Below are 57671 nucleotides of genomic sequence, written 5' to 3'. Positions count from 1 at the left end.
CAATCATTTTAGGTAATTGCTCTGCATAGGCAACACGTCGATTATAAACAGCGATATGATCAAACATTGGATTTTGATTTAGCTCTTGGAAGGCATCCATATTTAATTCTTTTTGAGGACGTGAACCTAAAATGGCTAAAACAGGAGTATTGTCCATGGCTGCATCATAAAGACCATTGATTAAGTGAGATGCACCAGGTCCACCCGATCCAACACACACACCTAATTTCCCGCCATATTTCCATTGCATAACCGCAGCCATAGCTCCAACTTCTTCGTGCTTCACCTGTAAGAACTTAATGTTTGTATCTTTTTGTTCTCCCAACGCTTCCATTAAAGGAGCCAGCGTACCGGATGGAATACCATAAATAGTATTGATTCCCCAACCTTCCATGACTTTTAATGACGCCGCACTGATTTTAATTTTTCCTTTTGACATACGATTAAACCTCCAAATTATTCTAATAAAACTGTTAACTATATTATTCTAATACTTATTTGATAGTTAGGCAAGCGACTGTCTTATTGAATTTTTTTATGGAGCTTTCTAAATCAATTTTCAGCAGAAAATCACGTTAACATCTAGTAATTGATTCTAATTATTGTTAAAATTAGCGTACCAGAACCCACTACGTTCCCTGCATTCAAAAGCTAGTGGGGCTTTTTTTTGTATACTCAAATTATTTTTCTAGCATACAGCCAGACAATTAATATTAGTTTAAACTACTTAAATTTAGTTGATGCGCTTCAATCTCTCAATTACATTCTTCATTTCAGTAACATCCTCTTGAGCATAATACTGACCTGGATATATTTTTTCTTTGTTTTCACATCTATAAAATTATTCAGTTTATTATTTTCCACATCTATTTCTATGTCTTTAATATCTTCCCATTACAGCAAATAAATAACTATGCCATTGATTCTGGCAAGATAAGTTGACAAAAGAAAACCAAAGATAATCGTAAATGATAATAATATACTTGGTATGGTTAGTTTTACTGCATATAGACATTCTGATTTTATTTTACATGCTGAATGCTTATTAAAAAAATACTATTTTGATTAGACCCTAAATTACAATTTCTTTAATCATTTTTCACCCTTCAATTTTAAAACAATCCTGCAACTCATCAAGCTGTGCTTGATTCTCCTAATAAATATCACCTGATATTTACTCAAAAAACAAGCTGCTTGCCATGTAAGATTGACCTTCTAACTTGACTAGCAGCTTTATTTATTTTGAGAAAGTCAATCAACTGCTCCGAGTCAGCGTGTTGCAGATTATGAAGAAAAGGTGGTTGATGTTAAAACATTTTTGGCTGATTATCCAGAACAATTAGGATTCTTTCAAGAATTAACGGCTGGATACCAAAAAGGCTGGGCACCTTATGTCTTTTCAGCTAAGCAGCAGAAAACGAAAGATGACCGGAAAACCCAAATGATTGATATTTAAGCGCAAGGTTATAAGTCTATTGAATTATTTCGTCAAAAAAATAAATAACTAAATCTAAAAAGGAGTTGAAAGAAAATGGAAAAATTATTTGATGAAACTTTTGGTACAGAAGACGGTTCAAAAACAAGCCGTAATATTTGGTATGGTTATGCAGAGTTAGCTGAGGAGGGTGATATTGGAAATGTGTTAAAACTCGACGAGCTTGTCATGAGTGAATTAGGACAGATTATCCAAAATAACTTAGCAGAAACAAAGGCATCCAAACCTACTGAAACGAATTGGTATTTCTATGGCAATACTCAAACAAAAGATGCGATTAACGACAGTATTCGACCTTCGATTATGGTGCGGGAGAAAGATGGTGCGTTTGTCGTCCATTGTAATTTCAGTGATCATGACTTTGCTATTAAACTTGACCATATTTTGGATTTTAAAGAAGCGTTTGAGGAATATTTACTGAATAAAATAGATTAGAAATATATAAGAATCCTACTTTATGTGCATTTTTTAAAGTGCCAATGAGTAGGATTTTTTGCTATATGTATTTATGTTCATAAATACATTATTCCTTACCGCAGTCAAAGCAGCGCTTGTCTTGATCGTCTTCTCCATACATACGCAGTTCTTTTTCTTCTCCACAACGATTGCACAACTCAAAGTAGATTTGTGGCAAGATTCCTTCTTCAGCTAAAGGAACCCACTCGGCTTCATATAAAGACTTAGTCATGCCATAATCGATAAAAACAAGTTTGCCTTCATCATCTAATCCAAAATTACCACTGTCTTTTAAATCAAAGCAATCGAAAGTTTTATCTAATACATTTAAAGTTTGCACAAATGAATCAGGGATTAAATGCGCATGTTCCTTCAAATCTATTTCATACGATTGATTATCGATTAGTTCTAAAGGTTTGTAGTACTTTTGTATCGAAATATGATCATCAACATAAAATGTTTGAGCTAGTAATGAATCTTGTGATTGTTTAGCCATTGCTGTATAAATTTCAAATTCATTTTTAGATTGGTCGTACCCCAGCGGGTGGATATTGACTTTGATGACATAATCCGAAACGTGATAAGCTTTTCTTGTCGAACCTATCCCCACAAAATTCTCTTCATTACAGTACTGTTCCCAATTTTCAATTAATTCCGCAAGCATTCCATCCCTCTTTCGATAGCGATATTTATTAAATATGTTGTCGTTTTTCAAGTCTTTAGCTTCCGTTTGATTCACCACCATTTAGATTTTGTCTCTGTAATGCCCCTTACTGAAAGAGATTGTTCATTGGGTAATCCCTTGTAGATGTATTTCAATAATTTTATGATAATTAATCATAAAAATACCTCCTGTAACTTATTTTTATAAAAGCTCATACATAAAATAAGTATACAATAGGTTATTAATTTGGACGATTGTTTTCGCACTCAGCAGACGATTACTCCGCATTCAGTGGACGAAATCCATCGCCGTATTTATCCATAGGTATATTCGTTTTTTTATTTAAGAAGTGCCAGTTTAATGAAAAATAAGTGTATAATTTTCCTGTACATAATCTACTCAATGAAAAACTAAACATCATCTGAAAAAAAATCGCTTGATAAAGACGATAAAAGTTTTTAAACATAGAACCAATATAATTAACGTCTAAGAAATTAGAATCAAAAAAAGCATTTGTATTATCTAAAAGACAATAACATTGTATTATAGATGAAAAAAGTTCTTATGCTTTCGACTTGCTCATTTTGTCAGCCTAATTCATGAAGTTATGGTTGTAATATTTTTGAGTCACAATTTTTCAGTTTTTATTTGTTACGAATTGTTACTTAATTTTTTTTCATTAATACCACACACTCAACATGCCTCGAATGTATAACAATCTAAAGAATTTGACTTTAACCGTAAGGTGGATATGTCATAAATGTTTTTGGTGCTTTTGCATTTTATGGGTTCTAGCAAACTGATTGTATTTTCAATTATTTCTATTTATTATTGAATACCATATAAAATAATTCATATCTCATTATTTCAATTATTTGTTTTACTCCTTATCAGACTTAGGTGGTAGAGGTATAAAAACACTTGTCCTTCTCTTGTACTTTTTCCAATCTTCTCTACCCTCGTATTTCTTTTCAAGTAATGGGACACCAGATACAAATCTAACTAGTAAAGTAATCACTATAGGGCTAAAGATTAACCAAAGATTATTTAAATTAGATATGGATATAAGATATATCCCCCACCATTGAGTTGCTTCTCCAAAATAATTAGGATGTCTAGTATATGACCACAGTCCTATTGTCATCAATTTTCCTTTATTTTCAGGTTTAGATTTAAATTCTTTTAATTGTTTGTCACCTAATGATTCAAAAATAAATCCAACAATCCACACAATAAGACCTATAAATGTTAAAGAAGATAATTTAACATTTCCACTTATATTAATAAATATTACCGGAAAAACAATAATAATACATAAAATAAACTGAACTAGATACATTCTAAAAAAGAAATATAAATCGAAATTTTTACCTTTATATTTCTTTCTATAGTCATCATATCTAAAATCTTCTTTAGCTCCTATATTTCTTTTTGTTAAATGGAAAGTAAGTCTAGATCCCCAAACAAAAACAAGCCCGGTCATCAATAACCCAACATCACTCTTATTTTCAGATAGTAAATATGATACTACTGAAGCTAATATAAAAGCAGCTCCCCATAATACATCAAGCAAATCATGCTTATTTTTTTTCTTTCCAATAAAATAAACAAATACAAAACTAACAAATACAATACAAACTGTTAATAAAATTTTATTCATAATTCTCCTTTAATTGATATCCAATCGCTATACTCCCATCTCCTGAGAAGTTTTCAATAATAGAAGATGCTTCTGATATATACAGCGGTGGAAATCCTAATCTTTCAATTAAATATTCTTCTAATTCTTTAGCCTTATTAAGGTTATTTACATGTACTAAAGCATAAGATTCAATCTTATCTTTATTGTCTTCTATTTCTTTTAATAGATTAGCATAATTACTTTTTTGAGTAAAAGCTTTCTTATTAATAGATCCATTACCATCTTTGTCTATTGTAACAAGGGGTAGAAATCCTACTTTTTGAAGTAACCATCCTATTTTTTTATTAAGCCTTCCAGATTTTATCATCCCATCCAAATTTTTAAGACTTACGAATATCTTGTTTCTACTAATAATATTTTCTATATAATTTATTAGTTCATTAAAACTATAACCTTCTTTTATTTTATTGATAGCGTGATATGCAACTTGTCCCTCTGCCACAGAGTTTAATTTTGTATCTATGATTTCTAATAACATATCTGGATTGTTTTGCTTAAATTCTAAATATCTTTCATAAAGACCCGACATTTTAGAAGATACGGTTAAAACAATAATATGCTTATGTCTTTTTGATATTGGTTCTAGAAAATATCTTATCTCTGAAATGTTTGTCTGTGAAGAAGTTACTTTTTTATATTTAGATAAATTTTTTGGTGCACTTACCTTATCTTGATATGATACACCCTCAACCATTAAATTTAATGGAAGCATATAAACAAAATCGGGCAAGTTGTCTATAGGTAAGTCAGCAATGCTATCGATTACAATACCTATATCCGAATCTGATTTTTTAGATAATCTTTGCTGTAAAATCATATCATCAGCTTTTACCTCAATTATTTCTCCTAAATCACTGAGAATTTCTATAATTTGTCTAGGCTCATTTGTATGAATATGTGTTCTTCTATAGTTTTTATTTTCTGTAATAACAATTGAATCTCCATACTTTTTTAATAAATTTTGTAGATTACTCTTCTCGATATACTTGTCATTTCTCATTAATACTTCTGTACAATACCTAAAATTATCTACTATGTGAAAATCAAATTTATTTGTTTTTACTTCTTTATTTATATTTATATAATCAAGATTATTTTCATTAGCTTCTTTTCCATTGATACCGTCAATAAACCCTCTTACAAAATACATAAATCCAAGTGCCCCAGCATCTACTTTATGAATACTTGTTTTCGATTTTAAAGTGTACTTTGTTTCTTCTACAGTTAATTTAAGTTTTTTATATGATTCTTCGAAGATTGATTCTACGTGCCTCTGCTCATCTCTATATACTTTTAAGTTTTCATAAAATGTTGAAAAAGCCGTTAAAATAGTACCTTCTACTGGATTCTCTAATGCAGAATAAGCATACTCTGATCCAAACCTAAAACATTCTATTAACTCTGATGTGTTGATAACTGTCTTATCAGGACATCCTTCCTCTAGCCCTTGAAAAAATTGAGAAAATATCGCACCTGAATTTCCTCTAGATCCTTTAATGGCTGCATCACTTACTATTCTAAGGATATCCTTAACACTTTCTTTTTTTCTAATTTCTTTTTTTATTCTTTGCATTAAATGGTTTAAATTTTCTCCAGTATCATTATCGGGCACTGGAAAATAGTTAATTTCGTTTAAATAGTTTTTATTTTCTTCTATTTTTTCTATTCCTAGAAGTATTGAGTTATAAATCGTACTGCTTAATATTATTTCCTTCATATCATAACCCAAATACTTTTATTAATTTAATGCAGATTCCTGAAGTAATCCCTGTCACAAATGCTCCCCAAATTAAATCAACTACAGTAACTATAGTCGGCCAATTTTTAAGTGTAGCCATATTTGTCAGATCATATGTCGCATACATTACAAGACCTAAAAATGATCCCAGTAATAATCCTTTAATTAAATTTCCACTGTCTGCATAAGGATTTACAATAAATACTAAAATTGCTAGCACATACAAGCAATAAAAAATAGCCGCCGGAATAAAGTTAACTTTATCCGCCATTAAATGACCAATGTTATTTTTATAAAATTTAGGCGCAACTAGTCCAAGCCAAGCTGAATCAATTACTAAAAACACAGCAAAAATTATTAAATATCTTTTTATCATTACTTTTTCTCCTTTTTTATTACACAATAATTATTTCTTTTGAATTGTATTATTGAAGCTATCAATAAAGCTATTATTCCAAAAATAATAACTGGTTTAATATATTGAGCATAGTTTGCTTGATTACCTTCTCTATTAAGTTCATTGAATATTCCAAAGTATGCCCATGCAATCGGCAAAGGATAAATAGCATTATTCAATTTAATATTAATACCTAATACTATAAATATTGAAATAAATAGTATAACTGGAGCCCAAATTGCAGGCGAAATTCCTAATCCATTCCATTCAACACTTACTAAAAAAGCGGATACATTTACAACTGTAGCAATGGTTAGCCAGCCTGCATATAATCCGAAGGCAATGCTTGTAAGCCTAAAAGATATTTCTCTTCTATTTTCAACCAACTTTTTATTAATCGTAGTTAAAGAAATCAGAAGCATGAATATTAAGACTGTTGAAATACCAATTTTTTCATACGAAAATGTCACAATCCATAAAATATTTAAAATAGAACTCAATAAGAATATAGGTGTAAAGATATTAATTAGTTTTTTTACACTTGTTTCTTTTTCTTTAATTATCATCATTATTAAGCTAAATAAAACTAGTAAATATATAAGTCCCCAAATAGAAAAAGTAAATGGAGCAGGTGTTATTAGTGTATGATACTTATCCGAAACTGCTTTTTGACTCATCCCATTAATATAGCCTAAAGATCCTAAAGCATTGATAAATAAAGTTACAATAAATACAATAAGGTTAATCCATGATTTCATCTTTGTGTTTTTCATATTAAATCTCCTTAATTAATCTATTTGTTATTTTTTGTGATAGTCGTTTATATGCTAGGCGATAATACGATAATACATATGTGACATAAAACTAAATAAAAAAGGAAGCTTCTGGTACGCTAGGTATGACTGTTACAAAGTGAAAGAAGCTTTCTATGAAATTAACTATAACTGAAGAGATGCGTTACAGAAAGAAAGTAGTTGAATTTGCGATAAAACATGATAATAATTCAACAGCCGCAAGAAAATATGATAAGAGTCGCCAGAACGTTAAAAGGTGGCGAGATCGCTTTGATGGGACATGTGACAGCATCAGAAATAAAAGTCGACGCCCCCATTCCCATCCTAATCAACATACATCGGAAGAACTGTTGTTGATTAAAAAGAAGTAGCAACGATATGGTCATGAAGGCTTGGCTGAAGTTTATGTGCCATGTCAGCGAAACGGCTATAAGCGTAGCTACGACTCATTGTGTAAAACAAATATGCAAAAAAGTTTGATTCCTACGAAGACCCCATCCACTAAAACTTATCCTTAATCAAAATAGAAACCAACTCATGTCGATTATCCTGGTCAAAAGGTTCAAATTGATATTAAATATGTTCCCCATCATTGTATTCTGTGGAATAGTTATGGGAAGCGATATTACCAGATAACATCAATTGATGAATATAGTCGAAAACGCGTCTGTCGAATAGTTGATGAAAAGAGTGTCACGCAGACAGCGACCTTTCTTCTAGATCTGGAAGAGCGCTTCGGCTTTAAATTGAGACGATTCAAACAGATAATGGCGCAGAATTTACTTACCACGGATTATCAGTCGATAAACTTAGTGTTTTTGAAGAAGTACTTGGTTCGAAAGTAATTGAACATAAACGCACACGTCCATATTCACCTTGGCAAAATGGGATTGTTGAGCGAAGTCACCGAAAAAATGGTAAACGATTCTATCAACGTAACTTTCATTCCAAAGAGGAGCTCCTTGCTGCTCATCAGCGGTATGTGAACCGAGGCAATAATGTTCATCGAAAGTGTTTGAATTTTATGAGTCCTAATGAAGCTGGTAATATATTTAATATGACTTCTAGTTTCCTTAAAAGAAAAATATCTTATACAATATTTATATTTTAAAATGTATTCCCTTACTTAATAAATTTTGAATACATTCATCCATATATTTCTTATCATGCTCTTTATACATTGGATTACCAGTAACTTCTTCTTTTAAATCATTATATCTAATTGCAGTTTTACCTCTGTAATCTTTATCTTTCCATTCTTTAGAAATCTTGTATCCTCTTTTTGTCATTTCATTCATTACTAGTAAGTGATATTTATACAAATAATAAGGAGAATATTTAAATACATAATTTACAGTCTCATGTTTTCTACCCCATCCATTCCCCCTAAGAGCGCAACATTCTCTATGTTGACCCAAAAGTTGATTTCTAGGTAATAAACTTATTAATTCTTCATGCCATAATCTCATTATCTTCCCCTAAAAGTAATCTAGAATTTTTTAAGTATTCATTTGGATATTTTTCAAGGAGTTTATTTATATATTTTATTATGTCAATTTGACTTGCCTTATCCAATTTATAGTTTTCCAACAAATTAAATAATGTACTTTTTTCAGTTTCTGATGCATCTTTCTTAAAATATCCCCAAATGTGCAGAATGGCATTTTCGAAATCTTTTTTACTATCTTTAATTAATTCAACTTTTCTTATTTTTTCCTTTAGAACTTGAAAGTTTAAATCATCATTTTTTAGATATTCTCGAATCTCTAAATATACTTTATGTGACTTGCTTAACACATAATATTTATTTTTTGCCCACATTTCGTAACAATCTTTTTTCATTTATCCCTCTCTAAAATAGATTATTTTTGTATAATAAATATTTTATTTATTATATTATTCATTATTATAAATTTTAAACCCAATAATTTTACAAGAGTAAAATTACTAATTCCTATTATATAATTTATCTTCGTACTCTTCCACTCTAAACGAACTAGCGTCTATAAATTTAATTAAGTCTACTATTCTTCGTTTGTTAGCATCTACAATTGATTTTTCTGTTTGAAGTTTACTTTTATTATTTCTTAACTCCTCAAGCTGTTCAACTATTTGGTCATAGGATTTATTATCTTGAACTGAACTCACCTGTTTCATTTGCAGTTTATTTATCTTTTCATCTACTAATGACATTTGTTTTGAATTGTCATTTTTGTCAATGTCTAAAACATTCTTTTTAAGTACTTCTTTCACATTATTCTTTCCAGCAAAAGTCTGGTTTAATGCTCTAAGTACAGCATTTTGAATTTCCGATTCTTCTAGGCTTCCTCCTTTACAGTCTTTAGGTCCATAAGTTATTCTAGTTGCACATCTCCACTTTGCTGAAGTTGATGCTTGATTATTCAATGCCACTCTTCTATAAAGGTCGCCAAACTCGCTGCAGACTAGGACATTTGATAAGGCATATTGTCCACAATAGACTCTCTTCTTCTTTGATTTATTTTTACTTTTTCTAAGATCAGATTTCTATTTAGTTCATTTTGAGTTTGCATAAATAGTTCACTTGGAATAATAGCCTCAGTACTATTTTCAACATAGTACTGAGGTATAATGCCATTATTGTTAACTCTTTTTTTGCTTATAACATCAACGGTATATGTTTTGGAAGTAAAGCATCTCCCATATACTTCTCATTTCAAAGAATTTTCTTACAGCTTCCCCCACGCCAATGTTTTTTTACCTGCAGCAGTAAGTATACCATCCTTAATTAATCCATCTGAGATTACTTTTAATGTGGGACCTTCTAGATACTCCCTGAATATTTTTTTTACTATTATTGCTTGTTCTGAGTTAATAACTAGATTACCTTCTTCATCTTTTGTATATCCAAAAAACCTATTATGATTAACTTGAATTTTTCCTTGTTGAAAGGGGATCTCTGGAAAGGGTTGAGACAACGAATCAATCGGAAAGCAATTTGAGAGCCCATGCGAGTCTGTTTCATCTAGTAAATAAGGGAGTCACTCCCTATGGAGAAGAAAGAACGATTAATTGAGTTATGTAGAGAATTACGATTACCCAGTATCCGAAAAATGGTACAAGAAGAAGGAACATTTTATAATCCAACCGAAGCCTATACAGTTCTTATCCAAGTCTTAGAACAGGAAAAAATGACCGCTTTATTCGTTCAAAACAATATCGAATACGTATAGCTAACTTTCCACAAAAGAAATTGTTAGAAGAGTTAGTAATAGACGCCTTACCAGAACAAGCAAAGCAAAAGTTACCACATCTAAAATCGTTAGATTTTATTAAAGAGGGACAAAATGTGATTTTAACTGGATCACCAGGTACTGGAAAATCACATATAGCGATAGGATTAGGGATGGAGGCGTGTTTAGCGGGATATCGCGTCTTTTTTGCGACAGTCCCTTCCCTCATCAATCAGTTGAAAGAGCATCGCTCAGAAAGAACCTTACGGTCATTCAAACTAAAAATTTGTAAATTACGATCTCGTCATTATTGATGAACTTGGGTATATTTCTTTCGACAAAGAAGACGCTGAATTAGTATTTTCACATCTATCTTTGCGATCAGGAAGAAAATCTACAATTATCACGAGTAATTTGTCATTTTTAAAATAGCAGGAAATATTTCATGATCCAATACTAACAGCTGCATTAACCGACCCTTTGACTCATAAATCATATGTTGTAAATATGGTCGGTCCTTATTACAGAATGAAAGAAACAGAACAATGGATAAAAGATAATTCAAAGATGACAGTGGCTCAGTTTTAAATTGCGAAATGGCTCACTTTTAACTTGCGAAATACATGTGATAATAACCAAACTTTTAAACTCATCGTTAAGACAGTTGTTAGATGTCACAACTTACATGCAACATTCATGTCTAAACCTTTATTAAGTATTAACGGTTCAGGAATGCATTTTAATATGCCATTATTCACAGAGAAAGGTAATTCTTTCTATGATGAGTCGACTACTTCTAGATTATCTGAGACAGCCATGCATATTATCGCTGGATTAGTGAAATATGGACCTGCCTTTACGGCAGTCTGCAACCCAACTGTGATCTCATAAAAACGTCTAGTACCTGCTTATGAAGCCTCAGTATATGTTGCTTGGAGTGAAAAGAATCGTTCTCCATTAATTCGTATTCCTGCTGCACATAGAAACTCAAAAAGTGTCGAATTACGAAGTGTGAATCCATCAGCCAATCCATACCTTGCCCTAGCAACAATCTTGTGTGCAGGGCTAAAAGGTATTAAAGAGACATTAGAAGCACCAAGCCCAATAGACTGTAACATCTACCGTATGACAGCTGAAGAACGTCTGGAACAAGGAAACATCAGCTTACCGGGTTCACTTAAGGAATTAATACATGAATTGAAATCTTCAGATGTAATATTAGATGCCTTAGGTCCACATATTGCCAGCAGCTTTCATTAGAACCAAAACTAAGGAATACGAAGAATATCTATGTATGTCTCTCCATGGGAAATCGAAAAATATTTGACTAATTATTAAAATTCGATTTGTAATTAGTTGACGTCAATTAATATGGGTGTTATGCTATAAAAAATAAAAGAAGGTATTGTGCGAGGCGCGGTTGACATGAGGACTTAATAGTCTAGGGGAAGATCGCCGAAACGATTCGTCGTTGGTTAGTAATCATAATAGGTTGCTAACTGTTCAACTTAACTGCCAGTTATGTTGATTGTGCAAGCAATTACCGGGCAAAAGCATACCACTCTTCAATTAGAAGGATCATGGACTTTTGTTCGTGGTCCTATTTTTATTAACTATAATTAAGGAGTGAATGTAATGTCTGAAACAAAAAAATTAACTGCTATCCCCTTTTCAAAGATGGAAGGTATTGGTAATGACTATGTCTATATTAATGATCTAGCTGAAGCGATTGAAGACTTACCATCGTTAGCCATTCAAGTCAGTGAGAGACACTTTGGGATTGGGAGTGACGGATTAATTGTACTTCACCCTTCTGATGTCGCTGACTTCCAGATGAGAATGTTCAATCTGGATGGTAGTGAGGGACGTATGTGTGGTAATGGTATCCGCTGTCTAGCTAAATTCATCTATGACAGTGACCTTTGGGATGAACCAAGTCTCAAGATAGAAACTTTAAGTGGTGTAAAAATTGTGAACTTACTTTTTGACTCTGAAGGTGAAGTGATTGGTGCAAGTGTTAATATGGGACAACCGATTCTAGAGAACTCACTTATTCCAATTACTGCGGATGAAACTCAATGGGTCAGCCAAGCTTTCACATTAGATGGACAAGATTATAAAGTAACCGGCGTCTCAATGGGGAATCCACACCTTGTCATCTTTCATGATAACATCTCAGAACTTGACCTTGAGACATTAGGACCTCGCTTCGAATATGATTCTCGCTTTCCTGAACAGATTAATACTGAATTCGTTGAAGTTAATAGTAGAGATGAAATGACCATGCGTGTTTGGGAACGCGGTAGCGGAGAGACTTTAGCTTGTGGAACAGGAGCTTGTGCTGTTGCCGTGGCAGGTGTACTTAATGGACTTACTGAAGAGACAGTAAAGGTTAACTTACTCGGTGGTACCCTAAAGATAACTTGGGACAAAGATGACACAGGTAATGTCTACATGGAAGGTCCTGCGCGCACTGCTTTCTCTGGTCTATATTACCCACAATCACATTAGGAGGATTATACATGCAAGCAAACCACAATTATTCAAGAATTTCTGACAGTTACTTATTCTCAACCATCGCTCAAAAGATTGCTGCCTATTCAGAATTACATCCTGATAAAAACATTATTCGCTTAGGGATCGGGGATGTGACGCAACCCATCGTTCCTGCCGTTATAGAAGCACTGCATCAAGCCGTCGATGAACAAGCTACAACTGAGACATTCCGTGGTTATGGGCCAGAAGGTGGCTATGACTTTTTGAAAGAAACCATTGCTTTACATGATTTCCAAGAACTTGGTTTATCTATTGACAGTAGCGAGATTTTTGTCTCGGATGGTGCCAAAAGTGATATTGCCAACCTGCAAGAATTATTCGAAAAAGAGAGTATTATTGCCATTGGAGATCCTGTCTACCCTGTCTATATCGACAGCAATGTTCTAGCGGGTCGTCTTGGCGACTGGGATGAGACAAGTGGTGAATGGAGTGAACTAGTCTACTTAGCTAGTCATTCAGATAATAACTTTACTCCTTCACTACCCACTGAGAAGGTAGATGTAATCTACTTATGTTATCCTAACAACCCAACTGGGATGACTTTAACTAAAGAAGAACTACAATCTTGGGTAGATTATGCACTTGAACATGAAAGTCTTATACTCTTTGACGCTGCCTATGAAGCCTATATCCAAGAAGATGGCATTCCACACTCAATCTATGAATGCGATGGTGCAGAGCATTGTGCCATTGAAGTTCGTAGTTTCTCTAAGAAAGCTGGATTTACTGGATTACGATTAGGTTATACTGTTGTTCCAAAAGCCTTGACTTATCAAGGTAAGAGCTTGAACCACATGTGGAATCGACGTCAATCGACAAAGTTCAATGGTGCGCCTTACATTATTCAAAGAGCCGGATGGGCATGTTATCAAGAACCTGCTAAATCTCAAATTGATGAGAACATCCAATATTACATGGATAATGCCCGCATCATTCGTGATGGACTTGAAGAAGTAGGCGCTACTGTCTATGGTGGCGTTAACGCCCCTTATATCTGGCTTAAGACGCCAGAAGGTATCACTTCTTATGAATTCTTTGATAAGTTATTAGAAGACGTACAAGTTGTAGGAACACCAGGTGTTGGTTTTGGACCAAGTGGTGAAGGTTACTTCAGACTTACAGCCTTCAATACTCGTGAGAATACTGAAGAGGCTGTAGAAAGGTTACAGACATTTTTTAGAGAGTTATAAAAAGGTTCTACAATAAATGAGGTTGATGTTCGTTCATCAACCGCATTTATTATAGAGCCTATATTTTTAACTCTAACTTTGGGGGGCACATCATTTAAGGGGGTTCATTTGGTTTAATTTTTACCTGTTATCTATTAAATAAACAGGTAACAAAAACTAGCTATCTTTTTTATTTTTGTTCTCTAAATATTTACTAACGATGAAAGAAGATGATGTCATGGCTATGACAACCCACCATTTAAATTCTTTATTAGCTAGCAGTGTTAATACATACACCATCGTTAAAGTTAATAAGTTATAACCTACTAATTTTATTAAGTCTTTGATCATTAAAAATTAATCCTTCCATAGTTAGGAACAGCATCGTTTTCGTCCCATAATTGAGCTAAATAGGTACCTGGTGATAGTAAATTCATTGCAAGTTCTAATACAACATCATTCACAACCCAACTTCCTAAATATTTTGCAATTGCTGAACGTATGGCACTTTTTGCTGCGTGTTTGCCTTTTACTTTTATTAAATTGGCTAGGGTAGCTGTACTTCCTCCTAGAGCTAATGCAATAGCAGTATCTAGGGCCGCTCCCATTTGATCTACAGTTATACCTTGCCATGATGATCTAGTTTGAGCCTGAGACGATGTATATTCTGTTTGTAACGAGTAATCACCTTGAAGTTGTTTGTATATTACTTCTATAATCCAATTTGACTTGCCTTATCCAATTTATAGTTTTCCAACAAATTAAGTAATGTACTTTTTTCAGTTTCTGATGCATCATTCTTAAAATATCCCCAAATGTGTAGAATGGCATTTTCGAAATCTTTTTTACTATCTTTAATTAATTCAACTTTTCTTATTTTTTCTTTTAGAACTTCAAAATTTAAATCTTCATTTTTTTAATATTCTCGGCTCTCTAAATATATTTTATGTGACTTGCTTAACACATAATATTTATTTTTTGCCCATATTTCGTAACAATCTTTTTTCATTTATCCCTCTCTAAAATAGATTATTCTTATATAATAAATATTTCATTTATTATATTATTCATTATTTTAAATTTTAAACCCAAAAATTTACAAGAGTAAAATTACTATATCATATTATAAAATTTATCTTCGTACTCTTCAACTCCAGATGAACTAGAGTCTATAAATTTTATTAAGTCTTCTACACTTCGTTTGTTAACATCTACAATTGATACATCTGTTTGAAGTTCACTTTTCTTATTTCTTAACTCCTCTAGCTAATCAACTATTTCGTCATGGGATTTATTATCTTGAACTGAACTCACCAGTTTCGTTAGCAATATATTTATCTTTTCATCTACTAATGATATTTGTTTTGAATTGTCATTTTTGGCAAGGTCTAAAACTTTCATTTTTAGTACTTCTTTCAAATCATTCTTTCCAGCAAAGGTTTGGTTTAATGCTCTAAGCACAGCATTTTGAATTTCTGATTCTTCCAGGCTTTCTCCTTTACAGACTTCTGGTCCATCAGTTATTCTAGTTGCACATCTCCATTTTGCTGAAGTTGATGCTTTATTATTCCATGCCACTCTTCTATAAAGGTCACCACACTCGCTGGAGACTAGGACATTTGATAAGGCATATTGTCCACAATAGACTCTCTTCTTCTTTGATTTGTTTTTACTTTTCTAAGTTCAGATCTTCTATTTAGTTCATTTTGAGTTTTGCTATGGCTGCTGTTAGCGGCCCCAAAACTTCAGGTCTTTGTCTAATCAAAAAATGAATTACAGCAAATCAATATTAAAGCTATTATTATTACTCAACTTCCCACAGTAAGCCCTACACTTATAGATAGTCCCACCAAAACTGCATCAAAGGGTGAAGTTCCAAGGTCTGATTGTATTGTAAATGAAATACCAAGGGTTAATAATAAAATTCCTAATACATAAAAAATATATTTCACTTTACTACACCTCATTATTTTATTTTTTGTTGCAAATACAACAAAAACAGGTTAAATTTAATGCAAATCAATCTTGTTGCATTTGCAATAAAATATTTACTAAGGAGTTAAGCTATGAAGGAGATTCTTCGTGAGATTGGAATGATAGCAAGAGCGTTAGATTCTATAAGTAATATAGAATTTAAAGAATATGACCTTACAAAAGGACAGTATTTGTATCTTGTACGAATATGTGAGCACCCCGGAATCATTCAAGAAAAGTTGGCTGAGATGATAAAAGTAGATCGAACAACAGCCTCTCGAGCTATAAAAAAACTTGAAAAGAATGGCTTTATTGAAAGAAGGGAAGATAAGTATAACAAGAAAATTAAAAAAATCTTTCCAACTATGAAGGGGGAAAATGTTTATCCTAAGATTAAAAGAGAGAATGATCATTCGAATAGTGTCGCATTAGCAGGATTTTCCGAAAGAGAAGTAGAAATCATTTCTCACCTTCTTCAAAGAGTTAGAAAGAATATAGAGGTTGACTGGGAACATGTAAAAAAGGGAAACAAGAGAAGTTATTGATTATATTAAGGGGCGAAAAAGTAACATGACGATAAGAACGAAAAAGTGCATGGTTGAGGATTTACAAGCACTTCAAGGAATAAGTATAGAAACATTCAATGCAACATTTAAAGATCAGAATTCACCTGAAAATATGAAGTCCTATTTGGAAAGGGCATTTAACCTTGAACAATTAGAAAATGAATTATCCAATATTTCTTCAGAGTTTTATTTTGTTTATTTTAAAAATGAAGTCGCTGGATATTTAAAAATCAATATCAATGATGCTCAGTCTGAAGAAATGGGCCATGATTCACTTGAAATCGAAAGGATTTATATTAAGAATAAATTTCAAAGACATGGACTTGGTATAGTTCTGTTTAATAAAGCATTGGAAGTTACGAAGGAACATAATAAAAAGAAAATCTGGTTAGGTGTATGGGAAAAGAATGAAAATGCTATTTCCTTTTATAAGAAAATGGGATTTATTAAAATCGGAACCCACTCCTTTTTTATGGGTGATGAAGAGCAAACAGATTTGATCATGAGTAAAACACTCGTATAACCCTATTGGAAAGGTGGATTTATATGTATATTTCAAAAAATTTTTAAATAATGAAGCAGATTATCACAACATTATTGAAAAGCTAAGTGCGGAAGATGGTATAAATTCCAAGTCATTAGCTGAAGTGATGAAAAAGAGAAAGTAATTTCGTTAATCTTCATATAATGTTTCTATCAATGGGACTAATGTTTATTGTGATGGGAATTACTGAATTCAGGAAACGAAAAGCAGATGCTTTTAATCTTTTTCTTGTATCTGCATTTGTTTTGTTCGTTGCGATTTATATCTTGTAAAGCAATCGGGCACGATTGTGGAAGAACAAATAGTCATTTAAGTTACAACCGAAGAGTTTAACTACTCTTCGGTTGTTTTTATCTACTCATACTTCACAAACGCATCTTTAAAACCAGCCTTCTTTGCTTTTTTCAGTTGCTTATCTGCATTTTTTTTAACACTATAAGCTCCAATCTGCACACGATATAATTTCTTACCGCCAGTTGATGGTTTAGATGTCGATGTTCCTTTCGCTAATTCCTTCTTCACATCCGCTCGGAATGTCTCCATTGTCTTGCCATGTTTGAAAAACCAATGACGCGGGTCGCCATGATTACTAGCGATCTACTTATGATAGCCTTCAAAATGACCGATGTTATTTTATCTTTCCAACTTAGTGTAACCTATCCATTAGCATAAATTCTTATAAGATTCACCAAGAACCTCATTATATCAAGCTTTTATTCTCTGACTTTCCCATCAATACTACACACTCAACGTGGGACGAGTTGATAGAATTGATGTATTTATGATTTTTAGTGAAACTGTCATATGCGGGAACATATCGACTAATTTGTACGTTCGTGGGAACATAACGACTACCTTTCTAATGGTTGCCAAAAGAATCGAAATATAATTCTAGTTTAGAATACTTCTATCCTTATCAAATATATGAAACCTGTAATAATAAAATTTAATTGGTTTCATCGATTAATGTTAAAACCTACAACACCAGAATTTAAATCGTTAGTTTACACGATTTACTATTCAATCAATTTAAGCTCCTTCATTCATATCCCGTCTACTATAACCCAAGAAACCTATTACTATTAAAGCAATGCTAATCATAGTAACTGTAAGAAAAACTGATGCTTCAAAATCATCCATTGGCATTTGAGGCATCCAACTTTGTATAGCAGTATTTAAAAACCATTCCGGAAGGTCTATTAAGCCGCTAAAATAATTTAATAAAAAAGAGAATGTAAGATAAATATACACTATTTTACCTAGTTTCGGTGCCCATCCAAGAGCTAACGCTGCTAGACCTATAAAGAATAAAACAGAAGGGAAAAGGTTAAAGCCAGCAGCAAAAAAGTCAACTATATCCATCTCTCCGCTATTCCCCATCGCAGAGATAGCAGTACCCCCAAGACTACCTGCTGCTAATAAAACTCCTAATAATCCTCCTAATATCGATAACCCTATACTAGTCCAATACAATTGACTGCGGGTTACTTTTGTTGCATAAATCTGACTTAAGTGTAATCGTCTTTCTTCAGAAAAGAGTTTATTTACAATCGCAATTGGTAGAATAGAAACCAAACTAATCAAAACCATCATAATTGTGCCAGTGAATGATTCTTCAATAGAAAATCCTGCTTGAGAAAACATTTGTTTCATCATTTCATTACTTTCTAGGAATGTCTGCATATCTCCATAAATCGAACCATAGGCAGCGCCCATAACAACAAATGCGATTAACCAACTAATGATGACACCTTTATTAATCTTTATAAATAATCCCCGGACGGACAGCAAAGACTGCTTTGCACTTTCACGCCCTTCTCTTTGCGGTAAATATCCAGCCCCCATATCGCGGCCACCTTCAAGTGAAAAAGCTATGAACACCACTATTATACTGAAAATTAAAGCAAAAATAAGTGGAAACCAATTATTATCTGTAAAAGGAAAAGTTAAATATGTCCATCCCATAGGATTCATCATAGATAAGTCAACATTGGAGACATCTGTTCCAGCACGAACAATGTAAAGTAATCCTACAATTCCTAAAGATGATCCCGTTGCAGCCGATGACGTGGGCATAATTTGTGCCATTATTAGAGCAATCCCAGCACCAATAATCCCTGCCATTCCGATTGATGCCCCGTATAACACGGAACCAAAAATAGAAATCGTATCGGCCCCGAAACTTATCATTACTCCTGCAATAAACAGTGCTAGTAGACCATTGATGCAGACTATCTCTGCTATTGCTGCAAGAGAATTTGCTTGACGACCTATTTGAAATGAACGCACTAGCTCAGTAAGGCCAAGATCTTCTTCTTTACGAGTATGACCTATCACGTGTAAAATAGATATTATCATCGCAAACAAACCACAAAACAACAACATTTCATGCGCATACATTGCTCCTAAGGTATAATCAGCTCCTGTTTCAACTGGAGTCGGACCCACCATAGAGATCATTGCGGGGTTTTGCAAAGTTTCGAACATTCCGACTAAACCTTGCCCTTTTGCTATTTCTTTGAAAGCTGGAACAAATCCAGCCGAAAACATGCCAAGTCCCAATACCCATATAATAATTTTTTTCCAATCTCGTTTTAAATACTGTAAAAACAATGTGTCCCAACGAGCGAATTTTTCTTTTATAATAATTTTTCCTCCTTCCCACGGTTTAGCTTTCATAATGACGCATAAACAAATCTTCGAGTGTTGGCGGTATAGATTCAAACCTTGTGACACCTAATTTGCTAGCTTCAATCAAAATATTATTGAGATATTGATTATCGGCAGAGAATGTTGCTTGGCTATCATTTTGAATAAAATCATGTACTCCATCTACAAAAGCCATTTTTGATACATCTCCACTTGTCACTAAAGTGACAGTAGACCGAGTTAAATGTCGTAATTCATCAAGGGTTCCAGTTTCAACAATTTCACCTTGGCGTATAATTACAACCTTATCTGCTAATCGTTCTACCTCACTTAAAATATGGGAGGACAATAAAATAGCTTTACCAGATGCTTTAATTTTTTCAACTTCTTCTTGGAAAACTTGTTCCATTAAAGGATCAAGACCAGATGTCGGTTCATCAAAAATATATAAATCAGAATCAACAGATAATGCTGCAATCAATCCAACTTTTTGACGATTTCCTTTTGAATATCCTTTGGCTTTTTTCTTAGGGTCTAAATCAAAACGTTTAATTAAATAATCGCGCTTTTCTTTATCTCCACTACCATGTAATTTGATGAAGAGATCGATAATTTCTCCCCCCGTTAAACTTCCCCAAAGGGCAACATCTCCAGGGACATAAGAAATGCGCTTATGAATTTCAAGACTATCCTTCCAAACGTCCTTACCGAATATCTCGGCAATACCAGCATCACGTTTTATAATACCTAATAGGGCACGAATAGTTGTAGATTTCCCAGCACCATTAGGACCAATAAACCCAACCACTTCCCCCGACTTTATCGTGAACGACACGTCACGCAATGCTTGAAATTTACCAAACTTTTTTTGTAATCCTTGTACCTTTACAATATCGGTCATAATATAGACACCCTCTTTTAAAATTTTTTAGATAAAAATCTAAAGCTACTATGTTTTCATTTCAATACACCTTTAATTCAGTTTTATTTATAGAAGCTGTATTTCAGTAATTCGGCATAAACGTTCCACTCTTCTAGATATTTCTCTCCAAATTTACCAATATCCTCAAAGGTAACCAATTCCTTTAGTCCTTTCTCTCCTATACCAAACATCGTCCAATTCAAAATCTCAATTGCTTTTTCAATATCAATTCCTTCCCGGAATTTAGAGTAATCAATGTCTTTATATAATTTATTCATGGCTTGATTATAGATTGGATTGAGCCTTTGTTTAATGATATCCTTTACTTCTACAGACTCCTCTTGTTTAGTTGATGCCAAGAAATCGAATACCTGTGGGTACTTTTGTTGAACATAGAACTTTTGTAAACCAACTCTTTCGATTCTTTTAAATAGATCATTTTCAGACAAGTCAATTTGTTCATTTAGATTCACGATTACTTGATTACCATACTCAATCAAGTACAAGTAAAGATCCTTTTTACTATTAAAATAGTTAAACAGCGAGCCTTTTGAAATATTAGCTCTTTTTACAATTTCGTTAGTAGATGCTTTTTCAAAACCACTTTGGACAAATTCTTTTATAGCTGCGTTAATAATTTGCTTTTGTTTTTCTGGTTTTAAGTTATTAAATTTTGAATAAATAATCATAACCACCTTTCTTAATAAACTGATGACCCAACCGGTCATTTAGAGCGCATCAAAATTGACCGTTCCAGTCAATATGAAATGAAGCAATTAAAAATAACATATCCTTAAAAATAACTATTCATTTACATCCATCTACATAATTTTTACCAGCTATTTTGTCAACTCACCACATCAACAATTATTTCGGCTGATATTTTTTTATTTCATCATTCTTGGATAACTTCCCTCAAAGCAAAAATCCGTGATTATCCTTCCGGCTTAGAACCAGATCTCAAATCACGGAAAGCCTTTATTTACTTATCTTATTACACGCTTACTTATCCACCCGTGACATCAATACTACCGTCTCAACATGTGTCGATATTAAGGTATGGATTGAAATTGATATGTTGATTGTGCTTTTTTGCTGCCATGATAAATTTTATCAGTAAGATAACCTTTTCCTAAATGCTTTCCTTACAATAATTTGACAGCTTTTATTAAAAAATCAAATTAAATAAGTAGGCAATACACAATATAGCAATCGCTCCCAAGATGCAAATAATGAAAACACGGAGAGCATCTCTATTTTCTTTTTTCATAATTCATCCCTCTTTCTACAAGAAAAATATACCTCTTATTTTCTCTCTTAATGTCGGATGCTTACTTCCGTATACCTTACCTTTCCATAAAGCAAAACTCGTATTAGAAATAGGGTATAGCAAGCAAAAAGATAGACAAACACAATTAAAAGAATGCCATCGATTATTTGACGGACCATCTCATTCAGAACCTTTCTTCCTATTATTATGGACGCTCATAAGTCTTCTTCAACTTCGGAACATCTTCTACCCATTCTTCAGTATATCCACATTTTGTACAGACATAACGATTTACCAAAACAGCCGAGAGTGTGGTCAATCCTGTCATAATATTATTACCCGTACCATAAGCACCTACAGATCCTGGAACATAGATCAGATCTTTTCCCCCACATTTTGGACATTTGCCCGTATTTTTCATGATTGATCCCTCCTCTAAAAGATTACATCACTGGATTAATGTAGCCCAGTTCCATCGCCTTATTATAGGCTTCAATTAAGTTGCTGGCGTTCAACTTACTATAAATATTAGTCAAATGATTATATAAAGTCCGTTCGCTAATATACAATTCCTTGGCTAGCTCTTTCTTGCTTTGACCCTGGACGAGCTTTGTAATAGTTCAATCTCCCGAGAGGTTAGAGGATCAAGAATCTTCTCTGGTTGAGGTGCACTCATTCAATCTTTCGCTGCTTTAAGCCTTAGGAATAGTTCCTCAATTTCAACCGACTAATTGATAAAGTCCTTCAGACCTAGTTCATAGGCGGAGGTTCGATAATTCGCTAAATCATAAGCTGTTAAGATGACAGCGGGAAATTTACACTGATTCTCCCTGAGTTGCCGGACCACATCGAAGCCTGTCAGGTCTGCCTTGAGATTAATATCAATCAAGAGGAGATCATAGTCCTTGCTGTCCAGGAATTTATAGAATAGATTAGGTTCACTCGCATAGTCACAATATTCAATCTCCGCTTGATCTTCTAACAATTGTTGTAAACTCTGCCCGAACAATTGATGATCATCGAGAAGTAATAACTTCATGAGGACCTCCCTTCAGTAAAATTCGTGTGGATAAAACATCACCATTCAATTGGTAGTTAAGCTCTCCACTTTGCGTATTCACAAGCATTTTCATCAACAGAACGCCACGTTTCGGTGACAGAATCGCGTCAAGATCTCGACCATCTGCACCATCACTTTCCAGTTCAATCGCTATGCCCTGGCCCGCTTGTTGAATTTGGTAGGACAAATAAGTTCCTTGAGAATGCTTATAGATATTATTAATCAATTCTTTGGTCAACACGCACACCAATCGAATTGTCGGTTGATCTATTGATTTGGAGAGCGTATCTTCAATTTGATATTGAATATCTAATTTTTCTGAGGATAGAGGTCCTGAATCGATTGAAATATCGTCAGCAAGTTATCTTCTAGTTTCATATTTTCGAAGAAATGGTATTGGTAGAAATTCATGATGTCACGTGCTTTTTCTTCTAGTTGAGCTAACACTTCTTTAGTATAGGCAATATCTGGTGACTTCATCGACAATAAATTCTTTGCCACATAAATATCTTGAATCAGTTCATCATGGATGAGACGCGCAAACTCATTGCGATCCTGGGCAAAATAGTCTGATAAGTATTAAATTTGATAGAGTTTTTCATTAGTATTTATTTGTTGTAATTTAAAAGTCCTATCCTAAGTCTACTTGGAAAGTGATGAAGGTGACCCATCCTAGCAATAAGGTCCTAATTGACATTAAGTATGTCCCTATGTATTGCTTAAAGTTGATACGCGTGGAATATGATATTACCATTTTACGACAAACTTTCTATTGAATTTAGAGGAAGGTTTAGGTTTTTCCTTTAAAACGGTTCAAACCAATAATGGTCTCGAATTTACCAAAGATGCAGATGTCACAGAGCAACTCACAATCTTTGAGGAAATTCTCAAATTTAAAAGGATAGAGTTTAAGAAGATATGTACTTATTCAACCTGTCAAAACGGTATCGTCGAGCGAAGCCATCGTGAAGATGTGGAGCGCTTTTATACTTGTCGTGAATTTACCAGTGTAAAAGCTCTAAAGAAAGCCCATCGGTGCTACGTTAATCGAGGCAATAATATTCATCGAAAAATATTGGATTTAAGTCAACAAATGACATTGTCTCGGATTACTTTACTAGAGAGGTTTCTTAGGCTAGCGACAAGGAGCTTCTATCTAGGCTAAGTACAACGTCAAGGACCTTTTCACTTTCCTCCTTGACCCTATTCTTAGATAAGAGTGCTGAACGCTAGAGCCAAAGCAAGTCGAAAAGAAGCACCTCCTATAACATATGTTTGATAAAACTAGATTAAAAATCAATAATTTCCAATGCACTTATGGACTTAATTTTAAAAATTGGTATATTATATAGTTAGATAATGAACTAGTGGAGGAAGCTATCATGGATAAACTCAAGCAATTTTATGATTATAAAAAATTGTTAAACGAGTATAGACAAAAGTTGAACGATAAAAACAAAATAACTAAAGATATACAAGAAAATAAAAAACAAATATCCCATGCTGAAAATATTATTTCAAATATTCAATCAAGCAGATCACCTGAACAAATATTTAGTAATAACAATATTTCACAATTTAAAAATATCGATGCACACTTATACTCGGAACTATCATCATTTTATGACGAATATTCAGAAATTAAGAAAACCGAACAATCAGATATTTTAGAAGCCCGAAAGAAAGAACAAAATGATATAGACGCGCTTAATATTGAGCAAGATAAAATCAAAAAATATATTGATTATCTATTAAATAAAACACATACTAATCTTATCGAATTACTAACTGTCGAATCAATTGAGAAATGGCTTGAGGCTGAACCGGACTCAGTTATAAATAATTTTGATCTAACTTTTGCTAAAAATGATTTCGAAGATCACATCCATAATATTAAAGATCCTGAAGATATTTATCTTGATGAATACGAAAATATACATAATTATTTAAATTATCATTCTAATGCCAGTCAAATAAGGAATCAACTTGACCAACTTAATTCTTTGAATATGTTAGATAAAAACTTTTGGTCATCTATAAACAATTCGGATTGCGTTGACTATTCAGATTATAAATTGGACGATATCATAGAGAAAATAAACCAGACTCCTAGCTTTGAAACGGATGTCTATCATTATCCAAAGTGGGCTCAGTTTCTAGCTAATGCATTACTACCCGCTTTGATTTTTATATTCGGTGCTTCAATTGTTTTATTAATACCCGGTATATCTCAGTTTATTTCAGCTATTATCGTGTCAATTGGTTCGCTTATTCTTCAAGTTATTATCCCCGTATTCGTAGGGTCAATGCTTTATACTCTGTTTTATGATCGTTTTTTATTTAGCACTATTAAAAGTGTCATATTTAGTATACTTGGAGCCGCTTTAAGTTGGTGGATTATTAGCTTATTCGATATATCAGTTACAATACTGATGATTCCTATAATGCTTATCTTATTAATTGGTGTCGCATTTTTAGCCTATAAAGCTAACGATGCACTGCTTTTTCCCGACAAAATTCTTCAGTTTTTAGATGAAAAGCAACTGTTATTTGTTGGCAAACGCAAAGAAATCAATAAATTAATTAACAAAAACGTCGACTCAATATATTTAGCCCTATCAATTAATGATATCAGTCATCATTTTGCACAACAAAATACAGATAGTATTTTGACTTTAAATACACAGAAGCAACTAGAGCTCGAAAACAAAGTATCTCAAGCTGAAAAAGAAGTGAAAAATCAAATTCATGAAGAAGCTATAAAACAACTCGAAAATGCCCTGGCTAAACAAGATTATTTAAATAATCTTTCTTCACGAATAAATCATGTTAAAAGTAAATATATGAATGAGATTAATAAAATTGAATCGTCTACAATTTCTAAACTAATTAAGCTTATGGATAGATTACGTGGAAACTATGACAACTATATTTCAATAGTTAGAAACTTTATTGAAAGCAAACATAAAAAGGTCGAGAATCTCAATGAACATAAAAAAGATTTGACTCAATCGATTTCTAATATTCTTGAGGAGTTGAGACCCCTTGGAGAAGGGCTATTTACTAATAATGTGAATGGATATGAAGTTAAGGGGCAATTTCCAGATAGATTATTTATCCAGAACCATGATAAAAGAAATAAGGACGAGCAAAATCTAGTTGATTTTACTCAATTGACTCATCATCAATTGCCAATTGTCTTTTTATATGATTTTGATTCTGATCAAAATTTATCTGAAAAACTATTTAACTTTATTCAAATATTAATTGAAGCCAGTTTTAGTATCTATCCATTAGATTTAATTAGATTTATTATCACTGATGTACAAAATCATGCGATCAATTTTAAACGCTTAGAAGAACAAGGGATACTTGAAATTATAAGTGATGTCCCTACTCTCGCATCAACTATCAATAATAGTATGTTACAAATTTCCTCAATCACTAATACGATAGACGATTATAATCAAATGCAAGAAATGAAATATGGGCGCACAGCCACGTATAAAAAGCAAATTATTAATTTCTTCTTTGTACCAGATTTAACAAAAATTCAATCAAATCAAAGAATATCAAACGATGACTTTTGGCGTGTTGTAAATAATGGTTCTAAACTTGGGTACTTGCCAATTTTCTTCATCAAAAAAGATAATTGGACAGATGAAACACTTACTAATAAAGATTCATTTATCAACCATCTGCAATCATTTTACGATGGCAAAAAGTCCAATATTTATGAATTAGATAACAATAATAATTTTCAACCACTATAATACTCTTTCGGAAGGATGTATATACATGATTAAAATTAACTTAAACGATCAAGTCAGAGATGCGATGTTCACTAACTATTCAGACTCTATTGAAAAAATTGAAAATGGACTAGAATCTTTTTTTGAAGAGATGCAAAATATATATATGACCCATCAATATTCGCCACTTCAAAAAACAACTCAAATTTTGGCAGATGTATGGAATAATCAAGTAAATGATCAAATTTCTACGACCATTCGCTCATGGATTGATAGTGAATCAAGCATTGAAAATATTTTAAAAAACATGGGCGCTTTTGACGATCAATCTAATGAATCACAAAAAGTTGCAAAGGCACTACAAGATGATTTGTTAGAAGAGACTCAAACCCTTTTTGAAAAAGAGATTAAGTTAAGTCCTATTACCGAATCTGTCAGTATGTCAAAAGATTTGAAAGCGATATTTGAGGATTTCACTAATACTGCTAATCAATTTAAAAATATAATTAGCACACAACATGAGAATCTACAAAGTCTTATCTCTAAAAATGCAGAAGATAATCAACTATATATTTCTTTTGGATATTTAGTAAAAATCGTTTTTTCTGCACTTGAATTACAAATAGACAATATTAATAATCAACTTCAAGAGGCACATGATATGATTGCAGAACGAGGCTCATCCGCTCAAAACTTGGGAAGTGATACTGCTTCTACTCTATCTCAAGAATCAGATGGAAATGCAGCGAATACAGATTTTTCTGACATCAAACATTTGTTTGAACATTAAGCATAGGTGATTAACATGGATATTTTTAGTCAGCTACAGAGAGAACAGCTAAAAAAAACTAAAGAACGTCGCCAGTATGCATATGAACTCTATATCGATGAATTAATTAATTTGATAAATGAGAGACCTGATCTTTTTGTGAATGAAGTTTTTGAAGAAGATCCCGAGTCTATTGGTCTAGCTTTAAGAATAAATGATGAGATAATTAAACCTGTAGAATATGATAATAGCACAATAACAATCAGTCCTGAGCCTTTGGAATATATAAAGTTGTTTACTAATATTTCGAACAACCAAGAAGCCAGTAGAAAGTTATTTAAACAGCTAATGATGTCAGATAGTTTTAAGCAACTATCTTTAAATCATACACCTAAAGCCAACATTTGGTTTAACGAAACGTCTAGTCATATAAATTTAAGACCTGGTCTAGCTGAAGAAGAAGAATTTAAGTTACAGGCAATCAAACTAGGTAATATAAATGTACATGGATTGATTGCTGGTCGTACAGGATCCGGAAAGTCAGTATTTTTAAATAATATTATACAAAATCTATTGACCGAATACTCTCCCTGGGAGTTAGACATTTATCTCGCTGATTTTAAAAAAGTTGAATTAAGCCGGTATGTCACTAAATATCAAACGCCGCATATCAATGCAGTGGCTGCGACCAGTGAAATTCGATATATCATTAGTTTATTTGAATACCTTGTCCATTGCATGAAAGCTCGGGAAAGCCTTTTTACCTACTTAGGAGTACAAAATATTAAAGAATTCAGAAGTAAATTCCAGGTTGTTCTCCCGCGTGTTATGCTGATTGTTGATGAATTTCAGCAAATGTTTCAAGAGTCAACCTACAGACAAAGTGAACAAATAAAAATGCTATTGACTTCCATTGCTAAATTGGGCCGTGCAACTGGTTTTCATTTGTTATTTGCGTCTCAAGATATGTCTGGTTCCTTATCATCGAGAGTGATGGCCAACTTCAAATTACGCTTTTCATTGCCTGCTGATGCCAGTGTTTCCTCTGAAATTTTGGGTAACTCTGCTGCTTCAACTTTACAAGTTGGATATGTTTTAGCCAATGATAAATCTGGTGCAATTGAAGATAATATAAAATATCGCGTTCCTTATATTAATGACGATGAAAAAATAAATGAAGACGGTAGCATTGATGATTCATTTTTTTATGAAAGGCTAAAATTGTTTTGTGACGAAAATCAAAAATTTGATTTTAATAAAAAACAGAAATTTTATCAAGAGGATTATCAAGAAGATATAGATGATTTAACCACAATTCTAGATAAAATTAAATCTAGAAGGTTTAATATCATTTCAAAACACCCAAATAAATTTTTAGACGTTTTTACTCTGGGTTATGGCGTTGTATACTCGAATAAAGAATATGATTTAGAAACTGTTTTTATAGAAAAAGGCATGAATAAAAACATCCTTATTGCATCACCTAATATTGATGATATTGGATATGTCCAAGATATATTAGCAATGAATTTTAAATCTTCCCCTTTCCAAACACTAAATCATTTTCATTTTAATTTCAATCCATTGGTGGATGCTTATAACAATCTTTCATCTCTTATAACATTAAGATATGATACTGATAATATAGACCAGTTAGAAATATTAAAAAATCGCTACCATATGCGAAAATCAATCTATGCAGCATATAACTCCCAAACACTTGAAGAATTTTTAACTATTTTTATCAATAATATGATTAATTTTAACAGCTCGTTACAAAAGAGATTCCTTAGCTACAAAGATTATATTTTTTCTCAATTTAAACACATTGATCCTGAAAATTTAGCATCTAATTTACAAATTATCGAGAAGGAAAACCCTGCAGTTGATTATGGTCCAATTAAGCATTTTATTCAGAGCTATATAGATAATTTCAGTGAAATGCCACGATTTGAACAGGATATTTATTGGATTTCTACCTTGGATCATATCGAACGCATGCCAAGATGGTTCAATGAAATGATGCGAAATGGATCTGATTTAAATATGTTATTTATCAACGCTATTGCTTCTGAAGAAATACCAAGTGATATCGTTAATAAAAGTGAGTATATTTTTGTAAGCGGGAATATAGAAAAAATTTATACTCGTACTGGTGTAGAATTTACCCATAAAGGACTAAATTCTATTGTAATTGATTTCAAAATTAGAAGTTTAAATACTCAGCGATCATTTAAAAAATATAGAATCAATCATAAAGAAGTCACAGCACCATCATTAGATTTTGATGCCATTATGGAAGAGGTTGAATAATGAGGTATAGCTTAACACAAGACGAAATCACTAAAATTATCAATACATACTCTGGTTATACTGCATCAATTAAAATAATCAGAAATGTATTTTTTACTGAACTTGAAAAGATTTATTTAAAACATAATTTCATCCCCCTACAGGAATCTGCAATAGCTATAAAAGATTATTGGGAAAAAGAAGCATATGAATCTATAAATCTTAAGCTTCAAGATTGGATTGAAAGTGAAAATAGTATCGAACATATGCTTTACAGCATTGATGCATTTGATGAAAACGTAGTAGCTACTCAAGCTGCTGCAAGAGAATTGCAAGATGAATTAGTGTCATTAACACTGGAAACTTTTAAAAATCCCTATAATTTTACTCTGATTAATGATAGCGTTAGTATGGAAGAAGATTTGAAAAAAATTTTTGAAGAGTTTAAAGATTCTGTAGATTTTTTTATAAATGGAGTTGGAAAAGAAAATAATGAGATTAAAACAACTTTCTTAAAATATTTAGATGGTAATGATGTTCTCGCAGGACTCATTCAGTTTATCGATTATGTAAATGAGACACTAATTACTCATATTAGTTACGTTAGATCTCTGCTAGAGGACTTTTACGATAATATAATTAACAAAATGTCTAAAAGTTTATCTCAATTATCAAATAATTTAAGTAAAGATATAAACAATCCTAAAGATTTAAACTTTAGTGATTTATTTGGATTCTCCGATGTTCCTATTAGTAATGTAGCTACAGCAGATGAGAATATTGAAATCATTTTTCCTACTCAACAGAATAAAGTTAATAACCATAAGTCATCTAGTGCAGTAAATAATAATTTGAGCGGCGGCAGTGGAACACCAAGTGGTCTTGCAAGGAAGAATCAAAATTCTCTTTTAAAACTTTACGAAAATGAAAAAGTTTATTCTATCCATCGGTATAATTTTCAAAATATTAATGGAGTTCGATCTATTGTTTATGAATGGGTCGAAGGCAAACCTATAACCGATTGGAACGAAGATGAATGGGAATATTTAGAAGAAATTATTCCAGAATCAAGAAACATACCAGGGTTCATATCAATCAATAAGACCCTCAATAAAATTCCTAATCAATATCCAAAAAAGAAAATAACTTGGCAAGATATACATCATACATATTTCATAGATAAAAATGATGATGCACATGATAATTTTCCATTAACAGATCATTCTTTCAAAAAATTTTATCAAGACGAATATGATATTAACGAATATGATATTAACGAATATGATATTAACGAATATGATATTAACGGATATGTTATTTATAGATTTTTAACTCTAATTGAATCAGTGATAATAAATAAAAAAATAGATGGTGATGCGAATAAAATATATTTTCAAACATCTAAAATAACAGATTATCTTCTAAATCTAAAAATAAATCCATTTAAACCTACTCCTGCATACAACGATAGTAATTGTATAGATACTATTGATGATGCTGTAAAAGATATTGTTAAAAAAATGGTTCCTGATGTAAAAGATTTTGTTAAAAAAATGGTTCCTGATGTAAAAGATAAAGTTCGTCGAAAAATTAAAGAACCTGATGTAAAATATAAAGTTCGTCGAAAAATTAAAGAACCTGATGTAAAATATAAAGTTCGTCGAAAAATTAAAGAACCTGATGTAAAAGATAAATTTCGTCGAAAAATTAAAGAAAAAGATATTACCGTAGACTATATTACAAAAATTCTAGAAGAATATGTTTCTTATATCCACGAAATGGGACATTTAATCGGTGCCCTTTCTACTGGGAATTTTAAATTTAAAGCAATCGTTGCTAAAAATATACTAATTACTATAAATGATCGTAAAGAAGTAATCATTTCTAAAACCCGTAAATTAGGCAATGTATGCATCTGTGATTATACCTATGATATTTCTCATGAAACAGCCACTAATGATTATTTGTTATATAATAGAGGCTCATTGATTAGTAAACCATTTTACAAATACCTCGACCCGCATTTTAATGATAATTCAAATTTATATTCTAAACTTGGAGGGAAATTTAGTTCAGATCTAAAGATGGAAGAAGATTTATGTGATTCAAGTGTTGGATTAGAAAAAGTACAACAAAAGATTGATGATAATTTCAAAAATATTAACAACTATATGAAGGGTTAGTGACGCAAACTCAATACATACTAAAAACTCCAGTTCTTTGGTTAATTTGGTTCTTTGTCTGTAAGCGGGTATAAATTAGGTATATTCAAAATAGCCCAGTATTTTGGTAAGATAAATCGGTTCTATAATAAATGATGTTGATGAGTGAAAATTCACTGGCATCATTTTTTAGTAAGTGCTTCTAAATTTGGTATCTATTCTCCGATTCCCTTTTCCTGTAAAGTTAAATTATCTTATAGAGAAGGAAGTTACTAATGGAGAAGTTGGATGTCGTCAAAATTAAATCATCCGCTCATCGAAAAGAAAAGTCGAATCCCCAGTCTCAAAAGAAAATGATTCTAAGTTTAAAGAAAGAAGGATTATCTATCCAAATATTCAATGACATTGACCTCGATCAGCTCAGTATTCTGTTAAATGTGGGGGTTAATGATGGTCGTTGATCTTACTCAAGTGGGTGAAGTTTATCTTGTTTGTGGTAAGACGGATTTACATAAAGGGATTGATGGTCTCGCTCAGCTAGTGGTTAGCGAGTACCAACTTGATCCGTTTACCGATGCCGTCTTCCTGTTTTGTAGTTCGCGAAGAGACCGTTTCAAGGCGCTTTATTGGGATGGAGATGGTTTTTATCTCTTGTACAAACGACTTGAAAATGGGACCGTTCATTGGCCACGTTCGTCATCAGAGGCTTTACAGATAACAACGAAGCAAGCCGAACAACTTCTTGCAGGCTATACGATTATACCTTCGATTCAACCGCCTCAAATCGCCTCCGTTATCTAATTTTAGATGGACAGGAGGCGCTGTATTTGCAAATGCCGAGTATGTTTCCCAGAAAGAATCGGGATTTTTGTTTTTAGCTCTTGTTAACTCTACGTATTTCCCTTCACTAATTTCTAGTATTTCAGATTGCTTCACTTAAATTCTCCATTCCTTCACCTATTTGGGTTACAATCTTACACAATTTTCGCACGATTCACTCACGATTATTACTTCCAAAACATTATACCAAAAAGAGAGACACAGAACTACGCAATCCCCATTCTTATACATAGTTCTGTATCTCACTTATTTTTCTACTGTAATGATTTCTCCTGTTTTCAGTTTTAGCTCAATGCTATCTTCCTTAACACGCACTTCCTCCACCAACCGATTGACCAAGCTCTCATCATATTCCTCGAGCCCAATATGCTGCCCTTTGAGGAAGGCTTTGATATCTGCTAATCTCCTTCGCTTATCTTCGTTAGTCGCATTGGCAATCAACAAGGCTTGCTTCTTCTCTCTCAAGTCATAAATTTGTTCCGCTATTCGTTCATATTCATCTTTTTCATTGGTAGTATGGTAGAGTTGCTTCTGCAATTCATGCAGTTGATCGTCTACATCCTCCACGGTTTCATCATTTTTTTGATTCAAGACTTCTTTGATGTTCTCTTCTAATGTACCTAAGTAGTCACTATCCTCTATCAAGGAATTAATAACTTCAACAATCACTTCGTGCAGCAAGTCCTCTTTAACTGTTCGAGCCTGGCACTTAGAAGGGGTATCCATGCGGGTGACACAACGCCAGACCACTGATTTACTGCCCCGACTATTCCATTTAACCCGTCTAAAGATCTCCCCACAACACTCACAAACAACTTTTGTAGCAACGATACACACTCCACGTGTGTCGATTATAAGCTATGGATTGAATTTGATATGTGGATTGGGTAGTTTGGGTGCATATTATATCTAAAATAATTAATTTATCCGAGTACAATTAATTTTCTTCTAATCGATAACTGTCCGGAAGTACCGCACCATCCATAACAATCGGTAATTGCCCAAAATTTATATATTTTTTTGCTATTTCATATTTATGTGGTGTCCAATTCATAATAGAAGTTCCTCCAATAGTCGTAATTTCATAATGAGGACCTAACTCATCTTTATTATCTACAATCTCATAAACAAACTCTGCTTGCAAAAATTTTTCTTCGATTACTATATGAATCACAATTAATTCTCCTTAATAAAAGTTTTAATTACATTATTACATTAATAGTTTAATTTTATATTAAAAATATAAGGCGGATTTTATAATGAAGTTAGCCACTGACCTTCGAAAAACATAAAAAATATCTATTATCATCAGTAGTTAGCATTACCGCAATTGGAAAGTTTATTCTCGTATCACACAACCGTATTATGGATACATTCAAATCAAATTGCAACCAAACATATAACTCGGAATAAACGTATAAAAATGAGAACTTTCATTGATAAATTTATTTAAACAAACAAGCGTACTAAAAATTAGACACTCTAGTATTACTAGTAATATACATACATTGAAGTTAGAAATAAGAAATAGAATCTGATTATAGCTTACTGATTTCAAAAAAGACGCCTAAATATCCGCTGATTCTTTTGAGCTATATTCAAAAAATATATTTTTCCTTAGTTTTCTAATAGAATAATTACCTTATCTTTTTTTCCACATGCGTAAAATCCTCCCCTCAACTTCTGCTTTATATCCAGATTGTCTAAGTAAAGTTGCCACTTTTTTAAGCATTGATTCTACATCAGGTCCATAATTATCGAAAGCTAATATTCTACTTTGCATTGATTTACGATTGTGAAACTCTCTGATCTCATTTGAGGAAGTCCATCCAGATCCAAAATGAAAGTTGACGGAACATTTACCGAAATATCCCCACCCATCATATTTTTTTCCAGTACGTTTTTCAGATTGTTTAAACTGATTTATACAATATTTTTTTAATTTAAGATGTAAAGCATTTTTTTCAGCAGTTGTTAATGCGCTATCTTTACTGTATCCTGAAGGTTTTTTATAATATTTATACATAATATTTCCTCTTTCTCCAATCTTAGATGGTTTTATTCATGTGGCATATCATATGTTTTGATTATTTATTATGAATTCTTATTTACAACAAATTAAATATAATGACTTGTTCACCTTCTTTTAAGTTCTGGATAAATTATTCATTGAGATACACCAGTACGCACTCACATTTCGACTCATCAATTGAATGATGAATATAGCAGGTGTCTATCTGAGAATATCCCTTAAACCAACGGCTTTCATAAGAACTGAACTAATTTCTTTCATTCTCTTTTTGATAATTTGAATGCCAATAATAAGTGTAAATAAATTGTAAAATTAAGGTAGATGCTTAACAAACAAAAAAAGTCTACTAATACCAAATTAGTAACCATAAAATGAGGTGATTGACCATAATGACTTTTAGTTATATTACCATGCACTAGTTAATTTTGAAAGAAAATATTGGAAAAATAGTATTATCTCAACAGAAATTATCCAATTGATATCAAAAAGAGAGACACAGCACCATGCAATCCCCATTCTGATGCGTAGTTCTAGGTCTCTCTTATTTTTCTACTGTAATGATTTCTCCAGTTTTCAGTTTCACTTCAAGGCTATCTTTCTTAACACACACTTCCTTCACCAACCGATTGACTAAGCTCTCATCATACTCCTCCAGCTTAATATGCCGCCCCTTGAGGAAGGCTTTGATATCTGCTAATCGCTTTCGTTTATTTTCATTTGTCGCATTTGTGATCAACAAGGCTTGCTTCTTCCCTCTTAGTTCATAGATTTGTTCCGCTAAACCCTCGTACTCATCTTTTTCATTGACTCGATGGTAGAGTTGTTTCTGTAATTCATGCAATTGATCGTCTATATCCTCCACGTTTTCATCGTACTTTTGATTCAAAACCTCTCTAATATTTTCTTCCAAGCTTTTAAGGTAGGCACTATCCTCAATCAAGGAATTAATGACTTCAACAATCACTTCATGCAACAAATCTTCCTTAACGGTTTGAGCCTGGCACTTAGGAAGGGTTATCCATGCGGGTGACACACCGCCAAACCACCGCTTGACTGCCACGACTATTCCATTTGACCCGTCTAAAGATTTTACCGCAATGATCAGCAACCCCTCTTTATCATGATCATAGCCATAACATTTTCGATGATAGAGTTTTGATGTTCCATCTATCGCTCTGTATCTGTGCCCTAATTTGATATTCTGACTGCGGGACTCATTATCAGCTTGAGTTAAAGTTTCATAAATTGTTAACAGTAACTCACTATCTTCACTGACAGTATCAATGTCTTCTTGATCAAAAAATATTCGAACTTTTAATTCCTTGAGCAATCTTACTGTCTCTAATGCTTCAATCGTATCTCGACCAAAACGACTCACACTCTTTGTGATAACGATATTTATTTTTTTATTACGACAGTCATCAATGAGACGGTTATACTCTTCCCGCTTTTATTTTGCTTTGGCTGAGGCTACATCAATATAGATATCAACTAACCGCCAATACTCAACTAAGGAAACTTTCTGAGTTAAGGCTGAAACTTGATTAGCTAGACTTCGTAACTGATCTTTTGTATTGGAACTTACTCGACTATAAATGGCTACTTGCTTCCGTTTCGGTTGACGCCTCGCTGGAATATAATACATGTTGTCCTTTAAATCCATTGGTTCCCTCACTTTCTGGAATGGCTTAAATAATCACATTTAACCTAACTATCTATATAGAATAACCCCATGATAAGTAGGCTACTTAAATTTATTTTTATTTTATTTTTTATATGAAAAGTTGTTGACCAATTCCCACCTACTACCTAATAATTATTGGATATCATTCCCAATCTCAACCGTTTCCAAACCAATCATACTAAAAAATCAGCCTCTTGAATATGGTAAACACATTCAAAAAGCTGATATAGCAACATATTACCCTTTTACCTTTTGCATCAATACTACACACTCCACATGGCTCGAGAGGACAGAATGAATGTCATTTGAATGTGTCTGTTCTCGGAAACACATCCACTGCTTTTTTGTCACTATCAGTAGACGGGAACATATCCATTCCACTCGTAAAATATAAAGGATGTTCTCTACTGCTCTGTCGATTTAAATGGCTCACTCCAAACATTATAGGCAAGTATTTTCCCAGTATCTGAATATTGCTATCAACCTTTTTCTGAACGATACTTATGCTTAAGAGCATCAGTTACTGTTTCAATAATTGAAAATTCAAAATCCCTCTTTGACATTTCTATCGAAGACAAGAACTTCTTGTTTCCTTTGAAAGACTTCCATAATAGTGTCTTATCTTTTTCATTAAGATCTATCTTAAACAAGAGATTGGAGAGAGAAACCATCAAAGTTTTCTGCTTATCATCAAACTTCTTTTTACTGAAAGCTATGTATTCCTTCAAATCACCTATGCCGTATTTTGGTTGCAATCCAGTTATCGGATTAACCAACAATTGAGTAGAAGAATTCATCAGATTTACATAAGAACCCAATTCATATTGCTGTGTCTCTGTCATTAAGTTGTAGTCCAGACCAAATGTTCTTGTTCTTTCGTTTGCACAATTGAGCTTTTGGCTTTCATCTTTTATGCGGCTTATACGCTCATTTATTTCTACAATAGCAAGTTCGTATGATTTAACATCACGCTTGCTGATGAGGGTGAAAATCTCCTCAAGACGGTTCTGATCACTTTTCCCTTTCCATAGCAGAAACCCGCTACCCACAAGTGCAACCCCGGCAATCGCCCAACCAACAGGTCCAGTAAGAGCCAGAAATGCATTTCCGGCAGCCATTCCTCCACCACCAGCCGCAAGCGCACCTCCGCCCAACCAAGCTAATGCCGCGTTGGTAGCTGCCGCGCCACTCAATGTAGATATAGCTGTTCCTGTTGAAGCAACACCGAATGTCGTCGCAATTCCCATTGCGGCAGTAGGGCCAAGAGCCGCAACTGCGATTCCGGCACCTAGACCAGCAGCACCTTTTCCAGCATTTTTTGCGACGGCATTTTTGTAATCTGATTCAATCTTTTCTGCTTGCTGTTTCCAGTTCAGGCGGATTTCTTTCAGCTTTTCATACTCTAAACGCTTCTCATTCGGCACATTCCTAATTTCATCAAAGAGTTTTTGTATGGTGTTCATTTCATCATAAAGCTGGCTTGTGAGTGTGCCCAACTCGTATATTTTTTCATTTGTTTTCTTAATAGCAGATTCTGCCTGCTCTTGTGCAAGTTTTAACCTCGATTTTTTCTTGTTCATTGTCTGTTACCCCCAAAATATAAATCTATATCGGATTTTGTTCTGAGTATATTATTATCAGGGACCTTTCTGAGTTCTGCCAATCGGACAGATTTTTGGAAAGCCTGAACATACATATCGCTATTCTTAAAGTTATCAATAAAATCTACAAGATCCTTATCATCGTATAACTCCGATAATAATGAGAGTCCGTTCAGATAGTTTTCTACGATGGTTATTTCTCTTCTTACAAACTGAGCTTCGGACTCAGCTTTTCGTATTACACCAAACTGCTTTGCTTCGCCATACAATGAAATCGTGAAACGGCCCACCCCCGCTATGTTAAGCCGAAGGAAAAATTCCTTCACATTGAAGGTACCAACTCCGGTTATGAAAGCCCGAATGGTTGCATCGCCGAGATCCATCATGCAGAAGGTGCCGTGCGCTATTGTAAGCATTCTTTTTACGGTAGGATTTGAGAATGGCTCACAAGCTATCCACATAGCGGATGCCGAACGTTCTTCTTTCCCTGTTGTTACTAAGTATTTTCCCAATCGCCTTATCGCATATACCAACCTGACAATGATTTCATTGATAAAGACTGGAATGACTTGGGTGGCTTGAAAGCGGATATCGTAACCTTCTTTGTATATGCTCAGAGCCAACTCATTTATTGTGTTGTCAAACTGTGAAGCGGGAATGTTCAGTGTTCTCTTTATTGCAATAATATCATTCGTCCACGCCCAAAACGGAGAAGGTATTCCCATACCTCGACCTTTACTGCTGGATGATCCAGACATATCGGAAATCAAATGGCCAAACCAGTTGACGAACCCACAAAATAATTTTTCTGGAACATTACTGCCGCGAAGTTCAAATTTTCCATCAGCATTCTGTAAAGATATCAGTTCTCCACCGGAAACAAAGTGCGATTGATTTGTAAACTGATCTAATATCGAAAAAAACAAACCAAGCAAAGTCGGATTATGGCCAAGTGATTTGAAATGATGATTTGAAGGATTCAAGTCAAATACTATACTCCCAGCATCACCGGCCCCGTGCTGGTCATATGGAATTTTAAATTTCTTCTCAAGAAAGCGAATTGCTGATGACAGTGAATCATTTTCTTTGCCTTCCCATCCGCAAAGTTTAGCGAAATCAGTTGTCCGATTTACAAACCACTTATCAGTAACATCTCCAGCCGGTGAATCTCCAGGTTTTCCAACCAGGAAAATATCAATGATGCCACAGAGAACTCCTGAACTTGCAGCCAACGCATAATCCAACTTATCACAGTTCGGTCTGAGACTCTCAACTGACATGATTGTCTCTTTCAGACTCTGAATTTCAGTTTCCGCAGATATTAATGCTGTTTCGATGGATGATGAAAAGCTAAACCCATCGTCAGCAACACTCATTCTAAGAACGAATCGGTCTGTTCCTTCTGTTTGATTCATGCCTTTATACTCCCTCCCTTTTTTTAGTTTGCGTTATATCCGAATATCTGGTTGTATCTTATTTTTAGGTTATCAATCTCCTTGAGGGTAAAGCCGAGAAAGTCAATAGACCCGACATTTTAAATCACTTTTCATTTTTCCAATTACGATTTCTGCTTCTTTATTCAATTGTCATCACATTGTAAATGTAAGAATATGTAGTTTGATTTTCATTTCAGAATAACAACACATCTACGTTTTTTGCCGAATTTTCCTTTTTCATAGGAATAGTACATAATCAGTATTTCTTTTACCTCAAATATTGTATGGCAAGTGCAATTAGTGATAAACAACGATTGAAAAAATAGTCGTAATAACGGACATCAGTAATATCAATCCTATCAGTTTCATGATGCCGTATGCGATATTTATTTCCAATGTCCGTCAACACCTTAAACTCATTATTAAACAAATCGGCAAAATCATCACTTCCGTTTGCCATATCATTTACTATTTTTTTGAATGAATGTTTCTTATCTAATGTTGTATAGTAAGTTTTTAGACGTTCTAACGCATCCCATATCTTTTCCACTGAATCTAGTCGTGCTGTTGGATTTGGTGTCTTATATAATGCAACAGCATCTTTCAACAACTCTCTTATGCCTACCTCATGTACCGCTGCAAAAGTATTTTCAATTTCCGTTGTAAGTGGACTGTTTTCAACAATTCTTTCTATAATTTTTTCATCTGTAAGTTCATAAAGTAACCCCGACTCAGTAAATATTTCATTTATTGCCTCCTGGAAATTTTCAAATACATCTGAAGAGCTATGGCAATCTATCGTTTTATAGTTTCGGTATCTCTCATTATTCCATCGTTCTGAGATATCCATAATATTTTGTGCAAAAAACTCAATAAGGTCTAAAAGTGCATACTGGTCATATTCATCGTCATATGCAGGGGCACAAATTCTATCGTACTCATCCCGAAATAGAGAAGGGATTCTTATTTTAATTCTAGTTATAAATCCTTTTTCATCAAATGCAACATAGTCACTATCTGTAAAGTCATGATGACAATTTAGAATGATGAATTGTAAAATTAAGTGCGACAAATAAAGAAACCCATAACAGGTTCGTGTAAGATGTTAGTCACGACAAAAACATACACACGGAGGTCTGTTATGAGCTACGCACATCTTACCATAGAAGAACGTTCAAAAATAGAGATACTCTACCAAGAAGGCTATAAAATTAATCACATCGCCCAATTAATCGGTCGCCATCGATCAACGATTTATCGAGAATTTAAGCGGTGTCCCACAGAACAATATAAAGCCCAGGATACTCAAGAAGCTGCCAATCAACGTGCACGTCATAAGGGGAGAAAGCCAAAACATACATCCAAGCTTCTTGAAGATATTCAAGATAAATTGGAACGCACTTGGTCACCGGAACAAATTATTGGACGAGATTATGAGGGGAAACTTTCCTTTAAATCTATTTATAACTGGATTTACCAAGGAATCTTAAAGGTATCCATAGATGTTTTAAGACACAAAGGAAAAAGTCGTCAACCTCAAGAAACGCGAGGCAAGTTTAATATCGGTACGCCCATTTCGAAACGGCCCAAATCAGTAAAGAATAGACAAGAGTTCGGGCATTGGGAACTGGACACGGTGGTTTCTTCTCGAGGCCAGAGTAAAGGCTGTTTAGCGAGCTTTGCAGAAAGAAAAAGCCGTTTATATATCGCTTTACCTATGCCAAATCGCTCTAAAGTTTCCATGCCTACTGCGATTGAAGAACTGAGAGAAAGCTTACCAAAAGAGGCTTTAAAGACCTTCACCTCAGATCGCGGGAAAGAATTTGCTTGTTACGCTGAGGTCGAAGCAGCAGGGATTGATTTTTACTTTGCCGATGCTTATAGCGCTTGGCAAAGAGGAACCAATGAGAACGCGAACGGTTTACTACGTGAGTTCTTTCCTAAGAAAACAGACCTCGCTAAAGTGACGCACCGAGAACTCTTCCAAGCCTTGTGGTTAATGAATAATCGACCTAGGAAATGTCTAGATTACCGAACACCCTTGGAAGTATTTTTACACGAACTCTTGTTAATTGAATAAAGATAAATTATTTGTCGCAATAATTATTGCAATTCAACATATAAAAATAAAGTTGGCGACTTATGACATTTAGAAGTATAATATTGTTAGAACATTCACAATATATAGAAAGGAAGATTAGATGAAAGTTATTATCATTGGCGCTTCTTTTGCTGGAATCAGTGCCGCAGTTGAAGCATAGAAAATTTACCCCGATGCAGAAATTACTTTAATCGAAGCACAAGAGCACATTGGTTATATTCCAAGTGGCTTAAATATGTTATTAAATGGAGACCTCCCTTCTCTCGATAAGTCATTTTTTATGAAAGAAGACTATCTTGATGATTTAGGGATCAATTTGTTTTTAGGGACACGTGTGATTAATATTTTCAGTCAAGAGAAAAAGGTCATCACTGCACATATGCGTTACCAAAAAACCTTAGACTATGATTACCTAATTTTAGCGACAGGTTCAAGACAAGCAGACTATTTAACAGCAGAGCTCAACCATACGAATATTCTTTCGACTAAAGATTATGTAAGTTCATCATATGCACGAAAAGTTTTAGAAGACGCTCAGCATATTGCGATTATTGGTGGTGGCCAAATTGCAGCCGAAACTACAGATGCACTTGTTAATATTAATAAACAAGTGACAATTATTGAGCAAAAAGACCGCATACTTAATAATTATTTTGACATTGATTTTGTCCAATCCATCCAATCAGTGATTGAGTTTACAGGAGCCGAAGTTGTCTTAAATGAAGCAGCAGTAAAAGTAGAAACAAACCCTTTGAAAATTGTTACTGAACAACAAGAAATTTATCCAGATGCAATCATTTTAGCGACTCATCTGATTCCTAATTCAGAATTAGTTAAAGATCTTGTAGAATTAAATGAGAATGGCACTATTAAAGTCAATGACTATTTACAAACGACCGATCCGAATATTTTTGCTGTAGGAGATTTGATTGAAACTCCTTTTAGCGAAAGTAATGAGGATACATTTATTGCTTTAATCAATAATGCCATCCGGTCTGGACAAATCGCTGCTTTAAATTTAACTGAAAATCGGGTCAAACAATCCCATTCGGTTCGTGTAATGGGAACCAAAATCTTTAATCATTATATTTCAAGTGTGGGCTATACTTTTGAGCAAGCAAGTCATTTATTCAATCCAGCAGAAATCACCGTTCAAGTTCCTTATACCTTGGATGATGATACTCCGGTCTTTTTAAAACTTGTAGTTGAAAAAGAAAGTGGTAAATTACTCGGTGCACAATTCAGATCACGCGCAAATATCCTTAGCTTTACTAATCTGATTGCCCTAGCCATTCAAGACGGCTTAACCGATGTCGAATTAGCCTTTAGAGATCGTCTCTATTATCCAAGTGATATTACATTAAATACAATGATTTACGAGGCTGCTTTGGCATGTTACCAAAAACGCACTTTTCCTCATTTAGCAAAAAATAAAATCAATCCTAATGAAGAATTATTGGTAGAAACTATGCATTCAGCCTTTGAATCGAAAAGCCATTACTCAAATAGCCCTGTCCAAATGATTTCAACTGTTTCTCCTTTTAAACTACCTAAACGTCCTCAAAAAGATTAAGATTCAAATAAATATTATCCGCTTAGTGAAAACGCTATCTATGCTGTTAGAATGGGTGTATAATGATAAGAGAAAGAATGTTTAAAGGAGGTCAAAAGATGATTAAACAATTGTTTTTGCTGAGTAGTATATTATTGTTTATGGGGTTCCCAACTGTTTCTGCTCAATCAAATTCAGAAGTAGAAAGTTTGACAGAGGAAATTCAAGCTTTAGAAGAGACTTTGCAAGATAAAAAAGAAGCTTTAGCGATACTTAGAGAAGATTTGGACGGTTACTATACGATTGAAACCATCAATGCTACTTATGTATTTAGTAATCCACGGATTGAAGATGATTTATTAGTGTTAGATTTAGATTTTACTAACGATTCAAAAGGTGCTTTAGCAGTAACTGACGAGCTGTGGATGTTATCCTTTTTCCAAGAAGATGACATTAGCTTACAACAATTATGGGTCTACTATGAAAACCTACCCGAAGTAGAGGGTCGCCGACCTATTAGTTACAATACACGCATTAAGAGTGGTGCTACTGTGCAATTAGTCCTAGCTTTAACTAAATCTCCAGAAGTATACTATGGTGAACCTTATCTTTATGAAGACTTATCTGAATCTGAAAATCTTGACGAAGTAGATGAAGAAATCATCGAGGTTCAGGAACCTTTTGACGATTTCTCACCTCTTTTAATTCAAGTCGATCCTTATAATCATCCAAGTGGTCAATCAGCTCAAATTGAAATTCCATTAGAATAAATAGTTACCGTGACTCGAAGATATTGCTCGTGTATCAATCTTCTATATTCTATAAATGGCTAAGCGCGAGGAAAAGAAGTTATTGAAAAGGAAAATAAAAGCTCTAATAATTGGTGAATAATCCAATTTATTAGAGCTTTTTATGTTTATGATGATTTTAATCTGCTGGTTCCGGTATTATTCATTGAAATAATACGAGCGGTTGCAAGATAGACAGAAGTCACATTAAATCTCAAGCAGCCTCAAACTTCTAGCAAACTAAACTTTATTTAAAGTTTATTTCTCAATTTGAATGATTTTATACTCATATGATTCTAATACATGTTGCCCAGCAGTCAAAGCTTTTCCTTCTAATAATTCCTCAGCTGACACTTCTAACGTAAATTGTTGCGCTGTATCAGTCATATTGACTAGATAAAATTGAATTGTATCCGAAGACTCACGACGATATTTTACAATATCTGTTTGCAATGAAAGATATTCTAAGTCTCTGTCATAAGGAATGACTTCTTCTTCCAAGAAATTTGACCACAAGTCACTATTAATCAAATCCTTTGGAGTCGCGCCAATATATACGACAGACCCTTGTCCAACTTTTCCTTTAGCTGCAACAATTTCATTAGCATGTGTCTGTACCAGCACTTCCCAATCACTTTTTGGTTCAAATACAGTGACTAAACGATCAAGTGCTTCCTCAAAAGGTTTGCCATCAGTTAAATAGTCATAATGATGCACACTCAGTTGTCTAATATTTTTAAAGCTAAACCATTCTCCTAAATCGCCTAAGCCATTATTAGCGTGGAGAGCTAACTCATCTGTTCGATCCCCTGTCATTGGGCCAAAAATCACTTTTCCACCTTTAGCAACAAAAGCTTTTATTTTTTCTAACATATAAGTAGATAGATGACGTATAAAAGGCACAAAAAGAAGTTTGAAGTCAGAAAGGTCTGCAGCTTCTTGAACAACTTCAACAGATAGACCTTTACGAACAAGACTAGCATATAAGTCTGTAATTAAACCACGATAATTATACACGCCACCTGTTTCAATATTATAATGCCTTCTAGCATCATCTGAATAAATAAAACCAATCGATGCCTTAGCTTGTTCAGTCTTTTCAAGATGCGTACTCATCTCTTTAATTAATTTTCCTGATTCAACCACATCCTCATAGCCATTGCCTGCTTCCCCCCAAGGGCTTACGACAGTACTATGTGGCTGTTCTACCCCATAACGATGACCTCTAAAATGCCAGTAAGTAAATGCTTTTAAGCCGCCTGCAAAACCAGCAAAAACTTCAGTTTGTAAATATTTAACTGGATGTGGGGAAATATAGTTTTCAATATGTCCTGCATGAGAAGTACTCGTCTCTAACAACATATATTCATTGACTTTATCCTTCATATTGCGCCATACATCTAAATTAATAGTGAAAGCAGGATGATTGCTTGCTGGAGCATATGTATCAAATCCGACAAAATCAAGCTCATGGAATAATTCATCATTTAATAAATTAAAGCCCATTGCTGAATTATGAGTAATAGGTATGTCCGTTTCCATCCGAATCATATGACATAAACCTGTAGCAAAGTCATTTAAAGTTTCCGCAGTGAATTTTCTAAAAGCATTCATCAAAGAGGAATTATGTAAAAATGGCGTAGTCGTTGGTACAGGTACATCATCAAAAGCTAGATATTCTTCACTCCATATTCTTGTACCCCAACTCATATTTAAATTCTCGATATTTCCATAAGTATCTTCTAACCAGTCATGCCACTGAGCCTTACAGCTGTCACAATAACATAAGTCCACATGACATTTAAATTCGTTATCTAACTGAATGCCGATAACATTGGAAAATTTATCCGCTAATTTGGCTATTTTTTGGGTAATTAAATAAGCTCTATCACGGAAATAAGCATTGTTAGTACAAGCATGCTGTCTAGAACCGTGGACCATGATTGTGCCATCAATATTATGAATACATCTTTCTGGGTGATCTTTTGTCATCCAAATCGGTGGCGTCGGGGTCGGAATACATAATACTAAGTCAATATCTTCTTCTTGATACCAAGAAATGACATTCTCTAGAAAGGATAAGTCATATTCTCCTTCACGAGACTCTAAAGTACTCCAAATAAATTCCCCTATTCTTGCAAAATTCATATTAATTGATTTCATAAGCTTGATGTCAGCTTTTACAATTTCTTCCGACCATAATTCTGGATACATACAAGCCCCATAGTAATATTTATTGAACATGCTTGATTCCATTAATAAGGGTTGAAGTCTTTGTAACACATACTTGCCCATCACTTCATGCATATTATCTGATAATTCAGCTTTGTATTCTTTAACAAAGCTTGAATATTCAAACAAATCAATAAAATAGATTCCTTCTTCACGCCATAATTGCTTCATCATTTTATTGCCTTCATTATTACTTGAAGTCACTAAAATAGGAATCCCTTTTTTGTTCTGAACAGCTTTAACTTTCTCTTCGATACTTTTGACACTTGTAATCAAGACTAAATCTTCTTTTTCAATCTTTTCTAATAAATGACCCCAACCATCCTCATCATTTTCAATTTGTTCAGACTGATACACAGTATATTTATTTTCATATTGTTGCGAAAGTAATGCTTCAAAATCATTTCGCCAAGTACTTTCTTTATTTAAATTTTCAAAAAATATATTCATTTTGTCCTCCGTTTTTTTATAAATTTAATCATTCATGCAACATATTGTTTAAATAAAACCAACTTATTATAAAACGATTACATTTTATTGTTTAAATTTCTTAAAATTCTCGATGATCATCCTTTTATTTAGCAAAAAATTAAATCCAATCCTTTGCTCTATATAGTTTTCTACTAATCTTAAGCCTACCATAAGCTAATTTTTATAAGTATGGAGCAAACAAACATTTTTTGTCTAAATTAAACATTTTGCTTAAATAAAAAATACCCTTCAAGTAGACCCAGAGTCGGTCTGTTGAAGGGTAGCCAAATAAAAAGGCTATAGACTCGGTTCACTTACAAGTGAAATACTGTCATTCACTTTACCATCAGTTTCGAAAATAATAATTTCATTAGTGCCTTCATTTAATAATGGAGCAGGAATATAAAGACGTTTTTGAGGACCCATTTCCCAGAATCGACCTAAATTAAAGCCATTAATAAATGCGACACCTTTACCCCAACCTTCAAAGTCTAAAAATGTATCGCCTTTTTCATCCACTTCAAAAGTAAAGCTATAAAATGCTGGTGTACCAGCTTGATATGATTTTGAAAAATCAATTTGACTTACATCATCTAATGGAAGACTGTAATGTGTCCAATCACTTTGGAAAGCCCCATTAACTACCACACCATCGCGGATACCTTTATGTTGGTGATTCATTTTTACAGAATAATTTACTCTTCCCATATTTTCAACTAGAATACCTAAGTCATTTTCAGGAGCTGTAAGTGTAAATGATTCTTTGTCCTCAATATCTAAATCATATTTGATAAATTCTAATTCATTATTTACAAAAACATGAGCACGATCCATACAACCAATCAGACGAAAATCTTCGATTTCTCTAGCCTTTCCAATGGAACTCTTATAATACACATAACCAAATGCTTGGTCTAATTCTTCCATCGATAGAGGATAATTAGATTCAACGGGTTGACTTATTTCATCAATCACACTAAAGAGTGACACTTTGTCTTGAACAGTTAACTTACCATAGTCTTTCTTTTTAATTTCTGTTGAAAGAGGCATTTCTTCAATTGGACCATAAGATTGAATCACTTCTTTGAATAAGTCATATTTCTTAGTCGTATCTCCCCACTCAGTTAACAAAGCATCATAGTCGTAAGAGGTCACATCTGGAGCTAGTTTTTCATAGTAATTGGCACCATTAGTGAAGCCAAAATTCGTTCCACCATGGAACATGTAAATATTTACATGACCTCGGTCTAAGATGGCTTTCAATTCCTTAGCAGCTTCATGTGCATCAGTTGTATGGTGAGCTTCGTCGCCCCATGCATCAAACCAACCAACCCAAAATTCCATTACCATCAATGGTAACTCTTTGCCGTGGAAATCTCTTAATCGTTCAAAATGCTGTTCAATTTTTGATCCACAGTTAACAGTTGGCAAGGCTAATTCTGGAATTGACCCATTTTCTAACATATCACCCCATGGTCCATCAGATGTCACTAAAGGCACTGTCACACCATTTTCTAGCATTAATCTTGCAATTGCTCGCATATAACTAAGGTCGTTAGCATAACCACCATATTCGTTTTCAACTTGCATCATAATGATTGGACCATTATTATCGATTTGCAAATCAACGAATTGCGGAAGTAAATGTTCAAAATATTTCTTAACTTTTTCCATATAAATAGGATTATTAAATCTAATTTTGATACGTGGATCCTTTAATAACCAATAAGGTAAGCCACCAAACTCCCATTCTGCACAAATGTAAGGAGCTGGTCTAACAATCACATATAGTCCAACTTCATGCGCCGTTTGAATAAATTTACGAATATCAAATCTGCCAGTAAAACAATATTCCCCTTCTTTTGGTTCATGCATGTTCCAAGGAACATAAGTTTCTACTGTATTACAGCCCATATTTTTTAACTTTTCCAAGCGGTCACGCCAATATTCAGGCACCACACGGAAATAATGAATACTTCCAGAAATCACTTTAAACGGTTGATCGTTTAAATAAAAATCCTCTTTTACTTCAAATTTTCCCATAGTTGATGTCTCCTTCTACAATCTAATAAATTATTGTCTTTCTCGTATAAATTCAATGACTGGTTCAAAATTAAGTATTAATAATAATGAGATCAATCCCACTCCGAATATCATTAAGTATATGGGTATTGAATTTAATATCAACCAACAACCAATGATGATCTTGTAATTGACACTATTCATCTCATTAAATTCCCTAATTAAAACTCTTAATTGTCACAACTGATTGTCGAGGAATAAGTATTTGTTGATTATCCGTTATTTCTTGTTCTTCTAAGTCGTGATCGACATTTGTAATAAAGCTAATTTGATTCGTATAATCTAAACCATCTAATGATACGAACTTGTCAAAATAACTTTGGTTTATGATAACAGTAATCAATTCTTCTCCATTATCACCCTCACCTATAAAACTTACTGAATCAAGGGCTTTATTACTACTAGATGTGGATACACGTACATAGCCTGGTTTGATATATTTACTAAAGTTCCCCATCGTCCAAAGTCGTTTAGTTGGAGTGATTGTTTGATCATCTAACTCAACATAAATCAATCCGTCTCTATAATCATAGCTACTTACAGCAATCCAATATTGCCAAGCCTCAACATCAAGAGTCGTTAAATCTTCATAAATTTCATTGGCTAGAGTCAAGGCAGAGTTCATAGTATAATCTCTACCATTAACCATTTCAGTCCATTCTGTCATCTTTAACGATACTTCGACTTCATTTTCTTCCATCCAATCAATGAAATTCAACTTAGCAAGATTGTCTGACCAATAAGAATGGATATCCCATGTATCTATAGAATCCATTAATTTCTCACTCTCAATCAGACGGTTAAAATAAGCAGTACTGCTATTAGCCCACTCGCCCAGTTCTGGCATTGAGAGAGAAACATCAGATAAGCTAGAACGCTTCTCCATTTCATCCACAAATACTTCTAATATATTCACCACTTCTTCTGGTTCATAGTGAATACCTTCTTGTCCTCCCGTCCACTCCCATTGCGGTTCGTTAATCGGTGAAATATGTGTCACAGGTATGCCATCTTCTAAGAAATATTCGGTGACGTCAAGTACATAATCGGCAAAAACTTGATAATTTTCTGGTAAAAGATTGATTTTGTTCTTCCCTGAAGCATCAGTTTCACCATAGGCTGCACCTGATTCGGTTAAACGAGTGAGAGGACTATTCACAAACAAATAAATATCATCGATTCCATAAGCAACTGCTTGCTTTAGAAACCACATTGAATTTTGGTCATTAGTCCAATCATAGACTCCTGGGGCTGATTCAAAGCTTTCCGCTCGTCTCCAAGGATCTTCAATTTTAGGACTATTTTCTAAAGTACTTCCTGCTCCGAGATTATATCGGTAAGAAGATAAGCCAATGCCATCAGTCGGGTCAAAAAGCAATTGAGCAATATATTCTCTCTTTGAAAGACTATCGTTTTCCATGTCAGTCCATCCGCCAACATCTTGACTCCACCAAGCACCGCTGGCACCGAAACTTTCTATTGTCTGGTGTTCTTCTGAAATATCAATATCTATTGTTACTGTTTCTATTTTTTCGTTCATATCAGTTCCCAATACTTCTATATTATTTGTTTTTGTTAAAGACATGCCTATCAAGACAAACAACAATGGAATGATTAATAATAATTGTTTTCTCATAGATTTAAACACCTTTAATCGGTAATTCTAATTCAGCTATTCCACCTGATTTAAACTTAACAATTAATTCATCGTTTTCATTAGCTTTCACAAAACAGATTAACTTCCCTTGATAAGTCCGTCGGTATGATGCACTATATTCCGTTACATCTGATAAATCACCGTTTTCAATTCCTAATAGTGTCCCATTCACTACTTCAATATGTACTGGTTTTTCTGCTAAAGTAGGTTCTTCATTAATGTCTAATAAATGACATTCAATTTGATACATATTTTTCTCAACTTGAATATCCGTAGCATCAATTTTGTTAATCCACTCTGTAGGCAGGTCAACAATTTTAGCATTAATAAACGCGGGTCCATAAGTAGGATGAAGTTCGTCAGTTAAGACTTCGCTTCCAAAAGTAGCTTCCGCTTTAAGAGCCTCCGGCTTATAAGGTACAATTGCTGAATAATAACCGTATTTTTCATTAAACTCAAAATTTGAAATTTCTTGATTAGCTAGCGTTAATTTAACTGATAAAGAATTAGTGTAGCATCTGATTTCCACTTGTTGCTTTGGTAAATATTCCCATTTCCTATAAGTAGCTTCCCACTCAGGATGCTCACTGTTTTCCTTAAAAGGTAAAGTGGTCAAATGAAGTGTTGGTTTTTCACTCCACCAACTTTTTCTTTTATAGTACTCAGCTTTTTCAAAACCAGCTAAAGTCAATAAACCGGCTGGCGACCCATGAACTGGCCAACCATGTGCCTCTCCTAAATAATCAATCCCAGTCCACAAAAATTGACCCGATATATATGTAAGGTCATTAGCTATAGACCATTCTCTATAACCATGACTATTCTCACTACCTATAAATGGTTTATTAGGGAATCTTTGATGATCTTCTTCATATAAATGTTCCTTGTAGTTATAACCCACTACATCTAGATTATCTATTAGACCAAGTTGTGATGACAGTTCAGGGAAGGCTGCGGCAAGTGTAACAGGCCGGGTTGGATCCATTTCCTTTGTTATTTGAATTAATTCATTCGCAATTGTTGTTAATCTTTTCATATCTGGGCGATTTGGATTATATTCTCTTTCTGCAGCAGGTTTACTCTTATCATTGTTCCCTGTCATTTCATCAAATAAAGGATTAGCATATGGATCATTTGGATAATCCACTTCATTGCCAATACTCCAAGCAATAATCGATGGATGGTTTCTATTGCGTAATATCATATTTTCTAAATCTTTTTTGAACCAATTTGGAAAATGTTCTGCTGCCCCTTCTAATTTAGGAGGATAAACATTATGCCCATCAGAACGTTCAAGCATATCCTCGTGCTCGGCACCAGATGCTCTCGCACGAATTTTTGCAACATCTTCAGGAATTTTTTCATAAATCTCAATCATATCCTTTAAAGGACTCACACCCGCAAATTCTTTTGTAACATCTTCTACACCAGCATCATCTGATTTTCCTGTTCCCGCTACCATAAAATATGGAATTCTTATTTTACTTATATCATAATCCCAACCCATATTTGTAGCGAGTAATGGATATGCAGCACTTCCTGTGAAGATTGTTTTATATGTTTTACCGATTTCATACTTTGTCACAGCTGCCAACGCTCCAGCTCCCCCCTGTGAGTAACCGATGATAGCAATATTTTCTTGATTAATTTTATCCGATAACACACTCTCGGTCCCAAGAGAAAGTACAAAATCCAGCGTTTTGGAAGCCGTCTCACCTGTCCCCGTTTGCGGATCATCATTGCCAACTACAATAAATCCCCAACTTGCCAGTCTATCAAAAAAGGGTTTGTAATTGACTGCTCTAGTACTACTCGCATTGACTACGAGTATCATTGGGTACTTTTTATTCGTATTCTCCAATTCTTTTGGATACCAGATGCGTATCTTTTGGATACTTTGGTTATCAGAGTCGAATTCTGTATATGCTGTTTCAAAATCACCTCGATTGGAATACTTCATTTCAACCATCGAATCACTCTTAAAATCCTTATAGTATTCATCGGTAAGATATGCCTTTCCTTCGTCCATCTTGCCTTTGATGAACAGCACACTGATTAAAATCACAATGACAATCATAATAATCAATAAGGCTATACCAAATATTTTCAATAATTTTATCATAACAAATCTCCTAATAAAATCAAGTTAACTTATGGATCAATTCACGCAAAATATAAAAAACCTCTTGATGATAAGACCATCATTCGAAATGATCTGACGCATTATTTCGTTTTATCATTCAAGAAATCAATCAAACGGTCAAACGCCTCCTTTGCAATCGGATCTGTGCGCTCTGCACCAATAAAGCCATGATCTTTGAGCTCACCATATTCTATGTATGGATCAACAAGAATATTTTCACCTCCAAGCTCATTAAGTTTATTGTGCATGACATTCATATCGTGCCTATATTCACTTCCGAGCAAAAAAGCACTAGGATATTCCGCAGTTAAGCTTTCCATGTTGTTATATTTCAGAATATCATCATTCGATAGATAGATACTTCCTTTTACATAATTACCAACAAGCATTTTCGTTGCAATATTAAAATTCTTATAGTCAAGAGGTGCATCATCTAACACAACTGCTTTTACTTGATTCGGATTTAACACAGGTACAATACCTAATGACTCAGCATAGGTAGGATTCGTGATAATACTTCCAAGCTGACTTGTCATAATTGCTCCAGCAGATGAACCCATGATTATAATATTATCCATATTCAGATGGTATTCCTTTTGATGCTCCATCATATAGGCAAAAGCACGGTTTGCTTGAATCAATGGAACTGGAAAACGGCAATCGGGAACGAGACCATAGTCCACATTCACGATGTTATATCCTTGTGCACAAATATCGTCCAATAAAGCAGTAGCATCAGTCTCTGCTAATGGATCGCCCATGTTCTTACTACCTGCAAAAAAACCTCCACCATGAAAATAGAAGAGGGTAGGACGATTTGTCATCAAGTTTGCATCAGGATAAATTACATCCAGATAACTATTTGGATATTCTGCATCATAGCGAATTTCACTAATGAGATATTGACCATTTTCTTTTTTTCCATGAATAGGTTCATAAAATGGTTCATAAGAATTAATGGGGGAATTTCCATACGTCAGTTTCTGAATCGCTCCCACAACTATCTGTGTATTTGTTGTAATGACAATATAAAGTATTATAAGTAGCGTGATCAAAACACCAAATACTGAGAAAAATATTTTCAGCTCTTTATGTTTTTTCTTTGCAGTTCTCTCCTCCACTTTAGAATTCTCCTCTTTTCACTTTTACTATATTTTTTGTATTCCTTAAAAGCCCCATCAGATAATCATTAATAAGCTAACTTTCTTTCTTGATAAATTCTATTCATTTTGTCTCGTCTAAGGCAAACAATAAATATCACTTGAATTATTGTTGTAACAAGTGTATCATATCTTTTTTGAGGAAATAACTGTTTCATCAAAATGAAACAGATTGAAGAGGTTTGTATCATCTTATGAATATTAATAACCACCAAAAAAACACTTATGTAAAAAAACAGATTACTCTTGCCCTCCTAGAACTTTTAAAAGAGAAAGCTATAGATGAAATTTCTATTAGTGAACTTACAAAAAAAGCTCAGGTTGGAAGAGTATCATTTTACCGTAACTATCAAACGAAGGAAGATATTCTTAAAGAAGAATCTGATAGGCTCATAAAAGAATGGGGAAAACTTTATGAATCAAATCCGGATTCTTCACCCCAGACACTTTTTCCTTCTCTATTTGATTTCTATAAACAACATAAAGACTTTTATACAATTCTATATCATGCTGGTATGTCGACTATAATACAAGAAACCATTATTCGTACAATACAAATAACCCCTGAAATGGAAAATATTGAAGCCTATATTAAGTCATTTTGGGCATATGGTATCTACGGTTGGTTAATTGAATGGATGAAACGCGGAATGCCTGAGTCTGGTGATGAACTCTATCAATTGTTTAAGAACATGAATCAATAACCTCATTCAAGTCTTAAATTAAAACCAACACTTATACGGCATTAGAGTTTTAGATTTTTATGTGCATTTACCGTACTAGTCGCTTTCTAAAAATACTTCGCTTTTACTTTATTGATATTTATTCTTCTTTTTACAACATAATGAGTGTTCTGAAAAAATGATATTCGTTTCAAGAGGGGGGTGCAAGGGGGTGCATTTTTCATGTCATTCATTTCCTGGTGTATGCTTGCACTCTTAGATATGTTCCCTCTTACATAATTTTTCACCTAACAAACAAGGGGTATCCCAAGCTAACATTACCTTTTAACGATAATCTTAGAATAACCCCCTGTTTTCTACACTTTATTTACTTGTCAGGGTGCAACTTTTGACATCAAAGCTAGCGTCTCCACATGTGTTGAGCATAAGCTTTGGATTGATTTTGATATTTTGGAAGCGGGTCTAGTTAAATGATATTAGTCATTACTAGCAAACTACTGTCAAATTACTACCAATTACTACAAAATCTACTCTCAATTACTATTAAACTAACAAGGTTAAAAATTTCTATTAGCGAAGGGAAGCGAATAGTATTGTTTGGGGTCATTCTTTGAATTACCGTGCCATCCAACTGATCCTTTTTCCAACATAAAAAAAAAATCTAGTTGTTTCTGTAATCATTTCAATTAATTCAGCAGCTATTTTTACTGTAATCCGCTCATTCCCATATAAATAAGCCAATATTTTGCGTTCATTTTCATTGAATTCATCAAAAATTAGTTTTTTATCCAAGTCATCTACTCATTCATCCAATCTCATTTGGCGTGAAGCATAGTTGTTTTCTAATTTCAATATGATGGAATAACTGTTAAATATTAGCAGCCTGAAAATTCTTCTCTTAGAGAGAAGATATCCACTGTAAGCTTTTGTATGTGGAAATATATCAACATTCTCTTTTGAGATTTTAAATAAAAAGGACACTCTTACTAAAGAGCGCCCTCAACTATAACAGTGATATAATTAGTTGTTATTTTTCTTTACCGGAATCCAGATTTCACTTCGGTACTTCGGATTTTCGGTGTCAGGACTCTCGTTCCACAAAATTTCTGGCCCCGGTGCAACCTCGTACCCTGAAGATGGAAACCATTCAGAGTATATTCTTCCCCAAATATTTTGAAGTGTTTCTGGGAATGGCCCAACAGATTCGAAAACAGCCCAAGTACTGGCTTCTATTTCCAATACATCGAATTCTCCTGTTTCATCACTTGAAGTTGTTACACCGATATAATGATCTAGCTCGCCTTTTTCTTCCATTCTTCCTTCCGAAAAATTAGCAGATGCACTAATAATCCCTGTTGGCTCTATATTTGAGAGTGCTTTTAATTCATTAATAACCTTAGGGGTTAAAAGTTCAGTCATTTTTGCAATCTCTGGATTGACACCTTCAAAAACAATTGCAACTCTCTTTTTAAATCCTACTAACTTAAACGACCCTTTCTCAACAATACGATAATTCATCTCGCATCCTCCTTTAATTGATAATTGAAAGGTCATTCTAGGATAGGCTTTTAACTGCGTGTTCTCACTTCTTGCTTCAGAAGGAAGAATACTATGCATAGAATGAAAAGCACGGGAAAACGAATCAGCTGAATCATAACCATATTTGACAGCCACATCGATTATTCTCAAATTTGTATCTTTCAAATCAAGAGCAGCCAGCGTTAATCTCCTTCTTCGAATATATTCTGACAAACCAATTCCTGATAAAAATGAAAACATCCTTTTAAAATGATACTCTGAGCAGTAAGCAATTTTCGACACTTCACTGTAATCAATTTCTTCAGTTAGATGCTCTTCAATATATGCCAAAGCTTTATTCATATTACTTAACGTATCCATCAAACAACCTCCTTTCAATTTCAATATTATCAAAGGATTTAATTACCCACCCGATAATCTGTGCACAATAAAGTCGACTAAATTTAAAAATATTACTTACAATTACAACTATTATAATGAACTGAACTTCAACTACAATTAAAGACTTAGGGAGTTCTTTCGCTGAAATGTTACAAACCACAAGCGTCTCAACATGTGGAGAGGATAAGTTGTGGATTGATAATATGATGTTGGAGTAGGCTTATGTTCGAATGATGTTGGTAATTACTATCAAGTCCATAGCCTTTTTGTAATTGAGTCGTTTGTGGGAATATGTCTGTGGAATTGAAATTTATCTCTCTAAATCAATATCTATTTTGTACTCGTCATCAATAAGTATATAATTAACTTCGTGTGCGATGGCGTGTTCCAAGACTTGCCTATTATCTTCTATCACTGAATCCAAAGTACAACAATCATCATCAAAACGAATTTCGATTATACTTGCATAGCTTTTTATATCTGCAAAATTATTTCTAATATAATCCTCACTCATTACAAGACAATAATATTTGATACTATCAAGATACTCTTTTTCAAAATCTTTCGCCCAATCAAATGGAATATAACAGCCTTCCACAATCAAATTCTGCTTATTTTCTATTGCTGTCTTAATCATTTCACGAACAATCGCCCACAAATATGCTGTTAAATCTGAATCATCACTTGTTGGGGTAAGTTCCGTGTTGCCACTTCTTATTAAACCCATCTTCAAATGGTCTATTGAATAATATGGATATTTATATTTTTCAAGCAGCTTCTGTGACAATGCTGTTTTTCCTGTATGTGAAGCTCCTGCTATCAAAATAATCATAATCTAACCTCCCTGTAAAATTCAAATTTCCCGTTTACTCTTCTCTAACTTTCTCTTCCAACTCAAGTAAATATCTGTCATAGTCAGACTAAAACAGCCTGTCCTGCCCATTTTCGGAACTGCACTGCACGTTCATTATTTACTTTGATATCAAATATACTTATCTCCAGTTGAATGCTTATTTTCGAATCAGGCTGACAACACATTCAACATGTTTTGAGATGAGTGGATAGCTGTCAAAGGACAATTTCCATTTTCCTTTTTTACTGAATTCTCTTTGAGGGAACATATCCACTGTGGGCTTGCGTATGTGG

56 protein-coding genes, 6 pseudogenes and 1 riboswitch (1 of these 63 cut by a window edge) are annotated in these 57671 nt (G+C 33.7%); of the genes and pseudogenes, 23 read left to right on the top strand and 39 right to left on the bottom strand.

The genetic code is table 11. The annotated features are described in order from the left end of the window. Positions 1 to 439 carry the 5' portion of a pyruvate oxidase gene (spxB, locus tag ACTQ54_RS02525; RefSeq protein ID WP_441754329.1) on the bottom strand. The gene continues 1343 nt to the left of window position 1, outside the view, so the window shows 439 of its 1782 coding nt (coding positions 1-439); it begins with the start codon at positions 437 to 439; its stop codon lies beyond the left edge, outside the window. 858 nt (positions 440 to 1297) lie between these two features. Here spxB and ACTQ54_RS02520 point away from each other — a divergent pair. Then, complete coding sequence (locus tag ACTQ54_RS02520) at positions 1298 to 1456, top strand: YdeI/OmpD-associated family protein (RefSeq protein WP_441754327.1); 159 nt, start codon at positions 1298 to 1300, stop codon at positions 1454 to 1456. 75 nt (positions 1457 to 1531) lie between these two features. Then, positions 1532 to 1930, top strand: coding sequence for a hypothetical protein (locus ACTQ54_RS02515; RefSeq protein WP_441754326.1), 399 nt, complete (start codon positions 1532 to 1534; stop codon positions 1928 to 1930). 88 nt (positions 1931 to 2018) lie between these two features. Here ACTQ54_RS02515 and ACTQ54_RS02510 read toward each other — a convergent pair whose 3' ends face one another. The 5 genes from ACTQ54_RS02510 to ACTQ54_RS02490 all read right to left on the bottom strand — a co-directional run bounded on the left by ACTQ54_RS02510 (position 2019) and on the right by ACTQ54_RS02490 (position 7225). Then, the gene (locus ACTQ54_RS02510) at positions 2019 to 2615 is read right to left on the bottom strand and encodes a hypothetical protein (protein ID WP_441754324.1); all 597 of its coding nucleotides are present in this window, start codon (positions 2613 to 2615) and stop codon (positions 2019 to 2021) included. A gap of 880 nt (positions 2616 to 3495) precedes the next feature. Beyond that, positions 3496 to 4275, bottom strand: a complete 780-nt coding sequence (locus ACTQ54_RS02505) for a DUF1295 domain-containing protein (protein ID WP_441754322.1) — start codon at positions 4273 to 4275, stop codon at positions 3496 to 3498. Next, the gene (locus ACTQ54_RS02500; RefSeq protein ID WP_441754320.1) at positions 4268 to 6034 is read right to left on the bottom strand and encodes a DegV family protein; all 1767 of its coding nucleotides are present in this window, start codon (positions 6032 to 6034) and stop codon (positions 4268 to 4270) included. Before ACTQ54_RS02500 ends, ACTQ54_RS02505 begins: the two co-directional genes overlap by 8 nt. 1 nt (position 6035) lies before the next feature. Next, a complete protein-coding gene (locus tag ACTQ54_RS02495; RefSeq protein WP_441754319.1) occupies positions 6036 to 6431 on the bottom strand; it encodes a DUF2177 family protein in 396 nt (131 codons plus the stop codon). Beyond that, positions 6431 to 7225 (bottom strand): TspO/MBR family protein, encoded by a 795-nt coding sequence (locus ACTQ54_RS02490; protein WP_441754317.1) that lies wholly within the window; start codon positions 7223 to 7225, stop codon positions 6431 to 6433. The genes ACTQ54_RS02495 and ACTQ54_RS02490 overlap by 1 nt, the downstream gene beginning before the upstream one ends. 155 nt (positions 7226 to 7380) lie before the next feature. On the opposite strand from ACTQ54_RS02490, the gene ACTQ54_RS02485 reads away from it, so the two are divergent. Next, the gene (locus ACTQ54_RS02485) at positions 7381 to 7617 is read left to right on the top strand and encodes a helix-turn-helix domain-containing protein (RefSeq protein WP_441754315.1); all 237 of its coding nucleotides are present in this window, start codon (positions 7381 to 7383) and stop codon (positions 7615 to 7617) included. Positions 7618 to 7991: 374 nt separating this feature from the next. Beyond that, the gene (locus ACTQ54_RS02480) at positions 7992 to 8357 is read left to right on the top strand and encodes an integrase core domain-containing protein (protein ID WP_441754422.1); all 366 of its coding nucleotides are present in this window, start codon (positions 7992 to 7994) and stop codon (positions 8355 to 8357) included. Here ACTQ54_RS02480 and ACTQ54_RS02475 read toward each other — a convergent pair. The 4 genes from ACTQ54_RS02475 to ACTQ54_RS02460 all read right to left on the bottom strand — a co-directional run bounded on the left by ACTQ54_RS02475 (position 8347) and on the right by ACTQ54_RS02460 (position 10203). Continuing rightward, entirely contained in the window at positions 8347 to 8715 is a 369-nt protein-coding gene (locus tag ACTQ54_RS02475) for a TIGR02328 family protein (protein WP_441754313.1), read from the bottom strand. The genes ACTQ54_RS02480 and ACTQ54_RS02475 overlap by 11 nt on opposite strands. Continuing rightward, complete coding sequence (locus ACTQ54_RS02470) at positions 8699 to 9088, bottom strand: YbgA family protein (protein ID WP_441754311.1); 390 nt, start codon at positions 9086 to 9088, stop codon at positions 8699 to 8701. Before ACTQ54_RS02470 ends, ACTQ54_RS02475 begins: the two co-directional genes overlap by 17 nt. Before the next feature lie 105 nt (positions 9089 to 9193). Beyond that, positions 9194 to 9652 carry a zinc ribbon domain-containing protein gene (locus ACTQ54_RS02465; RefSeq protein WP_441754309.1) on the bottom strand — a complete coding sequence of 153 codons (459 nt, stop codon included), beginning with the start codon at positions 9650 to 9652 and terminating at the stop codon, positions 9194 to 9196. Positions 9653 to 9954: 302 nt separating this feature from the next. Beyond that, positions 9955 to 10203 (bottom strand): recombinase family protein, encoded by a 249-nt coding sequence (locus ACTQ54_RS02460; protein WP_441754307.1) that lies wholly within the window; start codon positions 10201 to 10203, stop codon positions 9955 to 9957. A 72-nt stretch (positions 10204 to 10275) separates the two neighbouring features. Between ACTQ54_RS02460 and ACTQ54_RS02455 the strand changes: the two genes are divergently transcribed. From ACTQ54_RS02455 to ACTQ54_RS02430, 6 genes and pseudogenes are all read left to right on the top strand, one after another. Then, positions 10276 to 10458, top strand: coding sequence for a hypothetical protein (locus tag ACTQ54_RS02455; protein WP_441754305.1), 183 nt, complete (start codon positions 10276 to 10278; stop codon positions 10456 to 10458). Then, positions 10428 to 10772: an ATP-binding protein gene (locus ACTQ54_RS02450; protein WP_441754420.1), complete on the top strand. Its 345-nt coding sequence runs from the start codon at positions 10428 to 10430 to the stop codon at positions 10770 to 10772. Before ACTQ54_RS02455 ends, ACTQ54_RS02450 begins: the two co-directional genes overlap by 31 nt. Further along, positions 10756 to 10890 (top strand): annotated as a pseudogene (locus ACTQ54_RS02445) (ATP-binding protein); the annotation flags it as partial. The gene ACTQ54_RS02450 and the pseudogene ACTQ54_RS02445, both read left to right, overlap by 17 nt. Positions 10891 to 11070: 180 nt before the next feature. Beyond that, positions 11071 to 11718: pseudogene (locus ACTQ54_RS02440) on the top strand (hypothetical protein). 143 nt (positions 11719 to 11861) lie between these two features. Next, a riboswitch (Lysine riboswitch) is annotated at positions 11862 to 12002 on the top strand. A gap of 91 nt (positions 12003 to 12093) precedes the next feature. After that, entirely contained in the window at positions 12094 to 12969 is an 876-nt protein-coding gene (gene dapF / locus ACTQ54_RS02435) for a diaminopimelate epimerase (protein WP_441754303.1), read from the top strand. Positions 12970 to 12980: 11 nt separating this feature from the next. After that, positions 12981 to 14204 carry an LL-diaminopimelate aminotransferase gene (locus ACTQ54_RS02430; RefSeq protein WP_441754301.1) on the top strand — a complete coding sequence of 408 codons (1224 nt, stop codon included), beginning with the start codon at positions 12981 to 12983 and terminating at the stop codon, positions 14202 to 14204. A gap of 156 nt (positions 14205 to 14360) precedes the next feature. Here ACTQ54_RS02430 and ACTQ54_RS02425 read toward each other — a convergent pair whose 3' ends face one another. The 4 genes and pseudogenes from ACTQ54_RS02425 to ACTQ54_RS02410 all read right to left on the bottom strand — a co-directional run. Then, the gene (locus ACTQ54_RS02425) at positions 14361 to 14534 is read right to left on the bottom strand and encodes a hypothetical protein (protein ID WP_441754299.1); all 174 of its coding nucleotides are present in this window, start codon (positions 14532 to 14534) and stop codon (positions 14361 to 14363) included. Continuing rightward, a pseudogene (locus tag ACTQ54_RS02420) lies at positions 14534 to 15000 on the bottom strand (DUF1722 domain-containing protein). The gene ACTQ54_RS02425 and the pseudogene ACTQ54_RS02420 overlap by 1 nt, the downstream one beginning before the upstream one ends. Beyond that, positions 14974 to 15042 (bottom strand): annotated as a pseudogene (locus tag ACTQ54_RS02415) (YbgA family protein); the annotation flags it as partial. The pseudogenes ACTQ54_RS02420 and ACTQ54_RS02415, both read right to left, overlap by 27 nt. Before the next feature lie 407 nt (positions 15043 to 15449). Next, positions 15450 to 15797: pseudogene (locus ACTQ54_RS02410) on the bottom strand (zinc ribbon domain-containing protein); the annotation flags it as partial. Positions 15798 to 16249: 452 nt separating this feature from the next. On the opposite strand from ACTQ54_RS02410, the gene ACTQ54_RS02405 reads away from it, so the two are divergent. The 3 genes from ACTQ54_RS02405 (at position 16250) to ACTQ54_RS02395 (ending at position 17539) form a co-directional block, all read left to right on the top strand. Then, a complete protein-coding gene (locus tag ACTQ54_RS02405) occupies positions 16250 to 16702 on the top strand; it encodes a MarR family winged helix-turn-helix transcriptional regulator (RefSeq protein ID WP_441754297.1) in 453 nt (150 codons plus the stop codon). A 49-nt stretch (positions 16703 to 16751) separates the two neighbouring features. Continuing rightward, entirely contained in the window at positions 16752 to 17246 is a 495-nt protein-coding gene (locus ACTQ54_RS02400) for a GNAT family N-acetyltransferase (protein WP_441754295.1), read from the top strand. Between the two features lie 164 nt (positions 17247 to 17410). Further along, entirely contained in the window at positions 17411 to 17539 is a 129-nt protein-coding gene (locus ACTQ54_RS02395) for a DUF3953 domain-containing protein (RefSeq protein ID WP_441754294.1), read from the top strand. A gap of 82 nt (positions 17540 to 17621) precedes the next feature. On the opposite strand, the gene ACTQ54_RS02390 is transcribed toward ACTQ54_RS02395, so the two are convergent. The 9 genes from ACTQ54_RS02390 to ACTQ54_RS02350 all read right to left on the bottom strand — a co-directional run bounded on the left by ACTQ54_RS02390 (position 17622) and on the right by ACTQ54_RS02350 (position 23669). After that, positions 17622 to 17810, bottom strand: a complete 189-nt coding sequence (locus ACTQ54_RS02390) for an SPOR domain-containing protein (RefSeq protein WP_441754292.1) — start codon at positions 17808 to 17810, stop codon at positions 17622 to 17624. 486 nt (positions 17811 to 18296) lie between these two features. Then, entirely contained in the window at positions 18297 to 19910 is a 1614-nt protein-coding gene (locus ACTQ54_RS02385) for an ABC transporter permease (RefSeq protein WP_441754418.1), read from the bottom strand. Between the two features lie 25 nt (positions 19911 to 19935). Continuing rightward, positions 19936 to 20817, bottom strand: coding sequence for an ABC transporter ATP-binding protein (locus tag ACTQ54_RS02380; RefSeq protein ID WP_153833607.1), 882 nt, complete (start codon positions 20815 to 20817; stop codon positions 19936 to 19938). Positions 20818 to 20900: 83 nt separating this feature from the next. Continuing rightward, the gene (locus ACTQ54_RS02375) at positions 20901 to 21527 is read right to left on the bottom strand and encodes a TetR/AcrR family transcriptional regulator (protein ID WP_441754289.1); all 627 of its coding nucleotides are present in this window, start codon (positions 21525 to 21527) and stop codon (positions 20901 to 20903) included. A gap of 786 nt (positions 21528 to 22313) precedes the next feature. Beyond that, positions 22314 to 22529 (bottom strand): hypothetical protein, encoded by a 216-nt coding sequence (locus ACTQ54_RS02370; protein ID WP_441754287.1) that lies wholly within the window; start codon positions 22527 to 22529, stop codon positions 22314 to 22316. Positions 22530 to 22551: 22 nt separating this feature from the next. Then, positions 22552 to 22677: a LuxR C-terminal-related transcriptional regulator gene (locus tag ACTQ54_RS02365; protein ID WP_441754286.1), complete on the bottom strand. Its 126-nt coding sequence runs from the start codon at positions 22675 to 22677 to the stop codon at positions 22552 to 22554. A gap of 158 nt (positions 22678 to 22835) precedes the next feature. Further along, positions 22836 to 23147, bottom strand: a complete 312-nt coding sequence (locus ACTQ54_RS02360; RefSeq protein WP_441754284.1) for a response regulator — start codon at positions 23145 to 23147, stop codon at positions 22836 to 22838. After that, positions 23125 to 23406 (bottom strand): hypothetical protein, encoded by a 282-nt coding sequence (locus ACTQ54_RS02355; protein ID WP_441754282.1) that lies wholly within the window; start codon positions 23404 to 23406, stop codon positions 23125 to 23127. The genes ACTQ54_RS02360 and ACTQ54_RS02355 overlap by 23 nt, the downstream gene beginning before the upstream one ends. Before the next feature lie 71 nt (positions 23407 to 23477). Then, complete coding sequence (locus tag ACTQ54_RS02350; protein ID WP_441754280.1) at positions 23478 to 23669, bottom strand: hypothetical protein; 192 nt, start codon at positions 23667 to 23669, stop codon at positions 23478 to 23480. An 881-nt stretch (positions 23670 to 24550) separates the two neighbouring features. On the opposite strand from ACTQ54_RS02350, the gene ACTQ54_RS02345 reads away from it, so the two are divergent. From ACTQ54_RS02345 to tnpB, 6 genes are all read left to right on the top strand, one after another. Next, positions 24551 to 26941 (top strand): hypothetical protein, encoded by a 2391-nt coding sequence (locus ACTQ54_RS02345; protein WP_441754278.1) that lies wholly within the window; start codon positions 24551 to 24553, stop codon positions 26939 to 26941. 25 nt (positions 26942 to 26966) lie between these two features. Beyond that, positions 26967 to 27710: a hypothetical protein gene (locus tag ACTQ54_RS02340; RefSeq protein ID WP_441754276.1), complete on the top strand. Its 744-nt coding sequence runs from the start codon at positions 26967 to 26969 to the stop codon at positions 27708 to 27710. Between the two features lie 15 nt (positions 27711 to 27725). Beyond that, the gene (locus ACTQ54_RS02335) at positions 27726 to 30002 is read left to right on the top strand and encodes an FtsK/SpoIIIE domain-containing protein (RefSeq protein ID WP_441754274.1); all 2277 of its coding nucleotides are present in this window, start codon (positions 27726 to 27728) and stop codon (positions 30000 to 30002) included. Next, positions 30002 to 32164 (top strand): hypothetical protein, encoded by a 2163-nt coding sequence (locus ACTQ54_RS02330; RefSeq protein WP_441754272.1) that lies wholly within the window; start codon positions 30002 to 30004, stop codon positions 32162 to 32164. The genes ACTQ54_RS02335 and ACTQ54_RS02330 overlap by 1 nt, the downstream gene beginning before the upstream one ends. Positions 32165 to 32418: 254 nt before the next feature. Further along, a complete protein-coding gene (locus ACTQ54_RS02325; RefSeq protein ID WP_441754271.1) occupies positions 32419 to 32604 on the top strand; it encodes a hypothetical protein in 186 nt (61 codons plus the stop codon). Beyond that, entirely contained in the window at positions 32594 to 32944 is a 351-nt protein-coding gene (gene tnpB, locus ACTQ54_RS02320) for an IS66 family insertion sequence element accessory protein TnpB (protein WP_441754269.1), read from the top strand. Before ACTQ54_RS02325 ends, tnpB begins: the two co-directional genes overlap by 11 nt. Positions 32945 to 33229: 285 nt before the next feature. Here tnpB and ACTQ54_RS02315 read toward each other — a convergent pair whose 3' ends face one another. The 8 genes and pseudogenes from ACTQ54_RS02315 to ACTQ54_RS02280 all read right to left on the bottom strand — a co-directional run bounded on the left by ACTQ54_RS02315 (position 33230) and on the right by ACTQ54_RS02280 (position 40808). Next, positions 33230 to 33820 carry a zinc ribbon domain-containing protein gene (locus tag ACTQ54_RS02315; RefSeq protein ID WP_441754267.1) on the bottom strand — a complete coding sequence of 197 codons (591 nt, stop codon included), beginning with the start codon at positions 33818 to 33820 and terminating at the stop codon, positions 33230 to 33232. Positions 33821 to 33920: 100 nt separating this feature from the next. Then, a complete protein-coding gene (locus tag ACTQ54_RS02310; protein WP_441754265.1) occupies positions 33921 to 34157 on the bottom strand; it encodes a hypothetical protein in 237 nt (78 codons plus the stop codon). 468 nt (positions 34158 to 34625) lie between these two features. Next, positions 34626 to 35009 carry a hypothetical protein gene (locus tag ACTQ54_RS02305; RefSeq protein ID WP_441754264.1) on the bottom strand — a complete coding sequence of 128 codons (384 nt, stop codon included), beginning with the start codon at positions 35007 to 35009 and terminating at the stop codon, positions 34626 to 34628. Between the two features lie 547 nt (positions 35010 to 35556). Further along, a pseudogene (locus tag ACTQ54_RS02300) lies at positions 35557 to 36450 on the bottom strand (recombinase family protein); the annotation flags it as partial. Between the two features lie 15 nt (positions 36451 to 36465). Then, complete coding sequence (locus ACTQ54_RS02295) at positions 36466 to 36678, bottom strand: recombinase family protein (protein WP_441754262.1); 213 nt, start codon at positions 36676 to 36678, stop codon at positions 36466 to 36468. A 500-nt stretch (positions 36679 to 37178) separates the two neighbouring features. After that, entirely contained in the window at positions 37179 to 38279 is a 1101-nt protein-coding gene (locus ACTQ54_RS02290) for a hypothetical protein (RefSeq protein WP_441754260.1), read from the bottom strand. After that, a complete protein-coding gene (locus ACTQ54_RS02285; RefSeq protein ID WP_441754258.1) occupies positions 38276 to 39715 on the bottom strand; it encodes a hypothetical protein in 1440 nt (479 codons plus the stop codon). Before ACTQ54_RS02285 ends, ACTQ54_RS02290 begins: the two co-directional genes overlap by 4 nt. Before the next feature lie 289 nt (positions 39716 to 40004). Further along, positions 40005 to 40808: an AbiJ-NTD4 domain-containing protein gene (locus tag ACTQ54_RS02280; RefSeq protein ID WP_441754256.1), complete on the bottom strand. Its 804-nt coding sequence runs from the start codon at positions 40806 to 40808 to the stop codon at positions 40005 to 40007. A 69-nt stretch (positions 40809 to 40877) separates the two neighbouring features. Between ACTQ54_RS02280 and ACTQ54_RS02275 the strand changes: the two genes are divergently transcribed. From ACTQ54_RS02275 to ACTQ54_RS02265, 3 genes are all read left to right on the top strand, one after another. Then, a complete protein-coding gene (locus tag ACTQ54_RS02275; RefSeq protein ID WP_441754255.1) occupies positions 40878 to 41816 on the top strand; it encodes an IS30 family transposase in 939 nt (312 codons plus the stop codon). Positions 41817 to 42072: 256 nt separating this feature from the next. Beyond that, positions 42073 to 43410, top strand: a complete 1338-nt coding sequence (locus ACTQ54_RS02270; protein ID WP_441754253.1) for an FAD-dependent oxidoreductase — start codon at positions 42073 to 42075, stop codon at positions 43408 to 43410. Between the two features lie 98 nt (positions 43411 to 43508). Next, a complete protein-coding gene (locus ACTQ54_RS02265) occupies positions 43509 to 44159 on the top strand; it encodes a hypothetical protein (protein WP_441754251.1) in 651 nt (216 codons plus the stop codon). 276 nt (positions 44160 to 44435) lie between these two features. On the opposite strand, the gene ACTQ54_RS02260 is transcribed toward ACTQ54_RS02265, so the two are convergent. From ACTQ54_RS02260 to ACTQ54_RS02240, 5 genes are all read right to left on the bottom strand, one after another. Further along, the gene (locus tag ACTQ54_RS02260; protein ID WP_441754250.1) at positions 44436 to 46859 is read right to left on the bottom strand and encodes a beta-galactosidase; all 2424 of its coding nucleotides are present in this window, start codon (positions 46857 to 46859) and stop codon (positions 44436 to 44438) included. Between the two features lie 318 nt (positions 46860 to 47177). Continuing rightward, on the bottom strand, positions 47178 to 48923 hold the full coding sequence (locus ACTQ54_RS02255; protein WP_441754248.1) for a glycoside hydrolase family 35 protein: 1746 nt from the start codon (positions 48921 to 48923) through the stop codon (positions 47178 to 47180). Positions 48924 to 49119: 196 nt separating this feature from the next. Then, positions 49120 to 50598, bottom strand: a complete 1479-nt coding sequence (locus tag ACTQ54_RS02250) for a glycoside hydrolase family 30 protein (protein ID WP_441754246.1) — start codon at positions 50596 to 50598, stop codon at positions 49120 to 49122. 4 nt (positions 50599 to 50602) lie between these two features. Beyond that, positions 50603 to 52741: a glycoside hydrolase family 2 TIM barrel-domain containing protein gene (locus ACTQ54_RS02245; protein ID WP_441754244.1), complete on the bottom strand. Its 2139-nt coding sequence runs from the start codon at positions 52739 to 52741 to the stop codon at positions 50603 to 50605. Between the two features lie 101 nt (positions 52742 to 52842). Further along, the gene (locus ACTQ54_RS02240; RefSeq protein WP_441754242.1) at positions 52843 to 53883 is read right to left on the bottom strand and encodes an alpha/beta hydrolase; all 1041 of its coding nucleotides are present in this window, start codon (positions 53881 to 53883) and stop codon (positions 52843 to 52845) included. 233 nt (positions 53884 to 54116) lie between these two features. Between ACTQ54_RS02240 and ACTQ54_RS02235 the strand changes: the two genes are divergently transcribed. Then, the gene (locus ACTQ54_RS02235) at positions 54117 to 54626 is read left to right on the top strand and encodes a TetR/AcrR family transcriptional regulator (protein ID WP_441754240.1); all 510 of its coding nucleotides are present in this window, start codon (positions 54117 to 54119) and stop codon (positions 54624 to 54626) included. Between the two features lie 594 nt (positions 54627 to 55220). Here ACTQ54_RS02235 and ACTQ54_RS02230 read toward each other — a convergent pair. The 3 genes from ACTQ54_RS02230 to ACTQ54_RS02220 form a co-directional block, all read right to left on the bottom strand. Continuing rightward, the gene (locus tag ACTQ54_RS02230) at positions 55221 to 55397 is read right to left on the bottom strand and encodes a hypothetical protein (protein ID WP_441754238.1); all 177 of its coding nucleotides are present in this window, start codon (positions 55395 to 55397) and stop codon (positions 55221 to 55223) included. 228 nt (positions 55398 to 55625) lie between these two features. After that, entirely contained in the window at positions 55626 to 56504 is an 879-nt protein-coding gene (locus ACTQ54_RS02225) for an AraC family transcriptional regulator (RefSeq protein WP_441754236.1), read from the bottom strand. A 331-nt stretch (positions 56505 to 56835) separates the two neighbouring features. Beyond that, positions 56836 to 57357: a zeta toxin family protein gene (locus tag ACTQ54_RS02220; protein WP_441754234.1), complete on the bottom strand. Its 522-nt coding sequence runs from the start codon at positions 57355 to 57357 to the stop codon at positions 56836 to 56838. Positions 57358 to 57671 lie beyond the last annotated feature (314 nt).

Source organism: Fundicoccus sp. Sow4_H7 (genome assembly GCF_052115865.1).
Taxonomy (GTDB): Bacteria; Bacillota; Bacilli; order Lactobacillales; family Aerococcaceae; genus Fundicoccus_A.
The sequence above is the reverse complement of the archived record's forward strand: the minus strand, read 5'-3'. Positions and strand labels throughout refer to the sequence as shown.

Coding starts and splice junctions, on each gene's coding strand:
- ACTQ54_RS02515 (WP_441754326.1), top strand. CDS start 1,532: ATGGAAAAATTATTTGATGAAACTTTTGGTACAGAAGACGGTTCAAAA.
- ACTQ54_RS02510 (WP_441754324.1), bottom strand. CDS start 2,615: ATGCTTGCGGAATTAATTGAAAATTGGGAACAGTACTGTAATGAAGAG.
- ACTQ54_RS02505 (WP_441754322.1), bottom strand. CDS start 4,275: ATGAATAAAATTTTATTAACAGTTTGTATTGTATTTGTTAGTTTTGTA.
- ACTQ54_RS02500 (WP_441754320.1), bottom strand. CDS start 6,034: ATGAAGGAAATAATATTAAGCAGTACGATTTATAACTCAATACTTCTA.
- ACTQ54_RS02495 (WP_441754319.1), bottom strand. CDS start 6,431: ATGATAAAAAGATATTTAATAATTTTTGCTGTGTTTTTAGTAATTGAT.
- ACTQ54_RS02490 (WP_441754317.1), bottom strand. CDS start 7,225: ATGAAAAACACAAAGATGAAATCATGGATTAACCTTATTGTATTTATT.
- ACTQ54_RS02485 (WP_441754315.1), top strand. CDS start 7,381: ATGAAATTAACTATAACTGAAGAGATGCGTTACAGAAAGAAAGTAGTT.
- ACTQ54_RS02475 (WP_441754313.1), bottom strand. CDS start 8,715: ATGAGATTATGGCATGAAGAATTAATAAGTTTATTACCTAGAAATCAA.
- ACTQ54_RS02470 (WP_441754311.1), bottom strand. CDS start 9,088: ATGAAAAAAGATTGTTACGAAATGTGGGCAAAAAATAAATATTATGTG.
- ACTQ54_RS02455 (WP_441754305.1), top strand. CDS start 10,276: ATGGAGAAGAAAGAACGATTAATTGAGTTATGTAGAGAATTACGATTA.
- dapF (WP_441754303.1), top strand. CDS start 12,094: ATGTCTGAAACAAAAAAATTAACTGCTATCCCCTTTTCAAAGATGGAA.
- ACTQ54_RS02430 (WP_441754301.1), top strand. CDS start 12,981: ATGCAAGCAAACCACAATTATTCAAGAATTTCTGACAGTTACTTATTC.
- ACTQ54_RS02425 (WP_441754299.1), bottom strand. CDS start 14,534: ATGATCAAAGACTTAATAAAATTAGTAGGTTATAACTTATTAACTTTA.
- ACTQ54_RS02405 (WP_441754297.1), top strand. CDS start 16,250: ATGAAGGAGATTCTTCGTGAGATTGGAATGATAGCAAGAGCGTTAGAT.
- ACTQ54_RS02400 (WP_441754295.1), top strand. CDS start 16,752: ATGGTTGAGGATTTACAAGCACTTCAAGGAATAAGTATAGAAACATTC.
- ACTQ54_RS02395 (WP_441754294.1), top strand. CDS start 17,411: ATGTTTCTATCAATGGGACTAATGTTTATTGTGATGGGAATTACTGAA.
- ACTQ54_RS02390 (WP_441754292.1), bottom strand. CDS start 17,810: ATGGAGACATTCCGAGCGGATGTGAAGAAGGAATTAGCGAAAGGAACA.
- ACTQ54_RS02380 (WP_153833607.1), bottom strand. CDS start 20,817: ATGACCGATATTGTAAAGGTACAAGGATTACAAAAAAAGTTTGGTAAA.
- ACTQ54_RS02375 (WP_441754289.1), bottom strand. CDS start 21,527: ATGATTATTTATTCAAAATTTAATAACTTAAAACCAGAAAAACAAAAG.
- ACTQ54_RS02370 (WP_441754287.1), bottom strand. CDS start 22,529: ATGAAAAATACGGGCAAATGTCCAAAATGTGGGGGAAAAGATCTGATC.
- ACTQ54_RS02360 (WP_441754284.1), bottom strand. CDS start 23,147: ATGAAGTTATTACTTCTCGATGATCATCAATTGTTCGGGCAGAGTTTA.
- ACTQ54_RS02345 (WP_441754278.1), top strand. CDS start 24,551: ATGGATAAACTCAAGCAATTTTATGATTATAAAAAATTGTTAAACGAG.
- ACTQ54_RS02340 (WP_441754276.1), top strand. CDS start 26,967: ATGATTAAAATTAACTTAAACGATCAAGTCAGAGATGCGATGTTCACT.
- ACTQ54_RS02335 (WP_441754274.1), top strand. CDS start 27,726: ATGGATATTTTTAGTCAGCTACAGAGAGAACAGCTAAAAAAAACTAAA.
- ACTQ54_RS02330 (WP_441754272.1), top strand. CDS start 30,002: ATGAGGTATAGCTTAACACAAGACGAAATCACTAAAATTATCAATACA.
- ACTQ54_RS02325 (WP_441754271.1), top strand. CDS start 32,419: ATGGAGAAGTTGGATGTCGTCAAAATTAAATCATCCGCTCATCGAAAA.
- tnpB (WP_441754269.1), top strand. CDS start 32,594: ATGGTCGTTGATCTTACTCAAGTGGGTGAAGTTTATCTTGTTTGTGGT.
- ACTQ54_RS02305 (WP_441754264.1), bottom strand. CDS start 35,009: ATGTATAAATATTATAAAAAACCTTCAGGATACAGTAAAGATAGCGCA.
- ACTQ54_RS02295 (WP_441754262.1), bottom strand. CDS start 36,678: ATGGATTTAAAGGACAACATGTATTATATTCCAGCGAGGCGTCAACCG.
- ACTQ54_RS02290 (WP_441754260.1), bottom strand. CDS start 38,279: ATGAACAAGAAAAAATCGAGGTTAAAACTTGCACAAGAGCAGGCAGAA.
- ACTQ54_RS02285 (WP_441754258.1), bottom strand. CDS start 39,715: ATGAATCAAACAGAAGGAACAGACCGATTCGTTCTTAGAATGAGTGTT.
- ACTQ54_RS02275 (WP_441754255.1), top strand. CDS start 40,878: ATGAGCTACGCACATCTTACCATAGAAGAACGTTCAAAAATAGAGATA.
- ACTQ54_RS02270 (WP_441754253.1), top strand. CDS start 42,073: ATGTTATTAAATGGAGACCTCCCTTCTCTCGATAAGTCATTTTTTATG.
- ACTQ54_RS02265 (WP_441754251.1), top strand. CDS start 43,509: ATGATTAAACAATTGTTTTTGCTGAGTAGTATATTATTGTTTATGGGG.
- ACTQ54_RS02260 (WP_441754250.1), bottom strand. CDS start 46,859: ATGAATATATTTTTTGAAAATTTAAATAAAGAAAGTACTTGGCGAAAT.
- ACTQ54_RS02255 (WP_441754248.1), bottom strand. CDS start 48,923: ATGGGAAAATTTGAAGTAAAAGAGGATTTTTATTTAAACGATCAACCG.
- ACTQ54_RS02250 (WP_441754246.1), bottom strand. CDS start 50,598: ATGAGAAAACAATTATTATTAATCATTCCATTGTTGTTTGTCTTGATA.
- ACTQ54_RS02245 (WP_441754244.1), bottom strand. CDS start 52,741: ATGATAAAATTATTGAAAATATTTGGTATAGCCTTATTGATTATTATG.
- ACTQ54_RS02235 (WP_441754240.1), top strand. CDS start 54,117: ATGAATATTAATAACCACCAAAAAAACACTTATGTAAAAAAACAGATT.
- ACTQ54_RS02225 (WP_441754236.1), bottom strand. CDS start 56,504: ATGGATACGTTAAGTAATATGAATAAAGCTTTGGCATATATTGAAGAG.
- ACTQ54_RS02220 (WP_441754234.1), bottom strand. CDS start 57,357: ATGATTATTTTGATAGCAGGAGCTTCACATACAGGAAAAACAGCATTG.